The organism is Streptomyces sp. NPDC046759 (assembly GCF_040645475.1).
In the GTDB taxonomy this organism is placed as follows: Bacteria; Actinomycetota; Actinomycetes; order Streptomycetales; family Streptomycetaceae; genus Streptomyces.
On record NZ_JBEYYJ010000035.1, the window covers coordinates 1 to 54,010 of the forward strand.

Below are 54,010 nucleotides of genomic sequence, written 5' to 3' on the forward strand. Positions count from 1 at the left end.
GCCCGGTTACATTCCGAACCCGGAAGCTAAGCCTCACAGCGCCGATGGTACTGCAGGGGGGACCCTGTGGGAGAGTAGGACACCGCCGAACAATTCTTGAGGGAAACCCCCGCACCACACGGTGCGGGGGTTTCTGCATTTCAGGCAGACATATTTCAGGCAGGTGTTTTCGAGCCCGGTTCAGAAGGTCACTTCCGCCGTCTTGATGATCCCGGCCCGCCGGCCGGGTGCGCTCTGGCCGCTCCAGTAGAGGTTGGTGTGGGCGATGACCTGTTCCGGTGCCGGCGCGCCGTACGCGGTGAGGTCTTCCGTGGTGTGGGCGTCGGCGACCAGCGTCGCGTCGTAGCCCCGTACGAGGGCGCCGTGCAGGGTGGAGCGGATGCAGAAGTCGGTCTGTGCGCCCACGACGAGGAGGCGGCCCACGCCGCGCTCCGCCAGCACCGACTCCAGATCGGTGCCCTCGAAGGAATCCCTGTACTCCTTGGCGACGAGGGGCTCGGAGTCGAGTCGTTTCAGCTCCGCGACGTACTCCCAGCTTTCGGTGCCCGGTACCAGGTCCTCGTCCTGATGCTGCACCCAGATCACCGGGACGTTCGCGGCGCGGGCCTTGTCGACCAGAGTGGCGATGTTGGCGACGACGTCCTCGCGGTTCGGCGAGTTCGGGACCACCACGCCGTTCTGCACGTCGACGACCACCAGGGCGGTATGCGGCCTGTGAGGCAGTGTTGTCATGGCGTCCACAATATGGGATGCCACTGACAGCGGTCGGCACTACGGTGGCCCTCATGAGCACTTCCACAGGCACCTCGGCCACCGCCTCGCTCGGTGGTGGCTACGTCATCCGCTCCATACGCCCCGATGACTGGCCACGGGTGAAGCAGCTCAGGCTGGAAGCCCTGCGGGACCCGGTCGCGCATCTCGCCTTCCTGGAGACGTACGAGGAGGGCGCGGCCAAGGCGGACGCCTTCTGGCAGGACCGGGCCGCCGGATCCGGTGAGGGGTCCACGACGGTGCGGCAGTTCGTCGCCGAGGCGTCCGACGGGACCTGGGCCGGCTCGGTGACCGTGATCATGGAGGAGCCCGGGACCAAGGACTGGGCCGGGTACCCCGTCGAGCACCGGCAGGGGCATGTGGTCGGGGTCTACGTCCGGCCCCAGGACCGGGGGAACGGGTTGATCAAGGCGCTGTTCGAGGTCGGTGTGGGTTGGGCGCGGGAGCAGGGGGCCGAGCGGGCAAGGCTGTTGGTGCACGAGGAGAACGTGCGTGCTCAGGGTGCCTACCGCAAGGCCGGTTTCGTGCCGAGCGGAGTCGTCGTTCCGTACGTCAAGGACGCGGTGCACAACGAGCTGGAGTTCGTTCTGGACTGGGAGTCCTAGGGCGCGTATCGGGTCGTGACCAAGGAGGGAACGATTACCGCTGGCTGCGAGGGGGGCCTTGCTGGTCTGCCCGCCTCGCGAGCGTCCCGAGAGGGCGGTCTTCAGGTGGAGCTTCGCCGACGGCGTCGTGGTGGGCGCGTGCGGTGGCGGAGTCGATGCTGACCAGCAGCACGTCCACCTCGCCCCGCTTCGCCGCCTCGTCAGTTGCGTGCGCGTCACGCACGACGGTCTTCCGGGCCAGGGCCTGGAAGAGGGCGGAACCCACGGATTGATCACCACCCGATCCGCGCCCTAGGCGGACTGCGGGGCGGGTGTTGCCGAAGTGGCCGCGACCTTGCGGGTCTCGCGCATTATCAGCAGGCCGTTGACCACCATCAGTGTCGCGGTCAGGCAGTGGACGCCGAGCGCGGTGGCCACGGAACCGTGGTGGGCCAGCACGGTGGCCATGTCGCCGTAGGCGGCGAGGGCCTCCACCAGCAGCACCCAGCCCAGCGCCCGGCGATGGCCCGTCACCAGCAGGACGCCCAGGACCAGGGCCAGGACGACGTCGCGGATTCCCTTGATGATCAGGAAGCCGCCGCCGTCGCCGGACGGCCAGCTCGGCAGGCCGAAGCCCGGCGCCGTCGTCTGCGGACTCAGGATGAACTCCCCTCCGAACCAGAGGATGAAGAGGATGAAGGCGGCGGCCAGAACGGTATTGATCTTCTTGAGCGACATTGTCCTTCTCCTTGCGAGTCTTCGTCAGCTTGGGGCGCTTCGTGGAGCTCGTGCAGGGGCGAACCAGCGCATGCCAGGGCAGCGGTGCTGTCAGGCGAGGGCGGTGGTGAGCAGGGCGAAGGCGGCGATGATCACGGCGACGCGGACGTAGTGGTAGCGGTCCCAGCGGTTCATCTGCTCCTTCCAGTCGGCGGGCCGGTTCTCGGGGGTCCACGTCTTGCCCCGGTTGTTGATCGGGACGAGCAGCAGGATCGACATGACCACGCTGACGATCAGCAGTCCGGCGGCGGTGGCGACGAGTCCGGCGCCGTGGTGGTGCCATCCGGCGACGGCCCAGATCGCGCTGAGGACGAGCGAGCCGATGTACCAGAACGGCATCACGGCGCCGAGCATCCGGCCCCCGTGGGCGCGGCCGAGCTGGCCGCTGTCCTCCGGGAGGGCGTTGAAGATCCGGTTCATGATGAAGGCGACGGAGAACTCCACCCCCACCATCAGGCCGACGACGACGGTGGTGACGACCTCGAGCGCGTTGAGCATGGCGGTCCCTCCGTGAACTAGCGTTGCTAGCTGATGAGGCAACGCTAGTGCTGCTGCCGCTCGATTGTCTAGCGGTGCTAGGATCTGAGTTATGTCAGTGCAGGAACGCAAGCAGCGCGAACGGGCGGAGCGCGAGCGCCTCATCGTGGCCACGGCCCGCGAACTCGCCGAGCAGCAGGGGTGGGACGCGGTCACCACGCGCCGGCTCGCCGAGCGCATCGAATACAGCCAGCCCGTCCTCTACAGCCACTTCCGCGGCAAGCGCGAGATCATCGGCGCCGTCGCCCTCGAGGGCGCCGCCGAGATGGCAGTGGCGGTACGGGCCGCGACCTCCGCCGCCAACGGCCCGCGCGAGCGGGTCGCCGCCCTCGCCCGTGCCTACCTCGACTTCGCCGCACGCAACCCGGCGGTCTACGACGCCTTGTTCCAGCTCGACGGCGGCCTCGCGTACGCGCAGGAGGACACCCCGGAGCCGCTGAAGGACGCTTTCGCCGCGCTGATGGAGACTCTCGGCGAGGTCACCGGCGGCAGCGTGGACCCGGGGCTGTTCACCGAGGTGTTCTGGGCGGCCCTGCACGGCCTTGCGACCCTGACCCGCGCGGGCCGTCTGCTGCCCGAGGACGCCGAGCAGAGGGTGGACCTGCTGGTGGACCGGCTCGCCATGGTCTGACACACCGTCCCGGCGGGCACGCGGCCGGCGCCATCGAACCCCGCTGCCGCCTGCCTGCGGCAACGCTTCCGGTCACTCGCGTCCACACGGCGCAGCCGCGGATCGCCGGCCCCGCATCCCGGACAGGGCGCCCGCCCCGGAGGCTGCGATGCCCATTGGTCACGACCCTGTACGCGCCCTAGACCGGCAGCTCCTGGTGCGGCCAGCGGGAGCGGGCCTGTTCGCGGGAGCGGAGCAGGGCGAGGGTCGGCAGACCCTGGTCGTGTCCGGTGGCGAGCAGGTCCGGCAGCTGAGGGAACGGAGCCACGGCCGCGATGTCGTCCAGCACGAGCGTGAGTGGTGGGTCGAGCCGACCGGAGGATGACCGTTCGGCCATGCGCCGGCCGCGCTCGACCACGCTGGAGACGAGGGCCGTCAGGAGGGGCATCGCGCCCGGGTTGCTCCTGGGGTCCTCGATGGATTCACCGACCACATAAAGCGTGCCCCCTTCATCCACGAAGGAATCCAAGGAGAGGGCATCGGATCGGTTCGGATTGCAGGCCTCACGGATGTTCACGGTGGACAGGGCGGACAGCGCGCGGCCGATCAAGGCCTGGGCGATGTCGCGGCGTTCGGGGTGCGCGGTGAGCGCGGCCTCGAGTTCGCCGGCGGCGCCGGGAGCGGCCTTGGGGTGCATACGGAGGGTGCGTACGGCGTCCTGCACCTGGGTGCCCTGGGACCAGCGGTGGACGTGCCGGATGCTGCGGTTCTCCAGGGCGGAGGCGTGGAGGTAGCTCCGCAGGAGGGTGGTCGCCGTGTCGGCCACGGCCTGATCGATCCTGGCAGTGGGCTGTACGGGGCTGAGCAACGCTGCCGCCCGGTTCAGCGCGGTCTGTCTGTCCTCGCAGCCGGCCATCGGGGACCAGTGGAGGCGGGCCGGGGTGTCGCAGAGGTGGGTGGGGTCGTAGAGGAGGCTGGGGCCGAGCTTGGCCCTGGCGTCCTTGGTCTCCGCCCAGAGGGCGGGATTCGAGGTGACCACGAGCGCGGGGCCTTCGGCGTCGTGTACGGCCCGGGTTGCGGCCGGCCGGCGGCTCTCCCTGGGTGCCACGACGATTCTTTCCCACCCGTGCCCCTGTTCACCGTCGGCTGGGAGAGGGGTCATGGGCGTGCTGAGGGGTGGCGTCTTCTGAAGGGGCACCGCCGGCGCGGGCACCGGCGCGGTGCGCGGCGGCGGGACCTCGTACCGGTGCTCCGTGGGCAAGGCCGGTTGCGCCGCGCTCGTGGTGGGCGCTGCCGGTTGCGCCGCGTCCGTGACGGGTGCAGCCGGTTGCACCGTGCTCGTGACGGGTGCAGCCGGTTGCACCGTGCTCGTGACGGGTGCAGCCGGTTGCACCGTGCTCGTGGCGGCCATGGTCGGTTGTGCCGCGCAGGTGGCGGCCGCGGCCCGTCGTGCCCTTTCCGCACGCCACCGTGCCACCACGCCCATCACGAACACCGCGAGGACGAACAGGACCATCAGCTGGCCGATGAACAGGCCCCAGAACAGCCCCCAGCCGGACAGCTGGGACGCCGGAGTGCCGGGCCACGCGCCGGCGATGTCGTGCGGCCTGCCGATGAGGTGACGCATGGCCACAGGGGTGCGGGTGAAGACGACACCGGCCGGCCAGGCGCCCTTGGCGAAGAGGGCCGCGAGGCCCGTGGCCGTCCACACCATCAGGGTCATGCCGAGGACGAAGGAGAGCATGCCGATCAGGAGGCCGTCGGGGATGCCGCCCTGGCCCTCCCGACGGCCTTCGCGGCGATCGCGCTCGTCCGGTCTCACCGTTCCTCCCGCTGCCCTTACGCCACTGTGGACTCGGAGTCGCCCAGGTGCTGTTCCACGAAGGCCGCCGCCCGCTGCTCGGCCTCCAGCTCCGCGGCGCGCAGGGCGTCGTCGGCCATGAGGTCGCTGGAGGACTCGGTCATCGCGCGGTCGGTGAAGACCAGCGGGCGTTCCGTCTCCGTGACCAGGTGCTTGACCACCTGGACATTGCCGTTGACGTCCCATACGGCGATGCCGGGCGTCAGTGTGGGGATGATTTCCACGGCCCAGCGCGGCAAACCCAGCACCCGGCCGGTGGCCCGTGCCTCGTCGGCCTTCTGGGCGTAGACGGTCCTGGTCGAGGCCATCTTCAGGATGGCCGCCGCCTCCTTGGCCGCGGCTCCGTCCACCACGTCGGACAGGTGGTGGACCACCGCCACGAAGGACAGGCCCAGGCGTCGGCCGAACTTCAGCAGGCGCTGGAACAGCTGGGCCACGAACGGGCTGTTGATGATGTGCCAGGCCTCCTCGACCAGGAAGATGCGCTTCTTGCGGTCGGGGCGGATCCAGGTGTGCTCCAGCCACACGCCGACGATCGCCATGAGGATGGGCATGGCGATGGAGTTGCGGTCGATGTGGGACAGGTCGAAGACGATCAGCGGGGCGTCGAGATCGATGCCGACCGTCGTCGGGCCGTCGAACATGCCGCGCAGGTCACCGTCGACCAGGCGGTCCAGCACGAGGGCGACGTCCAGACCCCAGGCCCGTACGTCGTCTATGGCGACGTTCATCGCCTCGGCCGACTCCGGTTCCGGGTGCCGTAGCTGCTCGACGATGTCGGAGAGGACCGGCTGGCGGTCGACGATCGTCTCGTTGACGTAGGAGTGGGCGACCTTGAGCGCGAAGCCGGAGCGTTCGTCCAGGCCGTGGCCCATGGCGACCTCGATGATGGTGCGGAGGAGCGCCAGCTGGCCGGTGGTGGTGATCGCCGGGTCCAGCGGGTTGAGGCGGATGCCGTGGTTCAGGGCGGCCGTGGGGTCCAGCCGGATGGGTGTTATCCCCAGCTCCTCCGCGATGAGGTTCCATTCACCCACCCCGTCCTCGCCCTGGGCGTCCAGGACGACGACCTGGCGGTCCTTGAAGCGCAGCTGACGCAGGACGTAGGTCTTCTCCAGGGCGGACTTGCCGTTCCCCGACTCGCCGAGGACGAGCCAGTGCGGGGCTGGGAGCTGCTGGCCGTACAGCTGGAAGGGGTCGTAGATGTAGCCCTTGCCGGAGTACACCTCACGGCCGATGATGACGCCGGAGTCGCCGAGTCCGGGCGCGGCCGTGGGCAGGTAGACCGCCTGGGCCTGGCCCGTGGAGGTGCGCACCGGCAGCCGGGTCGTCTCGACCTTCCCGAAGAGGAAGGAGGTGAAGGCGTCGGTGAGGACGGACAGCGGATCCCGCATCGGCGAATCAGCCCCTACCTTCGGATGCCGGTGGCGAACGGAAGTGTGTTCACGAAGGCACGGTGGTGCTCTCGGTCGCACCACTCCAGCTTGAGGTACGACTTGCCGGCGGAGGCTCTTATCGTGCGCTTGTCGCGGGCGAGGGCGTCCGGGGTGCGGGAGGAGACGGTGATGTAGCCGACGATGTTGACGCCGGCCGCGCCGCTCGCGAGGTCTTCGCCGCGCTGGTCGAGCCGGTGGTGCGCGGCGACGTCGCGGGGGTCGACGGTCCGGTTCATCTTGGCGGCACGGGAGGCCTCGGCCTCGTCGTTGGTCTTCTCGGTCAGCATGCGTTCGATGGCTACCTCGGTGGGCTCGAGATCCATCGTCACGGCGACCGTTCGGATGACGTCCGGGGTGTGGACGAGGAGGGGGGCGAGGAAGTTCACCCCGACCGGGGTCATCGGCCACTCCTTCACCCAGGCCGTGGCGTGGCACCAGGGGGCGCGGGTGGTGGACTCGCGGGTCTTGGCCTGGAGGTAGGTGGGCTCCATGGCGTCGAGCTCGGCCGGCCAGGCGTTGCGCTTGGTCATCGCCTGGATGTGGTCGATGGGGTGGTCCGGGTCGTACATGGAGTGGATCAGGGACGCCAGCCGGCCCTGCCCGAGAGGCTGCCGTACCCGGATGTCGGCCTCCTGGAGGCGGGAGCAGATGTCGGTCAGCTCGCGGGCCATGACCACCGCCAGGCCCGCGTCCCGGTCGACCTTGCCGCCGCGGGCGCGGACGGCGCGGGCCATGGCGTTGGCCTCGGCGGCCAGCTCGCGGGTGTAGTGCATGCAGGCGACGAGGTAGGCGCGGTGCTGTTCGCTGCTGGTGGACACCATGGACTGCAGTTGGTCGTAGGACTGCTGCAGCCACTGCGGGGAGCGGCCGTTGCCGCGCAGGGCGACGTCCTTGGCGTGCGCGTCGGGGTCGGCGGGCAGGGTGCGGGCGAGCATCTGCAGCCGCGTCACGAACCCGTCTCCGTTGGCGACGTGCTTGAGCAGCGTGCCGAAGCGGTCGACCAGGGCCTCCTGGTCCTCGGAGTCGCGCAGGCCGACGCCGGGTCCCTCGATCTCGATGGCGGCCGTGACGGTCTTCCGGTCGGCGTGCAGCAGTACGGCGATCTCGTCGGGCCCGAAGGGCGCGGCGAGCCAGGTGATGCGCCCGATGCCGGGCGGCGGACCGATCTCGACCTCCCGTCCGTCGAGCCGGGTGCCGGCCTCCATGACGCCGGACCGGTAGACGGCGTTGCCTCCCTTGACGGTCCGCTTGTAGCTGCGGTTGATCTCGAACCACTTGTAGAAGGTGCGGCGCTTGTACGGCACGTAGACCGCGGCGAGCGCGAGCAGCGGGAACCCTGTGAGCAGCACGATCCGCAGGGACAGGACCGGGACGAGGAGGCCGCACATCATGCCGAGGAACGCGCCGGCGATGATCAGGGCGATCTCGCCGGACTCGCGGTTGCGTCCGACGATCGCGTTCGGCCGGGCGCGGCCGATCAGATACGTACGGCGGGGCGTGACCGGATGGGACAGGTGGGACTCGGTCGTCAACGCCCCTCACCTCCCGTGCGGTTGACGTTGCGGGTGTTGCTTGCGTGCGGTGTGTTGACGGGGCTGGGCGCGCGGGGCGCCGGCGTGGCGGAGGGGACGGCTCCGCCGCCCCCGGTGGGGGTACGGCTGCTGTGGGCGGAGACACCGCCGGTCGCGGGGTTGGCCGGGCGGGGCGTGCTGCTGCCCTGCCCTCCCGCGGCTCCGTTGCTGTCGGCGCGGGAGCTGTGGGTCTTGATGCCCTGGGCGACGAGGGTGGCCGGGGAGCTGATGACGGCGGCGGCCTTGCGCTCGGCGCCCTGCATGAGCCGGTTGTTGCGGCCGTTCGCGATCTCGTCGCCGAAGCCGGGGACGAAGCGGTAGATCATCGCGCTGGCGAAGATGGCGAGCAGGATGATGGCGAGGCCGGAGACGACGGCGGAGAAGGAGTCGGGGCCCTTGCCGGAGGACAGGGCGCCGGCGAGGCCGAGCACGATCACGATGACGGGCTTCACCAGGATCACGGCGATCATGATTCCGGCCCAGCGGCGCACATGGCCCCACAGGTTCTTGTCGACCAGTCCGGCGTAGACGACGGTGCCGAGGAGGGCGCCGACGTAGAGCAGCGCGGCCCTGATGACCAGCTCCAGCCAGAGGACTCCGGCGGCGAGGATGCTGACCAGGGAGACGACGATCAGCATGATCGGGCCGCCGCCGATGTCGGTGCCCTTGGCGAGGGCGCCGGAGAAGGTGCCGAAGAACGTGTCGGCCTGGTCGCCGGTGGCCTTGGCGAGGACGTCCGTGACGCCGTCCGTCGCCGACACGACGGTGTACAGGATCAGCGGGGTGAAGGCGGAGGCGAGCACCGTCAGCCACAGGAACCCGACCGCTTCGGAGATGGCCGTGGTCAGCGGGACGCCGCGCACCGCTCGCTTGGCCACGGCCAGCAGCCACAGCAGCAGCGTGAGGATCGTGGAGGCGGCGAAGACGACGGCGTACTGCTGCAGGAACTTGGAGTTGGTGAAGTCGACGTTGGCCGTCTCCTTCACCGCCTTGCTCAACTTGCCGATCGTCCAGGACGCAGCCTCGGCACAGCCTTTGGCGAGGGAGGAGAGGGGGTCGAGGGTGGAGGTGTCCGGGGCGTTGGCACCGCCGGGACCGTTGGAGGTGTTGCCCCGTTCACAGTACTTCTTGGCCTCGCCGGAGATGACGCTGCAGTCGTACTTGCTCTTCGACGGCGAGGGCGACGGGCCGCCGGAGGGGGTGGGGGAGGGCGCGGCGAAGGCGCGAGTGGCCAGCAGTACGCCCGTGGTTTGTACGGCTGTCACGACTCCGGCGAGCTTGAGCGCACGTTGCGGGCTACCGGGCATACGTGAACCCTCCGTACTCTTCGATGGCCTTGCTGATCTCGTCGGAGGTGGCGGCCTTGTCGTCGCCGGGTACCGGCGCGGGGCCGTCCTTCTGGGCGTCGGAGGCGATCTTCCAGTCGCCGCCGGTCCACTGCAGGTCGAACGTCCAGGTCTTCCAGGACGAGGTGACCGGGTCGGTGGAGGAGCTGCCGGCCATGCCGATGAGCCCCAGGTACCAGACGGCGACCTTGGCGTCATGCTCCGTGTACTGCTGCACCGAGGTGCCGACCGGGACCACCCGGGAGACGAAGGTGCTGTCCTTCGGTGGGTTGCCCGCCGCGTCGAGACCCATCTTGGCGAGGAAGTCTGCCGAATAGGCCTGGTCCATCGGGCCTTGCAGCCGGTCCGCCGCCGCCGATGTGTACAGGAGGCGCAGGAGCGTGTCGCGGGTGTCCTTCTTGAACATGCCCGTCGACCCCAGCGCCACGGCGTAGTTCGAGGCCGCCGACTGCGCCCCCTGCTCCGTGTGGGCGAATCCCGTCGGTACGCCTGTGGTCTTGGTGTTGACCGGCCGTGTTCCGCTGGGTGTCGTGGGAGCGGCTGCCGGCCCGCCGTCCTTCGCGGTCGTGTCGTCCGTCGACGAACCGTCCCCCCGGTTGGCGAAGGCGATCGCGGCGATGAGGAGGACCACCACGCCGACCACCGTGACCAGGCTTCTGGAGGAGGAGCGGTGGGGGCTGCGGCGGGGCGCGCCGCCGTAGGGGTCGCTTTCGGGGAGGCGGGTCCGGGTGTGGCCCGCGTCGCCGTAGTCGCCGTAGCCCTGTTCGTCTCCGGGGTTCATGCCGCGTACGCCCTCTCCACCTCGTAGAGATACGACGGTAGCCGTGCTGGTTCCCGCGCGGGCGCGGTGTGATGACTCGACATCAGGGTGACGCAACCTCAGCCGGAGGGAAGGGCAGGGTGAAGGGGTTAGACCGCCATGCCGTACACGATGGTGAACAGGGTGCCGAGGGAGCCGATGATGAAGACTCCGGTCAGGCCGGCGATGATGAGGCCCTTGCCCTGTTCGGCGCTGAAGGTGTCGCGGAGCGCGGTCGCGCCGATGCGCTGTTTGGCCGCGCCCCATACCGCGATGCCGAGGCAGAGCAGGATGGCCACGGCCATGACCACCTCGATCATCACCTTGGCCTCGTTGCCCAGGCTGCCGAAGGGGCCCCAGTCCGGAGCGATCCCGCCGATGATGGTGTTGATGTCTCCCTTGTCGGCCGCAAAGAGCATGTAAGTCACCGCCCCTGGTGGGTAGTTCCGTCCAATCCTCTGCGGTGTGCAGAGGTCAGGCATCATTGTCGCCGACAACGCGGCCGACGTATGTCGACTTGACGTCATTGACTGGCGGGTTTCGTACGAGTGGCACGTACGGTCACTCTGTGTATCACGGCAGGTCACGCCGGGCAATGAGGTCCGACCGGAACCTGTCTTGTGGTTCCGTCGTTGTCCCCCTTTACGACCTGGCGCGTTTTCTGACGGCCGGTCGGGTGAGGCGTCGAGACGATGTTCTCATGGGCGGGGGTGCGGAACCGGACAAGGCCCCGGCGGCGGGACCGTCGGGGCCTTGCGACGTGCGGGGTGGGCGGCGGTGAGGCACGGGAGGCGGACAGGGAGGACGGGCCGCGGCCGGCTGCCGTGACCCGTCCTCCTTTCCGTGCCGCCGAGGGGACCCCACGTCCCCCTCACCTGGCGGCTCCCCGTGACCCGACGGGGTGGTCGGTCCGTGGCCGCTCAGCCCGTGAAGGCGTCCGTGCCCTGCGGGGTGCCCCAGCCGGTCGGGCCGTCGTAGCCGGCCCTGGCGGTGCAGAAGTAGCTGGTGGAGCAGCTTCCGTTGCTGCCGCTGGTCACGTCGTTCAGCGCCGAGGTGCCGGCCGCGTGGTACGGGTACTGGGCCGGGTAGTCGCTGCTGCCCGGGGTGCCGGCCAGGGCGTAGACCGAGGCGATGATCGGCGAGGAGGCGCTGGTGCCGCCGTAGGTGTTCCATCGGCCGAGCCGATGCGGTGCCGTCTGCCGCGTATGCGGGGGGAGTTGGGGGTGGTCGTGCGCAAGGTACAGCCTCCTGAAGTGGTGGACAGAGGCCTGCGGGTGTGGGGGTCCACCGGTGGGTGACCGGTGGGGGCGGCGGCCCGCGACGACCATCACCTTGTTGAGTACGCGACAACAAGAGGCTTTCGGAATTCTGACTTCTGCGTTACCCGAAGCGGTTGGCGGCTTACCGGTCGATGGCAGTGTGCTGGTGCTGTGCTGGGTGCCGCTTGACTCGGCCCACAGGTTCCGCGGCGCGGCGGCAGGGGGAGGGGGATGGGGATGGGGGCAGGACGGCAGGGGGGATGGGTGCGGGGCCCCTTGCCGTTCGGCGCGGGGCCGGCGGGGCCCGGTGCCGTGCGACTGCGGTCAGCGGGGCTCGGTGCCATGCGGCTGCGGTCAGCGGGGTTTGAGGCCGTGCAGCAGCAGGTGGACGTGTTCGTCCAGGCCGTTCATGGCCTCCTCGGCGTCGAGCGCGCAGCTGGCGATGAGGGCGGCGAGGCCGTGCAGGCTCGCGGCGGCGACCGTCGTGATCCGCTCGGGGTCGCCCGCGACGATCTCGCCGCGCTCCTGCGCGTCCGCCATCATCCGGGTGAGGGAGCCGAGCGACTGGTCGACGGCCGCGGCGAGCTGGGCGGAGCCGTCGGGGTCGTGCTTGCGGGCGAACATCAGCTCCAGCAGCTCCGGGTTCTCGACGGCGAACCCGAGGTAGGCCCGCGCGAGTGCCGTCATCCGCCCCTCGAAGGTGAGGCCGGGCTGGTCGGCGGCGGCGCCCAGGGCGCGGTTGAGGCGCTCGTAGCCGTCCAGCGCGAGGGCGTCTATCAGGGCCTGCTTGTCCTTGAAGTGCCGGCCGGGGGCCGCGTGGCTCACGCCGGTGTCGCGGGCCAGTTCGCGCAGTGAGAGCGCGCCGACCCCCTTCTCGCGCAGGGTGCGCTCGGCGCTCTTGAGCAGGGCGGCGCGCAGGTCTCCGTGGTGGTAGGGGCGGCTCGTCGAAGACATACGCGACATGCGTGCCATCGTATCCCGATGTTGACGACGTCAATATAGTTGCCGTTGCCCTCATTGTTGTCATTGACAGCATTGTTGGCGATGCCTACATTGGTCGCATGGCTGACACGAGAACGAGCGGCGCGCGCGGAAAGCGCGGATGGAACGCGACCGACCTGCCCGACCTGACCGGCCGTACGGCCGTGGTCACCGGCGCCAACAGCGGGCTCGGTCTGGTGACCGCGGAGGCGCTGGCCCGGGCCGGAGCGCATGTGGTGATCGCCGTGCGGGACCTGGCGAGGGGCGGCGCCGCCGCGGCGAAGGTGGGCGGCAGCACCGAGGTGCGCCGGCTGGACCTGGCCGACCTGGAGTCCGTGCGGGAGTTCGCGGCCGGCTGGGACCGCCCGCTGGACCTGCTGATCAACAACGCGGGCGTGATGATGCTGCCCGAGCGGCGCACCCAGCAGGGCTTCGAGCTGCAGTTCGGCACGAACCACCTCGGCCACTTCGCGCTGACCAACCTGCTGCTGCCGCACATCACCGACCGGGTGGTCACGGTGTCCTCCGCCTACCACCGCCTCGGCGACGGAGTGATCCACTTCGACGACGTGAACCTGACCGGCCGCTACACGCCCACCCGCGCCTATGCCCAGTCCAAGCTGGCCAACCTCCTGTTCACCCTGGAGCTCCAGCGCCGCCTGAGCGAGGCCGGGTCCCCCGTCCGCGCCCTCTCCGCCCACCCCGGGTACGCCGCCACCAACCTCCAGAGCCATCACGCGAACCCCCTGGCCAGGGCCGCCATGGCCGTCGGCAACCGGCTGTTCGCGCAGACCGACAGGGCAGGCGCTCTGCCGACCCTCTACGCGGCCTGCCAGGACCTGCCCGGCGCCTCCTACGTCGGCCCCTCCGGCCTCGGTGAAATGCGCGGAGCCCCGGCTCTGGTCGGCCGCAGCCCCGCCGCCAGCGACCCGGGGGCGGCGCGACGGCTGTGGACGCTGTCGGAGGAACTGACCGGCGTGGAATGGCAGCTGAAGCCGGCCGGCCGGCCGTGATGCGGCGAGCCCTGGCGGACTGCTCCCGCATGGCCGTGGCGCACTGTGATCGTGCCTGTCCGGAAGCCGTGGACAGGTGACGCGGAGGCGGGGTGGGGGCTGTTCAGCAGCGGGGTGACGGAGGCAGCGAGAGGTGAGGGCGGCCCGGTTCGTCTCGGCCCGGGGTCTTGCGCGCTGACGTCGAGAGCGGCAGGTTTCCCGTGTACGGAGAGGCCTCGCGACCCGCGGGGCATTTCACAGGAAATTCTCAGTGAAGTCGCAGCGGCTTTCTCATCTTCGTGGGACAGAGTGAGGACTGATGGAGCGCATCTCACGCATCACGGTCACCTCGCGTCCCGCGTTGCTCGGCGCTGTGGTGATGCTCGCCCTCACCTCGGCGTCCGTCGCGGCCGCCGACGACGGGCCGGGGCCCCTGGGGGTCACTGCCGACGTCGTCGTGACTCGGCAGACGGTGCGGGTCGGTGCGCTGTTCGGCGCGGACCGGGCCGACCAGCTGTCCGGAGGTCACTTCTGCACGGCCTCGGTCGTGCACAGCCCTCGGGGCAACCTGCTCGTCACCGCCGCGCACTGTGTGGCCGGCACCGACAACGACCTGGTGTTCGTGCCGGGCTACCGGGACGGGAAGGCGCCCTACGGCGTGTGGAGGGTGGGCAAGCGCTACCTGTCCGACAGCTGGGCCAAGGGCCAGGACGAGGACAGCGACCTGGCCTTCGTCACGGTCGGCGACCTGAACGGCAAGCGGATCGAGGACGTGGTCGGCGCCAACCGGTTCACCACCGGTACGGCCACCGGTGCCACCGCCGTGACGCTCGTCGGCTATCCCGACTCCCGTGAGGTGCCCATCAGGTGCACCAACAAGCCGACCGCGCACAGCCGCACCCAGCAGCGCATCGACTGCCCGTCCTTCACCGCCGGCACCAGCGGCAGCCCGTGGATCAACGGCGACGGCCAGGTCGTCGGCATCCTCGGCGGCCACGAGGAGGGCGGCTCGACCGACGACGTGTCCTACAGCGTGGTGCTGGCCGGCGGCGCGGCCGAGTTGTACCGGGACGCGACGAGCGGTCGCTGAGCCGCCCCCGACCTTCAACCGACCTTCCCGCGCAGGTGGCCCAGCCCGGCAGGCGCCCGGGCAAGCGGTGGCCGTGGCGGCGGGGCTTGTGGTGGGCGTCGCGACGGCCGTCACGGTGGTCCTCACCCAGCACAGGGATGGAACCGAGACGCCGCGGGGCGGGTTCGCCGGGTGGGGGCGCCGCGGCCTCCAGCCCGCAGGCGACGGCATCCGAGGCGGCCACCGGCACAGGCGGCGCACCCGCCTGCGCGGGTGACGGCATCGACCGCGCCTTCTGGCAGTCGTCGACGGGACCGTGTCAGCGGCCGGCCGGAGAGATGGCGCCCAAGGGGTTTCATCACCTCCGTGTCCGACCCCGACGATCCCGGCAAGAGCGGGGAGCACCCGGTCTTCGGCCACAAGGTGCGGATCGGATTCAGGACAACCAGTACCTCACCTACCCGGACGACTTCCGCTCGTGGTCGCCGAACGGGAAGTAGTCGTGGCCCGCCATTCCGCTCGCCAACGATCCTGGTGACTGGACCATCGAGTGGCACCACATCCGTACGGCCAGCGACTACCACCGCGTCATGTGCGGCGGCTTCACCGTGAAATGACGCCACATCGCGCCGAAAGCGCCTTGAACGCGCGACGCGTGGGGGAAAGTTGAACCGTGCGGAAGGTATGGGTGATCGGTGGGGCGGCCGTCGGGCTCGGGATGGGCTTCGTCATGCTGCTCGTCATCGGGGTGTACGTCGTCGCCGGAAACCTCGTCAACGGAGTCACCTCGGGAAGCCGGGGGCTGGCGAAGGGGGCCGTGCCGGCTGCCTACAAGTCGCTGGTGCAGAGGTGGGGCAACCTGTGCCCGGCGCTCACCCCGGCGCTGCTCGCCGCTCAGCTGTACCAGGAGAGCGGCTGGAACCCGACCGTCGTCAGCCCGGCCGACGCACGTGGGATCGCGCAGTTCATCCCGAGTACCTGGGCGACGCACGGCATCGACGGAAACGGCGACGGGAAACGGGACATCTGGGACCCCAACGACGCGATTCCGTCGGCCGCTTCGTACGACTGCGAGCTGGCCAAGTACGTGAAGGACGTCCCCGGCAACGTCTCCGACAACATGCTCGCCGCCTACAACGCGGGCGCCTACCGCGTCATAAGGGCCGGCGGGGTCCCGGCCATCAGCGAGACGCAGAACTACGTCAAGCGGATCCGCAGCCTGTCGCAGAGCTTCGCCGCCCCCGTAGGCCGTATGAGTCCGACTCAGCAGGCCGCCGGGGCCATCGCGTTCGCACAGAGCAAGCTCGGGACGCCGTATCTGTGGGGCGGTGAGGGGTCGGCGGAGCAGGGTGGGCGGTTCGACTGTTCGGGGCTGACGCAGGCGGCGTACGCGAAGGTCGGCATCCAACTGCCGCGTGTGGCCAACGACCAGTACAACGCCGGCCCGCACCCGTCCCGCGACCAGCTCCTCCCCGGCGACCTGGTGTTCTTCTCCACCGACCCCAGCGACTCGCGGGCCATCCACCATGTGGGGATCTACGTGGGCGGGGGATACATGATCGACGCGCCGCGGACGGGCGCCGTCATCCGGTTCGACCCCGTCGACACCCCGGACTACTTCGGCGCCACCCGGGTAACCGAGGATGGCGCGAAAGCGCTCCCCACCGCGGTGTAACGGAGCGTGAAACCCACCCCCTGAGCTGCGATGACGAGTCTCTCTTCGATAACGTCTGCGTGATCATTCAGTGGAGAGTGGAACGTATTGATGGGGACCGTGCGTTCCTGTTGACGTAGCCGAGCGGACGTCAGTACGGGCAGTAGGGCAGTGCAGCGGAAGCGGATCTACGAACCACGGGGGTAGGAGCGACGCACACGAGGTGCGTCCGGTAGACGACGAAGGGGCCGCAGCACCATGGCTGTACTCGCCGAATCCGGATCGAACCCCGACGTCGAACTGCTCTACGACATCAATGGCCTGGCCAAGGAAGCCCCGCACTGGTTCGACCGGGCCATGGGGTTCGTCGGCGAGTACGGCCTGCTGCTCGCCATGGTCGTGCTGGTGCTGTGGTGCTGGTGGTCCGTGCGGCGCCGGGGCGGCGAGGACGCCGCGTCCTCCGTCGCCGGACTGGTCTGGGCGCCGCTCGCGGCCGGAATCGCCGTGCTGGTGAACGTGCCCATCCGGGCGTTCGTGGAGCGACCCCGGCCGTTCGTGGAACACCAGGGTCTTGACGTCCTCGTCTCCGGCAAGACCGACTTCTCCTTCGTCAGCGACCACGCGGCCATCACCATGGCGCTGGGCGTGGGCCTCTTCGTCGCCAACCGCCGCTTCGGTGTCGCGGGCATCGGCCTCGCGCTGCTGGAGGGGTTCTGCCGGGTCTACATGGGCGTGCACTATCCGACGGACGTCGTCGGCGGCTTCGCGCTCGGCACGGCCGTCGTGCTGCTGCTGTCGCCGCCGGCGATGGCGCTGCTCACCCCGGTGATGCGGGCGGTGGAGCGGTCCCCCCGGGCGGGGTGGATCGTGCGCGGGCGCGCGGTGAGCGGGGCGCGTGCGGGCGCGTTGCTGCCCGGTGCCCGTACGCCGGTGGATTCCGAGGAACGGGACCTGGCGGCGTAGCTCCGCGCCCCCCGCGTCACAGCCCTTGGGCGTACGAGAAGAACCGCTGCGGGTCGTACTGCTTCTTGACCTTCCCCAGCCGGGTCACCGCGTCCCCGTAATAGGCCTTCTTCCAGTCCGTCAGCGTCGCGTCCGTGTAGTTCTGGTACGCCGCCCCGGAGGCGTAGGGGGCCATCGCCCGGTGTGCCGACGTCAGCCACGACTGGGCGGTGGCACCGGAGGCCCCCGCGCCCCAGGACGCTATGTACTGGGCCAGCATGCGCGAGCGGCGGTGGACGAAGGCGGTCGCCGTCGGGGAGACGCGGTTGACCGCGCCGCCGAGCGCCGTGAACGCGATGCTGCCTGCGCCGCCCCGCACCGAGCCGATCTGCCGCAGCACCGTCTGGATGCCGGCCGCCGACAGCGAGCGGTCGAAGAAGTCGGAGCGGGCCGCGTACGTCTCCCGGCCCAGCCGGCCCTGCGGGGAGCGGCCCGGGGTGGAGCCCGGGAGGTGGCACTGGGTGTCGGTGGAGAGGGAGGAGCACCCGGCGTAGATCTCCATCGCCTCCTCGTAGCCGCGGCGGCGCAGGGTGACGGAGGAGGCGTTCGCGCCGGCCGCGTGGGCCAGACGGTCCACGGCGTTCTGCAGTTCTCCGTAGGTGCCGAGGGAGAAGCAGGCCACGGAGACGGTGGGGGTGCGGCCCGGCGCGCACTCCAGGTGCAGGGAGGACCAGATCTCGTCCGGCTGGCTCGGGCCCCACTCCTGCCAGGCCTTGAGCACGCCGGCCGCCTTGGCCCACGGCCATGTCATGTACGCCGTGACCGCCTGCGGTGCCGGGTGCGTCTTGAACTGCAGCTCGGTGACGACGCCGAAGTTGCCGTTGCCGGCACCGCGCAGGGCCCAGAACAGGTCGGCGTGGTTCGTCGCGTCGGCGGTCACCTGGGTGCCGTCGGCCGTGATCAGCGTCGCCTGGGTGAGGCTGTCGCAGGTCAGGCCGTAGGCGCGGGAGGCGACGCCGTGGCCGCCGCCGAGCACCAGGCCGGAGACCCCGACGGTGGGGCAGGAGCCCGCGGGTATGGTCACGCCCTTCGCGGCCAGCCCCCGGTAGACGTCGATCAGCTTGGAACCGGCGCCGACGACCGCCGTGCCACCGGAGACGCGTATGCGGTTCAGCCGGGAGACGTCGAGGACGAGGCGGTCGTCGCCCGAGGAGTAGCCCGCGTAGGAGTGGCCGCCGTTGCGTATGGACACGCGGACGCCGTGGGCCTGGGCGTAGGCGAGGGTCGTACGGATGTCGCCGGCGTGCGCCACATACGCCACCGCGGCGGGCCTCAGGCCGTCGAAGCGGGTGTTGTACAGCTGGTGGGCCGTCGTCCAGGCCGCGTCGCCGGGCCGGACCAGGGTGCCGTCCAGGGCGTGGGCGAGGGCCGTCCAGTTCGCGGCGGCGTTCGCGCTGGTGGTCTTCAGCGACGTGAGGGAGGATGAGCGCGTGCTCTCCGAGGCGGTGGACCTGTCGGAGCCCGAGCTGCACCCGGTCAGTGTGGTCGCGGCCAGCACGGCCGTGCCGCCCGCGATGAACGTACGCCGTTCCATGCCCATCGTTCTTCGTCGCCTTTCGGTGGGCCCCCTTGGCCCGTCGTGGGGTGAGACGACCCGATGAGCAGGTTGGTTCGTAACAGTTCACGCACAGGGAAACGAACACAGAAGGGGCGGGGGCGTGAACCCACTGCCGGAACCTCCATGTGTTCTCCCCGTAAGCATTCCGTGACCTAACCAGGCCGACGGCAGGGGTTCACCCGCCGTTCACTTCCGGCCATCGGCGGCTTCACCTGTTCTGCCTAATTTCGGCCGTGCACGGTGCGGAGCGCGGCCATATGCGCTCGCGCTACCTCCATACCTCGCACGCCGCCGACAGCGGCGGCTCCTGGAAGGAACTCCCGAAAGTGATGCTTCAGCGCAAGAACCGGCTGCGCGCCATCTCCCTCGGTGCGATCGCCGTCTCCGGCGCCCTGGCCCTGACGGCGTGCGGCTCCGACGACAACGGCAGCGGTTCCAAGGCGTCGGGCAACCCGTCCACCTCGACCAACGCCTCTTCCATCAAGTGCGATGGCGCCAAGGGCCAGCTGCTGTCGGACGGCTCTTCCGCGCAGAAGAACGCGATCGACGCCTGGGTGAAGCAGTTCTCGCAGGCCTGTGGCGTGCAGATCAACTACAAGGCCGGCGGTTCCGGTGCCGGTGTGACCTCCTTCACCCAGGGCCAGATCCCGTGGGCCGGCTCCGACTCGGCGCTGAAGCCCGAGGAAGTCGCCGCCTCCAAGAAGGTCTGCAACGGCGGCCAGGGCATCGACCTGCCGATGGTCGGCGGCCCGATCGCCCTCGGCTTCAACATCAACGGCGTCGACAAGCTCACCCTGGACGCCTCCACGATCGCCAAGATCTTCGACGGCAAGATCACCGACTGGAACGACCCGGCGATCGCCAAGCTGAACAAGGGCGTCAAGCTCCCCGACCTGAAGATCCAGGCCTTCCACCGCTCGGACGACTCCGGCACCACGGACAACTTCACCAAGTACCTGAAGGCCACCGCCCCGAGCGACTGGAAGTACTCCGGCGGCAAGACCTGGCAGGCCAAGGGCGGCCAGTCCGCCGCGCAGTCCTCCGGCGTGGCCCAGCAGGTGAAGCAGACCAACGGCGCCATCGGCTACTTCGAGCTGTCCTACGTCTCCGACGGCATGAAGGCCGTCAGCATCGACACCGGTGCCAGCGCCCCGGTCGCGCCCAGCACCGACGCCGCCACCAAGGCCATCTCCGACGCCAAGGTCATCGGCACGGGCAAGGACCTCTCGCTCAAGCTGAACTACAACACCAAGGCCGACGGTGCCTACCCGATGGTCCTCGTCACGTACGAGATCACGTGTGACAAGGGCACCAAGTCCGACCAGCTGGCGAACGTGAAGCCGTTCCTGAACTACATCGCCTCCGAGGACGGCCAGAAGATCCTGCCGAGCCTCTCCTACGCCCCGATCCCCGACGAGATCATCGCCAAGGTCCGCACCACCATCAACGGCCTGAGCTGACCTGATCCGAGAGTGCGGCCCGCCCGACAGGGCCGGGCCGCACCGTCCGGTGCACCGCCGCCACGAGCCGCCCGCCATCGGCGAGCGGCTCCGCAGACCGGAGAACCCTGATGGACATATCGACGAAGACAACCGACGCACCTCCCCCCACACCCCAACCGAACGCGGCGGAACTGAAGCGGAACGCTCGCGGCGTGAGCCGCCCCGGTGACCGCATCTTCCTGGGCCTCTCCCGCGGATCGGGCATCCTGCTGCTGGTCATCATGGCCGCGATCGCGGTCTTCCTGGCCTACCGTGCCTCCCTCGCGATCAGCGACGACCACGGGAACTTCCTGACCAGCTTCGAGTGGAACACCAACCTCAACCCGCCGGTGTTCGGCATCGCGGTCCTGGTGTTCGGCACGGTGGTCTCCTCGGTCATCGCCATGGTTCTCGCGGTGCCGGTAGCGGTGGCCATCGCCCTGTTCCTCACGCACTACGCCCCGCGCCGGATGAGCGGCCCCATCGCGTACGTGATCGACCTCCTCGCCGCCGTGCCGTCCATCGTCTACGGCCTGTGGGGCGCCCTGATCCTCGTACCGCACATGGACGGCCTCTTCGGCTGGCTGAACGACTACTTCGGCTGGACCGGCATCTTCTCCTGGGACGGCGGCGCGCCCCGCTCGATGCTCACCGTCGGCATCCTGCTCGCGATCATGATCCTGCCGATCGTCACCAACGTGAGCCGCGAGGTCTTCCGCCAGGTCCCGCAGATGCACGAGGAAGCGGCCCTCGCCCTCGGCGCCACGCGCTGGGAGGTGATCCGCATGGCCGTGCTGCCCTTCGGACGCTCCGGCGTGATCTCCGCCTCCATGCTCGGCCTCGGCCGCGCCCTCGGCGAGACCATGGCCGTCGCCACCGTGCTCTCCCCGGACTTCGACATCCACGCCAGCCTGCTCAACCCGGGTGGCGGTACCTTCGCACAGAACATCGCCAGCAAGTTCGGTGAGGCCACCGAGCAGGGCCGTGACGCGCTGATCGCGTCCGGTCTCGTCCTGTTCGTCATCACCCTGCTGGTCAACGGCGCGGCCCGCATGATCATCGCCCGCCGCAAGGAGTACTCGGGGGCCAACGCATGAGCACCGCAGCCGTCACCCACAAGCGCCCCAGCACGCTGCGCGGCGCCAGCCTTCCGAAGTGGTGCCCGTGGGCCATCGCCGCCGGCTCGGTCGTCCTGGCCGTCGCCATCGGCCTGATCGGCGGGCTGAACAGCAAGGCCGAGTGGGGCCTGATCGCCGCGATCCTCTTCATCCTCGGGACCTACGGCATCGCCGCCCGCGTCGAGGGCCGCCGGCAGGCCAAGGACCGGGTCGCCACCTCCCTCGTCTGGGTCGCGTTCCTGCTCGCGGTCATCCCGCTGGTCTCTCTGATCTGGACCACCGCCAAGCGCGGCGTGAAGGTCCTCGACGTCTACTTCCTCACCCACTCGATGGGCGTCGTCGCCGACTCCGAGCCCGGCGGCGGCATCTACCACGCCATCATCGGCAGCCTGGAGCAGGTCGGCCTCGCCACCCTGATCGGCGCCCCGATCGGTGTCCTCACGGCGATCTACCTGGTGGAGTACGGGCGCGGCAAGCTCTCCCGCGCGGTCACCTTCTTCGTCGACGTGATGACCGGCATCCCCTCGATCGTCGCGGGTCTGTTCATCCTCAGCCTCATGCTGATGGCCGACATGCAGCCCTTCGGCTTCGCCGGCTCCCTCGCCCTGGCCATCCTGATGATGCCGGTGGTCGTCCGCTCCACCGAGGAGATGCTCAAGCTCGTCCCGAACGAGCTGCGCGAGGCGTCCCTGGCACTCGGCGTGCCGAAGTGGCGCACCATCCTGAAGGTGGTCCTGCCGACCTCCATCGGCGGCATCACCACGGGCATCATGCTGGCAGTCGCCCGTATCGCGGGCGAGACCGCGCCGATCCTGCTGCTGGTGTGGGGCAACTCCTTCATCAACAACAACCCGTTCTCGGGTGCCCAGCAGGCGCTGCCGCTGTACATCTACCAGCAGTACGCGAACAGCGCGGGTTCGAGCGCGGCCTACGACCGCGCCTGGGCGGCGTCCCTCACGCTGATCGCCTTCGTGATGATCCTCAACCTGGTGGCCCGCGGAATCGCCCGCTGGAAGGCCCCGAAGACCGGTCGCTGAGTCGCGGCCAAACTCGGCGACTGACAAGACTTATCTGGAAGTGAAGTAGACATGGCCAAGCGAATCGACGTAAGCGGTCTGACCGCCTACTACGGCTCCCACAAGGCGATCGAGGACATCTCGATGACCGTCGAGCCGCGTTCGGTGACGGCGTTCATCGGCCCCTCCGGCTGCGGCAAGTCGACGTTCCTGCGCACGCTGAACCGTATGCACGAGGTCACCCCCGGTGGCCGCGTCGAGGGCAAGGTGCTGCTCGACGACGAGGACCTGTACGGCCCCGGGATCGACCCGGTGTCGGTGCGGCGCGAGGTCGGCATGGTCTTCCAGCGCCCGAACCCCTTCCCGACGATGTCGATCTTCGACAACGTGGCGGCGGGTCTGCGCCTGAACGGCAAGTACCGCAAGAACGAGCTGAACGACATCGTCGAGAGGTCGCTCAGGGGCGCGAACCTCTGGAACGAGGTCAAGGACCGCCTGAGCAAGCCCGGCTCGGGGCTGTCGGGCGGCCAGCAGCAGCGCCTGTGCATCGCGCGGGCGATCGCGGTGGAGCCGAAGGTGCTGCTCATGGACGAGCCCTGCTCCGCGCTGGACCCGATCTCCACCCTCGCCATCGAGGACCTGATCGGTGAGCTGAAGGAGCGCTTCACGATCGTCATCGTGACGCACAACATGCAGCAGGCCGCGCGTGTCTCGGACCGTACGGCGTTCTTCAACCTGGCGGCGGTGGGCCAGCCCGGTCGGCTGATCGAGATCGACGACACCGAGCGGATCTTCTCCAACCCGTCCGTCCAGGCGACGGAGGACTACATCTCCGGCCGCTTCGGCTAGGCCGGCCGGTGCCGGTGTCACGGACGCCGGTGTCATAGGACCCCTCGCGGTGCTGCATGGCGGTGCCACCGCGAGGACGCAAGAGGGCCCGCCCCTGGCTCCCGGGGGCGGGCCCACTGCGTTCGCCTCCGGCGGCTGTTCCGGGGTCTGCGCCCTCGATCCCGCCGGGGCTCCGCCCCTGACTGCGCTGGGGCTTCGCCCCTGACCCCGGCGGGCTTCGCCCCTGGTCGCCACCCCCGGCCCCGGCTCTCCGTCTACGACCCCACCGGGTCCCCCCCCGCCCCCCGGCTCTCCGTCTACGGGTCTCCGCCCTCGACCCCCCTCACCCACCCACCCACCCGACTTGGTCGGCCGGGGCGGGGGAACCGTTGGCTCGGGGGCCGGGGTGGGGCTCGGGCGGGGTGTCGGTCGGCTGAGAGGGCCGGGGTGGGGGCGGGGGATCGGTTGGCTGATGGGTTCGCGGCGGGGAGCCGGTCCGCCGCCCAGCCCCCGGCTCTCGCCTTGCAGCGAAAAGCCCACCCCTCGGTCGGCCTTGCGGTCGACCGAGGGGTGGGCGGGTGGGAGAGGGGGAAGGGCGCTACAGCACCGCCAGGTCCACCACTCCGAAGGCCAGCGCAGCGACCAGCGCGGCGGCGGGCATCGTGATGAACCAGCCCATGACGATGTTCTTGGCCACGCCCCAGCGGACGGCGTTGACCCGCTTGGTCGCGCCGACGCCCATGATCGCCGAGGTGATGACATGGGTGGTGGAGATCGGCGCCTTGAACAGGTACGCCGTACCGAACATGATCGACGCGCCGGTCGCCTCCGCGGCGAAGCCCTGGGGCGGGTCCAGCTCGATGATCTTCCTGCCCATCGTGCGCATGATGCGCCAGCCACCCGCGTAGGTGCCGAGGGACATCATCACGGCCGAGACCACCTTGACCCAGACGGGGATCGGGTCGCCGAACGTCTCATGGCCGGAAATCACCAGTGCCATCACGACGACACCCATCGTCTTCTGGGCGTCCTGGAGGCCGTGGCCGAGGGCCATGCCGGCCGCGGAGACCGTCTGCGCTATGCGGAAGCCCCGCTTGGCCTTGTGCGGATTGGCCCGGCGGAACAGCCACATGATCGCCAGCATCAGCGCGTAGCCGACGATCAGGCCGACCACCGGGGACAGGATCATCGGCACGATGACCTTGTTCACCACCCCGTTCCAGTGGACCGCCGTACCGCCCGCCAGCGCCGCGCCCACCAGGCCGCCGAACAGCGCGTGGGAGGAGGACGAGGGCAGGCCGAAGTACCAGGTGGTCAGGTTCCAGGTGATGGCGCCGACGAGCGCGGCGAAGAGGATGCCCATGCCCGCGGCGCCGGAGGGGGTGGCGATCAGGCCTTCGCTGACCGTTTTGGCGACACCCGAGCCCAGGAAGGCACCGGCGAGGTTCATCACCGCCGCCATCGCGAGGGCCGCCCGGGGCGTCAGGGCGCGGGTCGACACGGACGTCGCGATCGCGTTGGCCGAGTCGTGAAAGCCGTTGGTGTACGTGAAGAAGAGCGCGACCGCGATGGTCACGACCAGGGCGAAGGTGTCCATCGACGCCTCAGGACTCCTTGACGGCGATGGTCTCCACCGTGTTCGCCACGTGCTCGAACGCGTCCGCCGCTTCCTCCAGGACGTCCACGATCTGCTTGAGCTTGAGCACCTCGATCGCGTCGTACTTGCCGTTGAAGAGGTGGGCGAGCAGCTTGCGGTGGATCTGGTCCGCCTGGTTCTCCAGGCGGTTCACCTCGATCCAGTACTCGGTGAGGTTGTCCATCGTGCGGAGGTTCGGCATGGCCTCCGCCGTCAGCTCGGCGGCCCTGGCCAGCACCTCGATCTGCTGCTCGACGCCCTTCGGCAGCTCCTCGACGTTGTAGAGGACGACCAGGTCGACGGCCTCCTCCATGAAGTCCATGATGTCGTCCAGGGACCCGGCGAGGGCGTAGATGTCCTCGCGGTCGAACGGCGTGATGAACGAGGAGTTCAGCTGGTGGAAGATCGCGTGCGTGGCGTCGTCACCCGCGTGTTCCGCGGCCCGCATACGCTCTGCGATCTCGGCTCGGGCAGGTGCGTCCGCCCCGAGCAGTTCCATCAGGAGTTTCGAGCCGGTGACGATGTTGTCCGCGGATGCGGAGAACATGTCGTAGAAGCTCGTCTCCCTGGGGGTCAGACGAAAGCGCACGTGGGGTCCTCGGGGTGCTTCGGTTTCGGTCAGGCTGATGCTAGGCGCATCATCCGGCCACGGCTATCGGGCCGCATCCCAGTGTCGCCCATCGGGCAAAGTGATCAGCACGGGGGCGCACCAAGGGCTCCCTACCCCGGAAAGTTGGTTACCATATACCCAGTAGGGGTATGTATCCCCGATTGTGCTCGCAGCTCGTCCCGAGATGGAGGCCCGCGATGACGACGACCGAGGCCGGCGCCACGGCTCCCTCCGAGGCCGCGAGTGAGGCCGCGCACACTTCGCACGCGACGCACGGCTACCACAAGCAGAAGGACGAGCACCTCAAGCGGCTGCGCCGGATCGAGGGGCAGATCCGCGGGCTGCAGCGGATGGTCGACGAGGACACGTACTGCATCGACATACTGACCCAGGTCTCGGCCTCCACCAAGGCGCTGCAGTCCTTCGCGCTGCAACTGCTGGAGGAGCACCTGCGGCACTGCGTGGCCGACGCCGCCCTCAAGGGCGGTGACGAGATCGACACCAAGGTGGACGAGGCGACGAAGGCGATCGGCCGCCTCCTGCGGTCCTGACCCCTCAGGACTCCCAGGACCGCCCGGACTCCCGCTCCTCGGACACCCGCAGCACCTCGTCGATGCTCTCCAGGCTGAGCCGGTCCTCGGCCGCGGACGCCGCGATGATCAGTTCTCCGCACAGCTCGATCTCGGCGAGGGCCACATGGTCCTGCACCGCCGTACCGCCGACCGGAGCCACCCGCCTCACCTCTTCCCTGCAGTCACCGACTTCCTAGAGTAGGCAGCGCTCTACTCACCGCGCATGGCACGGACGGGCTACTTACGGGGTGGTACCCCTGACTAGTGCCCGGGCCGGCGCCCGTCTTCGGCGATGCGGCCCGCGTAGATGTCCGCCGAGCGCGGCAGCCGTACGTCGGCGGGGGCGCCGAAGTCGTAGAGCAGGGTCGTCGAGGCGACCGCCACGGGGGTCTGCTGCCGGCCGTTGACGAAACTGAAGCGCTGCCTGAGCTTGCGGATACGGCCCTGGTCGTCGAGATACGCGTCGAACGGGACTTCGGCCGTGGCGAAGCCTTTCGCCGCCGCGGCCAGCGCCTGCCTGTTCTCGGCGGAGGCAAGGCGGGAGGCGCTGTTCAGGTCCGCCGTGCCCCGGTAGTGCCGTACGGCGGTGCCGCCGACCGCGGTCCGGCCGAGGTAGGTCGCCTCCCGCGTCCCGCGCAGCACCTCGGCCGCCGCGTACGGGTCGGTCGCGCCGCCGGTGACCAGGTTGCCGTCGGACAGCGTGGTGGTGTCCACCCGCACCCACTTGTCGGCGGGCACGCCGGCGCCCCGGTTCTTCATGAACAGGGCGCCGGGAGCGAGGAGTTCGGTGATCGGCCGGTGCTCGGAGGTGCCCGCGGGGTCCTCGGGCAGGACGACGGTGAGCCGGCCGAACCGGTGCCGGTAGTCGTAGGCGCCCTGGCCGCGGATGGTGACCCGGGTGCCGCCCGTCGCCATCTCCATGGAGGTGGTGGCCCTGGAGCTGCCCGCGCCGCGCAGTGTGTCGGCGGCCCGGCGCAGGACGGCGAGCGGGTCGCCCCCGCCCTTGACGTCCTCGGCGGCGGCCCCGCTGCCGGAACAGCCCGTGGCACCCGCCCCGAGGCCGAGCATGATGCCGACCGCGACGACCGTCCTGCCCGCTCTGTGCTGCCGCCGATCCATCGCCTGCCTACCCCCAGCCGGTACGTCCGTCACGGGCCCCCTGTCGTCCGGTTAACGACGGGTAGGGGGCGCCGTCACGCGCCGCCGGGGGTGGCGTGGCAGGCGTACCAGCCCTTTACCGTGGGGTGGGTAACGTTGTCGGTGTGGCAGTCACCTCGGCGCAGCAGGACGGGCCGGAGCCCGCCCGGACCGGGCAGGAACACCTCGTCGGCACGTCCGAACAGGGCCGCTTCTGTGTAGCCAACTGCACGTGCGGCTGGCGCGGCCCCGCCCGCAGAGCCCGCAGTCAGGCCCGCACGGACGCGGACGGCCACCTGGCGGGCCGGTGACATCCTTCGCTACCGGTGCTCGAACGGCCGCACGAGGGCGTCCACCAGGTCCCGGTCGCGGGGCTGGGTGAGCCGGCCGCGGGCCGCGGCGGGGGAGAGCCACAGGATCCGGTCCACCTCGGCGTTCGGGACGAAACGACCGGAGACGGCCTCGGCCGCCCAGTAACGCACCTGCTTCGGGCGGCCGTTCGCGAGATACCGCAGGGTCGGCAGCTCCTCGCCGGGCTCGGCCGTGTACCCGGTCTCCTCCGCGGCCTCCCGGAGGGCACCGGCGAGCGCCTCCTCGCCGCGCTTGAGCTTGCCCTTCGGATGCGACCAGTCGTCGTACTTCGGCCGGTGGACCAGGCAGATCTCCAGGTCACCGGCGACCGGCGAGCGGCGCCACAGCACGCAGCCGGCCGCCCGCACCAGGATGTCGCTCACACCGCCTCCTCAGGGGAACTCAGGGTGCGCTGACGGTCTGCTTCTGCCAGGCCTGCTGGAAGGCGAACCTGGCGGCCTCCACCTCGTGCCGCTGATCGGCGTGGAGCACGCCGAGCGCGTACGCCGTCGCCGGGGCGATCCGGGGCGTGCGGGCGGCCTGGGCCGCCGCCGCTGCCGCCTCCGAGGCGTCCCGGTGCCGGTTCAGGGCCTGTCCGGCCGCCAGCAGGCCCACGTCGACCGGCGTGCTGCCGCCGCGCAGCACCTCCTGGGCGTACCGGTGCAGGCGCAGCAGCAGCCGGACCTGGTGCCAGGGACCGTCCTGGGGGTGGGGGGACGGGTCCGGGGACAGGCCGTGGACGAGGGCCTCCGCGTTGTACGGGTGGCCCGCGGTGACCAGGGGGAGCGCACCGATCGCGTCTGTCAGCCGTTCCTCCGCAGCGGCTGCCAGGGGACGCAGGTCGGTGGTGGGGGCGGTGGGGGTGAGGGGGACCTCGCTGGCCAGTACGGCGACCTTGTCCGCTACGGCGTGGAACCGGCTGGACCCGAGCGCCTGCAGGGCCGTCGAGTGGGCCCGTGTCCGGGCGAGGGTGAGCTGGCGTTCGAGCAGGGCGCCTGCTTTGGCCGCGCCCACCGTCAGGTTGCCGCGCTCCGGAGCGGGGCTCGCCGGGCCAGCGGCGCCGAGGGCTGCCGCGCCCACCCGTGCCGCTCCGGCGGCACGGCCGCCCGCGGGGACGACGTCCACTGCCTGGGCGGGCACCACCGTCGCCCCCGACAGCCGGTGCAACGCCAGCAACAGGCGCTCCAGACGGGCCTCGTACGCGTGCTCCAGGCCCAATGTCCCGGACAGCCAGGCCAGTTCGGGGCGCATCTCCTCGGACCAGTCGGGGTCGAGGAGCGGGCGGAAGGTGTGCAGGCTGCCGCTGATGCGGCGGGCCGAGCGGCGCAGCAGGCGTGCCGCGTCGACGGACTCCTCCGCGCCGCCCGCCGTGGTGCCGCCGGTCTCCCGGTGCAGGCGCAGGGCGCGGAGGAACTCTGTGGCCTGGGCGCACAGGTACGCCGCCAGGGCATCCCCGTTCACCACCTCGGCCGTGGGGTCCGTCGGGTCAAGGTGTTGCTGTGCCACGCCGGCGCCTCCGGGCGTCTATGAGCATCTCCTGGACGTTGCGCAGGGGTTGGCCGTCCGCGTCGGTCGCGTGTCGCGTCCACTCGCCGTCCGGGCCGAGGTGCCAGGAGGCCGTGGTGTCGGACATGCCGGTGTCCAGCAGCCGGTTGAGGGCTGCGCGGTGGGCCGGGTCGACGACGCGGACCAGGGCCTCTATCCGGCGGTCGAGGTTGCGGTGCATCATGTCGGCGCTGCCGATCCACACCTCGGGCTCGCCGCCGTTGCCGAAGGCGAACACGCGGGAGTGCTCGAGGAAGCGGCCGAGGATCGAGCGGACCCTGATGTTCTCGGACAGGCCGGTGACGCCGGGACGGATCGCGCAGATGCCGCGCACCCACACGTCCACCGGCACGCCCGCCTGGGACGCGCGGTAGAGGGCGTCGATGACGGCCTCGTCGACGATCGAGTTGACCTTGATGCGGACGAAGGCAGGACGGCCCGCGCGGTGGTGCTGGACTTCCTTGTCTATTCGCGAGATCAGGCCGTCGCGCAGGGACTTGGGAGCCACCAGCAGGCGGCGGTAGGTCTCCCGGCGCGAGTAGCCGGACAGGCGGTTGAACAGGTCGGAGAGGTCCGCGCCGACCTGCGGGTCGGCCGTGAGCAGGCCCAGGTCCTCGTACAGGCGCGCCGTCTTCGGGTGGTAGTTGCCCGTGCCGACGTGGCTGTAGCGGCGCAGGGTCTCACCTTCCTGGCGGACCACCAGGGACAGCTTGCAGTGCGTCTTCAGGCCGACCAGACCGTAGACGACGTGGCAGCCGGCCTCCTCGAGCTTGCGCGCCCACTTGATGTTGGCGTGCTCGTCGAACCGGGCCTTGATCTCGACCAGGACGAGGACCTGCTTGCCGGACTCGGCGGCGTCGATGAGCGCGTCGACTATCGGGGAGTCGCCGGAGGTGCGGTACAGGGTCTGCTTGATCGCGAGGACGTCCGGGTCGGCGGCCGCCTGCTCCAGGAAGGCCTGCACGGACGTGGAGAAGCTGTCGTACGGGTGGTGCAGCAGCACGTCCCGGGTGCGCAGGGCCGCGAAGATGTCCGGCGCGGACGCCGACTCCACCTCGGCGAGGTCGCGGTGGGTGCCGGCGACGAACGCCGGGTACTTCAGCTCGGGCCGGTCCAGGCGGTGGATGCGGAAGAGGCCGGTGAGGTCCAGCGGACCCGGCAACGGGTACACCTCCGCCTCGCCGATCTTCAGTTCGCGCACCAGCAGGTCCAGCACCTCGCGGTCGATGGACTCCTCGACCTCCAGCCGCACCGGCGGGCCGAAGCGGCGCCGCATGAGCTCCTTCTCCAGGGCCTGGAGCAGGTTCTCGGCGTCGTCCTCCTCGACCTCCAGGTCCTCGTTGCGGGTCAGCCGGAAGGCGTGGTGCTCCAGCACCTCCATGCCCGGGAACAGCTCCTCCAGGTGCGCGGCGATGACGTCCTCGATGGGGACGTAGCGGCCCGGACTGCTCTCCAGGAAGCGGGACAGCAGCGGCGGCACCTTCACGCGCGCGAAGTGCTTGTGGCCGCTGACGGGATTGCGTACGACGACGGCCAGGTTCAGGGAGAGACCGGAGATGTACGGGAACGGGTGCGCGGGGTCGACGGCCAGCGGGGTCAGGACCGGGAAGATCTGGTGCCGGAACAGCGTGAACAGGCGGGCCTGCTCCTTGTCGGTCAGCTCGTTCCAGCGGACCAGGTGGATGCCCTCCTCGGCGAGCGTGGGGGCGACGTCCTCGTGGTAGCAGGCGGCGTGCCGGGCCATCAGCTCCCGCGAGCGGGCCCAGATCATCTCCAGCACCTCGCGCGGCTGCAGCCCGGACGCGGAGCGGGTGGCGACGCCGGTGGCGATACGGCGCTTGAGACCGGCCACGCGGACCATGAAGAACTCGTCCAGGTTGCTCGCGAAGATCGCGAGGAAGTTCGCTCGCTCCAGCAGCGGCGTGTTCGGGTCCTCGGCCAGCTCCAGGACGCGCTCGTTGAAGGCGAGCCAGCTGCGCTCACGGTCCAGGAAACGCCCCTGTGGCAGGGGGGTGCCGCCGCCCTGCGCGTCCTCGTAGGCATCGAGGTCCGCGTCGATGTCGGGTTCCAGGTCGGAGACCGTGGCGGCGACGGTGTGCGGGCGGTGGGCGGCTATGGAGCCCACGGGAGGCTGTGCGTGCTGGACCGGTGCCTGGGCGTCTTGCTGACTCATGAGTCCATTCTTCCGCGCCATGGGGCTGACGGGCGCGTCGGAACGTGCGGGCGGGAGTGTCACGGTCCCGTTCTGCGCGGGCCCCTCGGGGGGCGGCGAAGGCTCTGGCACGGCGGGCTTCATTGGCCGAGCTTCGCAAGTCTGGCTGAATCGATGGTTACGGAGACATGACGTGCGGGATAGCGGGGGGCGGCTCCCGGGCGTCGCAGTCGCGAAAACGACGCGTTCGCTCCCCCGGGACTGCCGTGTGCGGCGTGCCTTGGTGGGGCCGTCGGTCGTCCGCGGGCCGTCGTGGCTGATCGCACGGTTCCCGCGCCCCCGGGCAGCCCAGGCCCGCACCCCACGACGGCCCCGCAGCGTTCAGGCGGACAGCCGCCGCAGTGTCCCACACGCCGCCGCCGCGGCGAGCGGTCCGCGAGAGCACCGTCCCGCAGGCCGCCGGGTTCGGGGACCAGAGGCCGGGCAGCGCGTCGCGCAGGGGTTTCCGCAGCTCACGCAGGTACAGCCAGGCCACCGGGGTGACGCCCGGCGCCGCGGCGAGCGCGGGCAGGGTGCGCCCGCGAGCCCGGCCGGGCCACCCGCGGCCGGCGCGAACAGCACGAGCGCGGGCAGCGCGGGCAGCGGGGGCCGCGCGGCTACGTGCACCAGCCCCCGGACGCCTCGCAGGCCCGGGCCGGGGGCGCCGCCGAGTGGTGAGCCAGAGCAGTTCACCGACGGCGAGGAGCAGGAACGCGCTCTCCACGAGCGGCGCCGGGCGGTGCAGCCGCAGCAGGGTGCGGCGGGAGGTGGGGCGCGCGGCAGCGGGTGCGGTCATGCGGTGGCTTCCCGGGGCGTGGAGGGGCAGCACGTCCAGGGTGTAACGGTGATCCAAAAGTGAAGCGAGGTTCCGTGAACCGATCGAGGGCCCCGGTCCGATGAGGAGACGTGAGCGAGAAGAGAAGCGACGGGGAGCTGCTGCGGGCCATCGCGGCGGACCGGGACCGGCGCGCCTTCGAGGAGCTGTACCGGCGGTACGCGCCCTGGCTGACCGCGCGCCTGCGCGGCCGGTGCGCCGACGCCGGGGTCGTCGACGACGTCGTGCAGGAGACCTTCCTGGCGATCTGGCGCGGCAAGGCCCGCCATCGCGACGAGGGCGACCGCGTGGACGCCGCCGGGTGGCTGTGGCGGATCGGGTCGCGCCGGCTGGTCGACGCGCTGCGCGGTGACGGGGCGCGCGGGCGGCTGCGGCAGGCACTGGCCCGGCTGCGGCACCGGGACGAGGCGTCCGCCGAGGACCGCGTGCTCGCGGGGGTGGAGCACGGGGACCTCGCCGGCGCGCTGGTCCGGCTCTCACCCGAGCTGCGGGCGGTGCTCCAGGCGACGGTCGTCGACGGCCTGACCACCCGTGAGGCGGCCGTCCTGCTCGGCATTCCGCCGGGCACGGTCAAGACCCGCGCGATGCGGGCCCGGAAGCAACTGCGGGAGGCACTGACATGACCTGGCATGTCGCCGAGGACGACCTGCGGGCCTACGCGCGCGGGGACCTGGCGCCCCCGCTGCTGTGGTCCGCCGACACCCACCTGGCCGCCTGCGCACGCTGCCGGGCGGTGCTGGCCGAGGGCTGGGACACCGGCGCGCTGGACGCGGCCTGGGAGCGGCTGGACGCCGAGCTGGACGCGCCCCGCCCGGGCCTGTGCGAACGGCTGCTGGTACGGCTCGGTGTGGCGGACCACACCGCACGGCTGCTGGCCGCCACACCCCTGCTGCGCCGCTCCTGGCTGACGGCGGTGACGCTGTTGCTGGTGATGTCGGTGCTGACGGCCCACGGCAGCCACTCGGACAAGCTCTTCCTCGCCCTGGCCCCGATGCTGCCGCTCGCCGGCGTCGCCCTGTCGTACGGGCCCGCGCTCGACCCGACGTACGAGATGGCGGTCGTCTCGCCCGTGCACGGCTTCCGTCTGCTGATGATCCGCACCACCGCCGTGCTCGCCGCCGCGCTCGGCCTGTCCGGCCTGGCGACCCTCGCGCTGCCCGGGGTCGGCCTCGGCGCGCTCGGCTGGCTGCTGCCCGGGCTCGCGCTCACCGCGACCGGGCTCGCGCTGACGCCCCGGCTCGGCCCGGTCCTGGCACCGTCGGCGGTCGGCGGGGCCTGGGCCGCGCTGCTGCTGGCGGCCCAGGCCCACCAGGGGGGCGCGGGGGAGCTCGTCCCGTTCACCGCGGCCGGCCAGGCGGTGGCGGCGGGGGTCGCCGTCCTCGCCGCCGGCCTGCTCTTCACCGTCCGTGACCGTTTCGACCAGTCCCGCGGGGGCGCCGTATGACCACGTTCGACCAGCACCACGGGGGTGCCGTGTGACCGCGACCGCTGCTGTTTCCACGCCTTGCCACGGAGGTACCGCATGACCGTCACCGTCACCGTCTCCGCCTCCGGGCTGGCGCTGCGCTACGGCGCCACCCGCGCCCTGGACGAGGTGTCCCTGCGGCTGAGCCCGGGTGTCACCGGGCTGCTCGGGCCCAACGGCGCGGGAAAGACGACCCTGTTGCGGGTGCTCGCCACCGCCGTGCCCGCCGATGCCGGTGCCTTCACGGTCCTCGGGCACGACCCGGCCACCGCACGCGGCCGCCAGGAGGTCCGGCGCGTGCTGGGCTACCTGCCGCAGACGCCCGGCTTCCACCCCGACTTCACGCCGTTCGAGTTCGTGGACTACGTGGCGATCCTCAAGGAGCTGACCGACCGCGCCGCACGGCACCGGGAGGTGCGGCGCGTGCTGGACGAGGTCGGCCTCGCCGAGGTGCGCGGCAAGCGCGTCAAGAAGCTGTCCGGCGGGATGCGGCAGCGGGTCGCACTGGCGGCCGCCCTCGTCGGCGACCCGGGATTCCTGGTGCTGGACGAGCCGACGGTGGGCCTCGACCCCGAACAGCGCATGCGCTTCCGGGAGTTGATCGCCCAGGCCGGCGAGGGCCGCACGGTGCTGCTGTCCACCCACCAGACCGAGGACGTGGCGATGCTCTGCCACCGGGTGCTGGTCATGGCCGACGGCCGCATCCGGTTCGACGGCACCCCCACCGAGCTGGCCGCACAGGCCGCCGGCCGGGTGTGGAGCAGTACCGCACGCGATCCCGGCGCGCGGGCGGGCTGGCGTACCGGCACGGGCGTCTTCCGCAATGTCGGCGACCCGCCCGAGGGCGCCGATCTGCTCGAACCCACCCTGGAGGACGGCTATCTGCTCACCCTCGACGACGACCGCGCGGAGGTGACGGCATGACCGCGACCCTCACGCAGAACGCCGCCCCCACCGCCGTACGCACCGGGGCCGGGGGCTCCTGGGCGGCCGTGGTCGCCCTGGCCCGTTTCGAGGCCCGCCGGCTGCTGCTGCGCCTCCCGGTCCTGATCGCCTTCGTCCTCCACGTCACCTGGATCGTCTGGCACACCTCGCGCTCCTCGGACGACTTCCCCGTCCTCCAGGACGCCGACCGCGCCACCCAGGGTGGCCCGCTGCTCGTCGGCCTGGCGGTGCTGCTGTGCGCGAACCAGGCCGCCCTGCGCTCCCGGCGCCGGGACACCGAACGCCACTTCGTGGTGCTGTCGCTCGCCCCCTGGCGCCGTACGGCCGCCCACATGCTGTCCGTCGTCGTGCCGGCGCTGCTCACTGCCGCGGCCGTGACCGCCCAGTTCACCTGGGAGACCCTCAAACCCGGTGCGGTCGGCCGGGGTTCGGTGGCCGAGCTGCTGACCGGACCGCTGATCGTGCTGCTGTTCGGGACGATCGGGGTGCTGCTCGCCCGGTTGTGCCCTGTGGCCGTGGCCGGCCCGCTGCTCGTCGTGGTGTTCCTGATGCTGTTCGTCGGCGGCGCGCTCCCGTTCGCCGGGCGGGAGACCGGCGCGGTGTGGCTGACGCCGGTGGTCACCACCTCCGGCGTCCGTCCCTTCCCCTCCGACCTGCTGGGCCGCCCCGCCGCCTGGCACGCGCTCTATCTCGCCGGTCTCGCCCTGACCGCGGCCCTGCTCGCCGTGCTGGTCTCGGGCGGCCGCACCCGGACCGTGCAGGCGGCCCTCGCCGGGGCGCTGGCCCTGGCCGTGCTGGGCGGGGTCGTGCAGACGGGCGGGGTCACCGCGGCGACGGCGGCGGCCCGGACCCGTGACTCGCTCACCCCGGAGAAGGTCCAGACGTGCACGAGGCGCGGCCCGTCCCACTACTGCGCCTTCCCCGAGTGGACGCCGCGCGTCGACGACTGGGCGCGGGTCGCGGACCGGGTGCAGGCCCTCGCCGGCGGCGGCGCGCACGAGCGGCCGCTGCTCGTACGGCAGCGGGTGGAGGCCCGCTACGACCTCGGTGACGCCGCGATCGCCCCGTCCACCCGCCCCGGACAGGTGACCGTCGGCACCTCCTGGGGAGGCAACCGGGTGCCGGAGTTCTCCACCGCCGTGGCCGGGGTGCTGGTCGCGGACAACGAGAAGAACGCCGCCGGACTGTGCGACGGCCGGATGGTCACGGTGATGTGGCTGTCCCTCGCCTGGCAGCGCGACCCCGAGTCCGTGCTGCGGCACGTCCGCCTCGACGACAGCCTCACCGGCTCCGCGATCGTCCTCTCCCGCACCGAGCCCCTCACCATGACGGCCGGCCAGACGAAGGTCGTCCGCGCCCTGTTCCGCCGGCCGTTCGACGGCGTCGCCGCCCGGGTGAAGGCGCACTGGACCGAGCTGACCACCCCCAAGGTCACGACGGCCCGGGCCGCCGAACTGCTGGGCCTGCACATCGACGTGGGGGCGGACCGATGCACCGGCTGACGGTGACGCCGGCCATCCGGACGCCGGTCGCACTGGTGGTCCCGGTCTGGCGCACCCTGCCCTGGCGGGCGCTGGGTGTGGCCGGTGCGGTGGGCCTGCTGCCCGCCGCGCTCACCCGGCTGCCCGGCCCGCCACCGGGCCCCCTGGAGTCGGTGACCCTGCTGCGGGCCGCCGTGCTCGCCTTCTCGCTGGGGCTCGCCTTCCTCCTGGACGACCCGGCCCGGCACACCACGGCTCCCGTACCCGTCCGCCGTCCGGTGCGCACCGCGCTGCGGGCCGCCCTGGTGACGCCCGTCGCGGCACTGTGGTGGACGGCCGTCCTGCTGCTGGTGCCGGGACCGGCCCGGCCTCCGGCCGGGGACATCACCCTGGAGGCCGGCACCGCCTTCCTCCTCGCCGCCGCCGGGGCCACGGCCGCCGTGCGGCACACGGACACCCCGGAACCCGGGCGGGCCGTCGCCGTCGCCCTGCTCACCGCCGCCGTTGTCGCGCCGCTGCTGCTGCCCGCCCGCTGGGCGCTGTTCGTGACGCCCGCCGACCCGAGGTGGGCCGCGGGGCACGAGCGGTGGGCGTGGGTGCTGGCGGCAGCGGCGGTGGCGGGAGCGGTGTCGCTGCGGGAGCCGCGGTCGCGGCGGCCGGTGCTCGGGTCGGCCTCGCTCAGGTCTCCGTGCGGTACATCAGGTCCGTCTCGTAGGTGGTGAACCCCAGCCGCTCGTACACCGACACCGCCGCCTGGTTGTCGGCGTCGACGTAGAGCATCGCGGTCGGCAGCTGCTGGCGGGCCAGGTGGCGCAGGCCGATCGTGGTGAGGGCCTTGCCGAGTCCGCCGCCCTGTTCGCCGGGACGCACGCCGAGGACGTAGACCTCGCCGAGTCCCTCCTCGGCGTGCACCTTGGTCCAGTGGAAGCCGATCAGCTCCCCGCGCCGCTCGGCGAGGAAGAACCCGGCCGGGTCGAACCACGGCTCGGCCTTGCGGTCGTCGAGGTCCCGCTGGGTCAGCGAGCCCTGCTCGGGGTGGTGCGCGAAGGCGGCGGCGTTGACCGAGAGCCAGGCCGCGTCGTCCTTGCCGGGCACGAAGGCACGCACGCTCACGCCTTCCGGCAGCACCGGGTCGGGCAGCGTCAGGCCGCTCAACGGCCGCCGCATCTGCCGCAGTTCGCGGAACAGGGTCAGACCGAGGACCTGGGCGAGATGCCGGGCGGCGGGATGCCCGCCGTGCGCCCACACCCGCAGCCGCTTGCCGGAGGCGGCGAGCAGCGCCGAGCCGAGCGCCCGGCCGTGCCCGTGGCCGCGGTGCACGGGGTGGACGACGAGTTCGGCGGCCGGCGCCTCCACCGGGTCGGTGTCCTCCAGCTGGGCGTAGCCGACGAGTTCGCCGTCGACGGTCAGCAGCAGATGTGAGACGCCTTCACGGGCGTCCCCGCGCAGCCGCAGCCGGCCCTGCTCGGACACCGGCTGCTGCCCGTCGACCCCGGCGGCCTCGGCGAGCAGGGCCCGCACGGCCTCGGCCTGGTCGGGGGAGAGCGCGGACCGGGTCTCGATGGAGCGGGCGGGGAAGGCACGTACGGTGTCGTCGCTGCTCATGGGTAGAGGGTACCGGCAGCCCCCCGTCCTTCCCGGCTCCGGAATCCCGGCCCCGCCCCGGAGAAGCACGAGCTCAAGCGCCCCGTGGGTCACACACTAGCGCGGCAGCCGCAGGGCGCGGGCGGCGCAGTACCGGCCGAGCAGGGGCCCGAGCAGGCCGAGGGCGGCCAGCGGTACGACCACGAGCAGCAGGACGAGGTTGGCCGGCCTCCCGGCGATGTCCTCCGCCAGCGCGACCAGGATCATGACGGCGAACACCACGACGGCCGCGACGCTCGCCCACTGCCATCCCCGGCGCCGCCCGGCGTGCCGCAGGATCCGTTCCTCGATCTCGGCCCGCTGCCCGTAGGGCATGCCGTAGTGCCAGGCGGCCGCGCGCAGGGCCGCGACCTCGGCACAGGGGTCGTCCAGTTGCCACTCGTTGATGTGGGGGAGCAGGAACCGGTGGCCCTCGGAGTCGTACAGAAAGGCCGGCCACCGGGGTTGGCCGTTCATGGGCCGGCTGCCGGTGTTCTCGACGCGGATGTCGTACACGGCGGACCACGCCCAGGTGCGCGTCCGCAGAGGGCCCTGCCGGGTGATTCCCCGCGGCGTCACCACGGTGTGCGCCCGCCACTCCAGCAGGGCGCCCCAGATGCCGATCGCCAGGAGAGCGGCGAACGCGGCGGGGGCCCACCAGATCGGCAGGGTGTGGTGGGTGCGGATGGTCTGCAGCGCGGCGTTGCCCACGAGGATCAGCGGCAGCAGCGCGGCCTGGAGGGGCCGTCTTCGCTGTCTGCGGTACACCCGTGCCGGCCCGGCCTCGTCCATGGAAGTTCCCCTCCCCGGCGCACCGGAGAGGTGCGCGACCGAGGAGAGGCTAGACCTCGTGTCGGGGGCGGTGCGGAGGGGGTCGGCGGTCGGTTCCGCTCGGCCCGGTGACGGCCGTCGAGACGCCGGTGGCGCCGCTGACGGCGACGGTGGGCACGATGGTCCACCGGTGGATAGGATGACCGCGAGTAGCTGCGTGGCGCATTAGCTGCGCGACGCAGGAGAGCTCGCGGATCTCGCTGCGCCGCGCAGTTGTCTTGGAGGTGAGTCAGGTGACGGAGCCGCGCCGGGCCCGGCTGTACGAGGAGCTGTCGACGGAGTCGCGCCGCCATCTCGCGTCGTACGTGCTGTTCAACCAGGCCGTGGCCGACCACCTCGGCCTGCACCCCACCGATGTGCAGGCCCTGAGCCTGCTGACGGTCGAGCCGGAGCCCCTCACCGTCCGGCGGATCGCCGACCTGACCGGGCTCACCACGGGCTCCGCCACCCGCCTGGTGGACCGGCTCGAGCGCGGCGGCTATGTGCGCCGCACCCCCGACGCACGGGACCGCCGGCGCGTCCTGGTCACCCCGGTGCCGGAGCGCGTCGCCCGCGTCACCGCGGTGTGGGACGAGCTGGGCGGGGCCTGGCAGGCGCTGCTCGACGACCACAGCGAGGACGAACTGCGGGCGATCACCCGCCACATGCGCCGCGCGAACGACCTCAGTCGCGCCCAGATCCAGCGCCTGCGCGCCATGCCCAAGGCCGGCTGAGCCGCCGGTCGGCCGCACCGGCCCCGTTCAGCGGGCCGGTTCCTCCGATGCCTCCGGTGCCTCCGGCGGCGGTGTCGGTGCCCCCGGCAGCCGTACCGCCGCCACCGTGCCGCCGCCCGGGGCCGGTGACAGGGTGACCTCGCCGCCCGCCTGCTGGACCGTGCGGGCCACGATGGACAGGCCGAGGCCCGAGCCGGGCAGGGCGCGGGCACTGGGAGAGCGCCAGAACCGGTCGAAGACATGCGGGAGTTCGTCCTCGGGGACACCGGGGCCGTGGTCGCGGACGGTCAGGACGCCGCTGGTCAGCCGCACCTCGACCGTGCCGTTCTCGGGGCTGAACTTGACCGCGTTGTCGAGGATGTTGACGACCGCACGCTCCAGTGTCGAGGGCTCCGCCCGGACGTACCAGGGCTCCAGGTCGGCGGTGATCGTCAGCTCCGGCCCGCGCAGGCGGGCGCGGCGCAGCGCCGCCTCGACCGTGTCCTGGAACGACACGACCTGGACCCGCTCGCCGTGCTGCCCCTCCGAGCGGGACAGCTCCTGCAGGTCGCCGATCAGCGCGGCCAGTTCCGTCATCTGGGCCTTCACCGAGGCGAGCAGCGCCTTGCGGTCCTCCGGCGGCAGCGGCCGGCCGGTCTCCTCGCTGCGGGTGAGGAGTTCGATGTTCGTGCGCAACGACGTCAGGGGCGTACGGAGTTCGTGCCCGGCGTCGGCGATCAGCTGCTGCTGGAGGTCGCGGGAGCTGGCCAGGGACACCGTCATCGAGTTGAAGGAGCGGGAGAGGCGGGCGATCTCGTCGTCGCTGTCCTCCTCCACCGGGATGCGGATCGTCAGGTCCTCCGTCCGCGCCACGTGCTCCACGGCCTCGGTGAGCTTGTCGACGGGGCGCAGGCCGGCCCGGGCGACGGCGAGGCCCGCGGCACCGGCACCGAGGACTCCTATGCCGGAGACGAGGAGGAGGATGAGGGCCAGTTCGTCGAGGGTTTCGTGGGTGCCTTTGAGGTTGACGGCGACGACCAGGCCGACGTTGGGACCGGGCTGTCCCGTGGTCTGGTTGGTGGTGGGGCCGAGCGGCCGGGTCACCACCCGCAGGTCGCTGCCCTTGCTGTCGGTGCCGTTGCGGAAGTAGAGCCGCCGGATGTTCCCGGCCTTGATCTCGGCCATGTCCGCCCGGGTGACCTTGATCTTGTCCGGGGAGTTGCCCACGAGGCAGATCGTGCCCGCGTCCGTGACGACCTGTGAGTACCTGTCCTGGAACTGGTAGCCGGGGGTCGTCATCTGCGGGGTGTCGACGCAGTCGTTGAGGGCGATCTTGGCCTGCTGGATCTGTCCGGGCCCGCCCATCGCCTTCTGCAGGTCCTCGTCGACCTGCTGGTACAGCCTCCCCTGCACGATGAACCAGCAGGTGACCGAAACCGCCGCCACCGCGAACGCCACCGCCGCCGCGACCAGCATCGCGAGCCGGGCCCTGATCGGCAGCGACCGGTAGTGCCGCACCAGCCTCTTCACTCGGCGCCGCCCTGCCGCAGGACGTACCCCACGCCCCGCACGGTGTGCACCAGGCGGGGCTCGCCGCCGGCCTCGGTCTTGCGGCGCAGGTACATGACGTAGACGTCCAGGGAGTTGGAGGAGGGCTCGAAATCGAAGCCCCAGACCGCCTTGAGGATCTGCTCGCGGGTGAGGACCTGGCGCGGGTGCGCCATGAACATCTCCAGGAGGGTGAACTCCGTGCGGGTCAGTTCCACCTGCCGGCCGCCGCGCGTGACCTCCCGCGTCGCGAGGTCCATGCGCAGGTCGGCGAAGGTCAGCGCCTCGTCCTCCTGGGCCTGGGCCGACACCGCGGCCGCGTACGAGCTGCGGCGCAGCAGGGCGCGGATCCGGGCGAAGAGCTCGTCCAGCTCGAAGGGCTTGACCAGGTAGTCGTCGGCTCCCGCGTCCAGGCCGGTCACCCGGTCGCCGACCGTGTCGCGGGCCGTGAGCATGAGGATCGGGGTGGTGTCGCCGGCCCCGCGGATGCGGCGGGCCGCCGTCAGGCCGTCCATGCGCGGCATCTGGATGTCGAGGACGACCAGGTCGGGCTTGTAGGCGATGGCCTTCTCCAGCGCGTCCGCGCCGTCGACGGCCACCTCCGTGTCGTACCCGTCGAAGGCGAGGCTGCGCTGCAGCGCTTCGCGTACGGCCGGCTCGTCGTCGACGATCAGGATGCGCTGGGGGTCACGGTCGCCTTCGGCGGGGCTCATCGCTCGCGGTTCCTCGGGGTGCGGTGGGTGGACGGACGGTGTCTCTCAGCGTGCCACGACCGGCGGGCCGGGAGCGGCACCGCCGGTGGGCACACTGCGAGGGGTCACCGCCCGGGTCAGGCACGGACCGCGTCCAGCCGGTTCAGCGGCACCTTGCGGCGGTGCGTGCGGACGGGGGCGGTGCGCAGGCCCATCAGCTCCGGGACCGGCGTGACGGACACCTCGGGTGCGCGGGTCGCCGGTTCGGGCGCGCGGGGCGCCGGGATGGGCAGGTGCAGGTCGCGGAAGACCGCGAGGGCCAGGGTGAGGTCGGTGGGACCGTGGGCGGGGATCTGGTGCGAAACCTTCTTCATCATGACGTACTCCCTGCTGACCGTGGGGGGGCTGACGGGGCAGTGTCAGCTGTCGTGGCCCGCCCGCAGCTTGGCCAGGTCGGACTTGACGGTGTTGACGGGGATCGCGAAGCCGAGGCCGATGCTGCCCGCGTCCGAGGACGACGAGGACTGCTGGCTCGACGAGTACATCGCCGAGTTGATGCCGATGACGTTGCCGTTCGCGTCGATCAGCGCGCCGCCGGAGTTGCCGGGGTTGAGCGAGGCGTCGGTCTGGAGGGCCTTGTAGGTCGTGGTGGACGAGCCGGTGTCGCCGTTGAACTGACGGCCGCCGAACTGGAACGGCCACTGGCCGTCGCCGCCCTGGCCCTGGTTCTCGTCGGTGGAGACGGTCACGTCCCGGTCGAGGGCGGAGACGATACCGCTGGTGACGGTGCCGGTCAGACCCTCGGGGGAGCCGATCGCGACGACCGAGTCGCCGACCTGGACGCTCGAGGAGTTGCCGAGCGAGGCGGTCTTCAGACCGGAGGCGCCGCGCAGCTTGATCAGCGCGAGGTCCTTGGAGCTGTCGGTGCCGACGACGTCGGCGGTGTAGCTCCTGCCGTCGCTGGTGCGCACTTTGATCGACTGCGCGCCGGAGATGACGTGGTTGTTGGTGACGATCTCCCCGTTCGACGAGATGATCACGCCGGAGCCGGTGGAGGAGCCGTTGCCCAGGGCCGCGTTTATCTCGACCACGCTCGGGCTGACCGCGGCCGCGATCGCGGCGACGTCACCCTTCTTGCCGGAGGGCACCACATGGGTGGCCGTGCCGGCGGAGGCGACCGTGTCCTTGCCGGTCAGCTCCTGGAAGCCGTACGCCGTGGCGCCGCCGACCGCGGCCGCGACGATCGCGACGGCCGCGAGGAGCCCGACGGCACCCAGGTTGCGCTTCCCGCGCGGCTCGGGAGCCGGGGGCAGGACGTCCGTCGCCGTCGCGGGCTCGTAGGGCGGCGGAGGCGGCCACTCGGGGTTCACGGGAGCGGAGTAGCTGGGCTGCTGGGGGTACGCACCCTGGGGGCTGTCGTACGCGCCCTGCCGGGTTCCGTACTCGTCCTCGCCGCTGCGGCGGATGCTCTCGGTCATGCAAGAAGGGTCCCCCGCCACCATGAGAGCTTCCTGAGTGCTCGCTGAGAAGCCCGGCAGAACCTCGTTTGCCCGATATAAAGACGCTTCCCGGCGCCACGGCCAGGCTCTCACCCGGCGTTCGGAAAGCGCTCAGTCCCCGCACCCGCAGCTGGTGCGCACCACCAGCCGGGACGGAAACGTCCTCAGCCGCTCCCGCCGCGACCCCGCCACCCGCAGCCCGTCGTCCAGCACCAGGTCGACCGCCGACCGGGCCATCGCCGAGCGGTCCGAGGCGACCGTGGTCAGCGGCGGGTCGGCCAGCGCCGCCTCCTTGATGTCGTCGAAGCCCGCCACCGCCAGCTCGCCGGGCACGTCGATGCGCAGCTCGCGCGCGGCCCGCAGCAGGCCGATCGCCTGGTCGTCGGTGGAGCAGAAGACCGCCGGCGGGCGATGCGGGCCGGAGAGCACCTCCAGCGCCACGCGGTAGGCGTCGTAGCGGTTGTACGGCGCCTCGAAGAGCCGGCCCTCGGTGGAGAGTCCCGCCTCGGCCATGGCCCGCTTCCAGCCCTCGACGTGGTCGGAGACCGGGTCGCCGACGGCCGGCGTCTCGGCCGTACCGCCCATGCACGCGACGTACTCGTACCCGTGCTCCAGCAGGTGGCGGACGGCGAGCTGGGCGCCGCCCAGGTCGTCCGTGACCACGGCGACGTCGTCGATGGCCTCGGGGCGCTCGTGCAGCAGGACCACCCGGGCGTCCCAGGCGTCGATCTCGGCGGCGGCCAGGTCGTTCAGCGCGTGGGAGACGAGGATCAGACCGGAGACGCGCATGCCGAGGAAGGCGCGCAGATAGTGGACCTCGCGTTCACCGATGTAATCGGTGTTGCCGACCAGGACCATCTTTCCGCGCTCGGAGGCGGCCTGCTCCACCGCGTGCGCCATCTCGCCGAAGAACGGCTGGCGGGCGTCCGGGATGATCAGTCCTATGAGATCGGTGCGCCGGGAGGCCATCGCCTGGGCCACCCGGTCGGGGCGGTACCCCAGTTCCTTGATCGCAGCGAGGACACGCTCGCGCGTGGCCGGGGCGACCGGCCGGGGTCCGTTGTTGATGACATAACTGACGACGGCGGTGGAGGTTCCAGCCAGCCGTGCCACGTCATCCCGAGTCACCTTGGCCACGCGCGGAGTCTACGCGGATTGACCCGCTCTGGGCAGGGCGTACCGGTCCTTGGATGTGCCGGAGCAATGCCGCAGTCAGCAGGTTTCCGGGCCCGGACGGCGGGATCTACGCCTCCGCGCGGACCTCGGCGCCGCCCCGCGCGGGGGATGTGTCCGCCTCCTCCGCCTTTGCCCTGTCCGACCTGACCTTCGCCTCCTCGCCGGACCGGTCGCCCTTCTCGGGCGTAACGAATCGATAACCGACGTTCCGGACAGTGCCGATCAGTGACTCGTGCTCGGGGCCGAGCTTGGCGCGCAGCCGCCGTACGTGGACGTCGACGGTCCGGGTGCCGCCGAAGTAGTCGTAGCCCCACACCTCCTGCAGCAGCTGGGCGCGGGTGAAGACGCGGCCCGGGTGCTGGGCGAGGTACTTCAGCAGCTCGAACTCCTTGAAGGTCAGGTCCAGGACCCGTCCCTTGAGCTTCGCGCTGTACGTCGCCTCGTCCACCGAGAGATCGCCGTTGCGGATCTCCATCGGAGAGTCCTCGCCCCCGAACTGCTGTCGGCCCATGGCCAGCCGCAGCCGTGCCTCCACCTCGGCGGGGCCGGCGGTGTCGAGGAGTACGTCGTCGATGCCCCAGTCGGCGGTGACGGCGGCGAGACCGCCCTCGGTGACGACGAGGATCAGCGGACAGCCGGGGCCGGTGGAGCGCAGCAGCTGGCACAGGCTGCGCACCTGGGGCAGGTCACGGCGGCCGTCGACGAGGATGACGTCGGCACCGGGGGTGTCGACCAGGGCGGGGCCCTCCGCGGGGGCCACCCGCACGTTGTGCAGCAGCAGGCCGAGAGCGGGGAGCACCTCCGCCGACGGCTGGAGGGCGTTGGTCAGGAGCAGCAGAGAACTCATACGTCGGTTCCTCCTCGGTCCTTGCGAGGACAGTGCGGACGGGTACTGCTCTGCGATCCCGAAGGCTCCGTACACCGGAGGTCGCCCCGGCGCCTTCACCGGAGGTTTCCCACTTCGTATACAACGCTTCCGAAAGCACAAAAGGACCCGGGGGCTGCGCTGCCCGAGTCCTCTGCCCAGCAGAATAGCCCACATGAGCAACGGTCCGGCAGGTCATGTGGCACGTTCCACCGTTCGTCCGAATCCCGAGACAGGCAGACAGGGCCCTATCCGGACGTTTCTGTGCACCGCCGACGGAGTTCCGATCGATTCCGTATACGATCCGGGCGCCGCCGTATACGAAACCCCGGGTTCCGTCCCCGACGCCGGCCGTTCGGCCGCCCGTGACCTGGTGTTCGTCGTCGCCCACGGGTTCACCGGGGACGTGGACCGCCCGCACGTACGACGGGTTGCGGGCGTCCTGCGCGGTCACGGCGCCGTCGTCACCTTCTCCTTCCGCGGCCACGGACGCTCCGGCGGCCGGTCGACGGTCGGCGACAAGGAGGTCCTGGACCTCGCCGCCGCGGTCGCGTGGGCCCGCAGTCTCGGGCACACGCGTGTGGCGACCGTCGGCTTCTCCATGGGCGGCTCGGTCGTCCTGCGGCACGCCGCCCTGAACCCCGGCACGGTCCGTGCGGTGGTCTCGGTCAGCGCCCCGGCCCGCTGGTACTACCGGGGCACCGCCCCGATGCGCCGGCTGCACTGGCTGGTCACCCGCCCCGAGGGCCGTCTGGTCGGCCGCTACGGACTGCGCACCCGCATCCACCACCGCGACTGGGACCCCGTGCCCCTGTCCCCGGTGGAGTCGGTCCCCGGGATCGCCCCGGCCCCGCTGCTGATCGTGCACGGCGACCGCGACGGCTACTTCCCCCTGGACCACCCCCGGATGCTCGCCGAAGCGGCCGGTGACCACGGTGAACTCTGGGTGGAGCCGGGCATGGGGCATGCCGAGCACGCGGCGGACGAGGCGCTGCTGGCCCGGATCGGGGAATGGGCGGTTGCCGCGGCGGGCTAGCCTGACACCACTCTTATTTCTTTCTTGCCGTCGATTGAGGAACCAGATGCCCAAGGTCACGGTGCGCTACTGGGCCGCCGCCAAGGCCGCGGCCGGCGTCGCCGAGGAGCCGTACGACGCGGACACGCTGGCCGGCGCGCTGGCCGCCGTGTGCGCGCGACACCCCGGTGAACTCACACGCGTGCTGCAGCGATGCTCCTTCCTCGTCGACGGTGACCCCGTCGGGACCCGCGGGCATGAGACGGTACGGCTGGCCGAGGGCGGCACGGTCGAGGTGCTCCCGCCGTTCGCAGGAGGGTGAGATGAGCAACCAGCCGCATCAGGGCGGGCAGCCGTATCCGGGCAATCCGCACGAGGGGCACGACGGCTACGACCCGTACCGGCAGCAGTGGCCCGGGTACGACCAGCAGCAGCCCGGCTACGACCCCCAGTCGACCCAGCAGTGGCAGGGGCAGACCTGGGAGACGCAGACGCACGGGTCGGTGCGGGCGCCCGCGCAGGGCCCCGAGACCGGCTACCCGCCGGCCGCGCAGGGGTTCGAGGGCCAGTATCAGCAGCAGGACGCACAGCAGCACCCCGCACAGCAGCGGTACGGGCAGTCCCAGTACGCCCAGCACGAGTACGACCAGCAGCAGTACATGGATCCGTACACGGCCGCTCCCCAGCAGCAGGCCCAGCCGCAGCACCAGGCCCAGCAGCAGGCCCAATCGCAGCAGGCCCAGCCGCAGCGGCCTCACGCTCAGCCCCGGCCGCGGACCCGGCCCGAACCGGCGCCGGAAGCCGCCGGACCGGTGGGCGAGCCGGCCTACGGCCCGGCCACGCTCGCCGGGAACGCCCGGATCACGGATGCCCAGCGGGCGCGTCTGGAGGGCCGCTCACCGATCATCGACCCCGGTATGCAGCCGGCGCTGCTGACCGCATTGCTGGGCCTGCTGCTGGCGGCCACCGCCCCCATCGCCTCCTACGTGCTGATCGTCCCGCTCGTGGTGCTCCAGGGCCTGACGGCGGCGGGCTGGTTCCGGCTGAACGGCATGTGGCCGGCCCGGCAGGGCATCGCGCTGGCCTTCGCCGGCGGGCTGACCGCCGACGTCGCCGTCCTGGCCGCGGGACGCGACCACGCGCCCGCCGCGATCCTCGGCCCGCTGGGCGTCTGGGTCCTGCTGGCCCTGGTCCTGCAGCTGCGCTCGCACGCCTCGCCGGACGAGCGGCTGTACGGCCTGATGGCGACGGTGGTCTCGGCGGCCCTGGCGGTCCTGGCCACCGGCTACCTGGGGGCCGACACACACGCGGTGTCCGTGGGCGCGGTGGCGGTGGCGGTGGCCGTCCTGGCCCGCGCCCTGCCCCTGCCGGGCCCTGCGTCGCTCGTGGTGTCGCTGCTGGCGGCTGCGGGCGCCGGGATCGCGGTCGGCGGGATGACGGGCCTGGGTGCGAAGGGCGCGCTGCTGGGTGCGGCCGCCGGGGCGTGCGCGCTGATCGGTCATCGCGTGGCCGGCTACGACTACCCGTCGCGCTTCGTGCACTTCACGGCCGGGGTGGCGCTGCCGTTGTCGGCTGCGGCGCCGGTGGTGTGGGTGCTGGGACGGGCGCTCGGCTAGTGCTGTGACCGGAAAGGTCTGCCGGGGCCGCGCGGGCGGAGCGACCGCACTCGGGTGGCCCTGCGCTCTCACTCGTTCGGCGGTGTTCCCGGGCCGGTGAGATTCCGCCGGGAGGGCGAGCCCCCGGGCGCCAACCGGGAGTGCCGGCGCGGGAGTCACCCGGCGGATCCGCCGGGCGGGCGGACACGTGGTCTCCTGTGGCCAGGTGTGCCGGGGCGTGTGGCGCCTGTCTTGTCGGACAATGGTCAAGCCTGGAGCCCCGGCCCGATTCCGGCGGGCCGGGGCTCCATGTCATGCGGTGACTTTCGGATTACTTTCCGCCGCCGTCGCCGCCCCAGCCGCCCCAGCCGCCCCAGCCACCGTCGTGGCCGCGACCGACCACGCGGAAGCTGGCGAGCACGCCGTGCCTGACGCGGACGCCGTCCGGGGTGCGGACGCGGACGCCGTTGGCGGAGCTGTGCGGGCCGACGGTGGCGATGGGAGCGCCGTTGTCGCACACAGCCCCACGGAACACCTCGACGCCCCTGTCGCTCTCGTTGCGGACGTTGATGCTCCGGGCGCCCAGGCCGCTGATGACGGTGATGCAGTCGCCGGGCCAAGCGGAGTAGGACCGCTCGTTGATCAGGACGCGGCCGCCGTCCCAGCCCCAGCCGGGACCGCCGGGGCCGCCGGGGCCGCCAGGGCCGCCGCCTTCGTTGCCCTTACCGAAGTTGCCGTTGTTGTTGCCGTTGTTGTTGGTGGTGCTCGGCCCGCCGCCGAGAGGTGCTGCAGCTGCGGCGGCGGGGGCGGCGGCCGGAGCCGCCGCCTCAGGAGCGGAGGCGGCCGAGGCGAACGTGACGCCGGTGGCGGCCAGGGCCGCGGCGCCCGCCACGGCGGCGGTGACAACGGTTGAACGCGTGATCTGCATGGTGCTTCTCTCCAGTCTCTGAGACTCCGGCTCAATGGCCGGTCGAGAAGGAACGTATAAACGCTCCTCACGGCCTGCATGTCGGGAATGCCGGAAGACTGGGTAGAAGAGGGCCAATCGGGGGAATTATCGTGCTCGATCGCGGCCCCCCGCTCACTGAGAGCTTCTCAAGTAGCCCCAGAAAAAGGGGAATTGACGCGGCGCTAGGCCTTTTAGGTGATCTGATGACCATCGGCCACACTGGCGGCAAGCGTGTCGTTGCCGGGAGAACGGGCCGAGTCGCGCTAATGACGGCCGCACCGGGCGTGACTCCTCATCAGGCGCGCCCCGCACATGCCGAAGGGCCGTACCCCGCCGGTGTCCAACCCAGGGGTACGGCCCTCCGCCGTCACTGGACCCGCTCAGACCGCGATGGCGACCTCGGCCAGTGCGCCCTTCTCCGCCACGACGACCGTACGGTCGGCCGTGGCGCCCGGCACCAGCGCCCGGAGGGTCCACGTGCCCTCGGCCGCGTAGAACCGGAACTGACCGGTCGCCGAGGTGGGAACCTCCGCGGTGAACTCGCCGGTCGAGTCGAGCAGACGGACGTAGCCCGTCACCGGCTCGCCGTCGCGGGTCACCTGACCCTGGATCGTGGTCTCACCGGGCTTGATCGTCGAGGCGTCCGGGCCGCCGGCCTTCGCTCCGCACATGCTGTTTCTCCGTAAAGAGGGGTCTGACCAGAGGTCGGTCGGGATGGGGGCTGGGAGGTGGATTACTTGTTGGCGCCGAGCCCGATCGGCACGCCGACGAGGGAGCCGTACTCGGTCCAGGAACCGTCGTAGTTCTTGACGTTCTCGACGCCGAGCAGCTCGTGCAGCACGAACCAGGTCAGGGCCGAGCGCTCACCGATGCGGCAGTAGGCGATCGTGTCCGTGGCGAGGTCCACGTTCTCCTCGGCGTACAGGGCCTTCAGGTCGTCGTCCGACTTGAAGGTGCCGTCGTCGTTGGCGTTCTTCGACCAGGGGATGTTCCTGGCGGTCGGGACGTGACCCGGACGCTGCGACTGCTCCTGCGGCAGATGCGCCGGGGCGAGCAGCTTGCCGGAGAACTCGTCGGGCGAACGGACGTCGACCAGGTTCTGCGAGCCGATGGCCGCCACCACGTCGTCGCGGAAGGCGCGGATCGAGGTGTCCTGCGGCTTGGCCTTGTAGTCCGTCTTCGGGCGCTCGGGGACCTCGTCGCCGGCGACCAGCTCGCGGGCGTCCAGCTCCCACTTCTTGCGGCCGCCGTCGAGCAGCTTGACGTTCTCGTGGCCGTACAGCTTGAAGTACCAGTAGGCGTACGACGCGAACCAGTTGTTGTTGCCGCCGTAGAGGACCACCGTGTGGTCGTTGGCGATGCCCTTGTCCGACAGGAGCTTCTCGAAGCCCTCCTGGTCGACGAAGTCGCGGCGGACCGGGTCCTGGAGGTCCTTGGTCCAGTCGATGCGGATCGCGTTCCTGATGTGGTTCTTGTCGTAGGCGGACGTGTCCTCGTCCACCTCGACGACGGCGATGGCCGGGTCGTCCAGGTGCTCCTGCAGCCAGTCGGCGTCGACCAGGACGTCGGTGCGGCTCATGCTCTTTCTCCTCCGGGGCAGTTGCGGCGGGGCGTGCGAGTGCAGAGGGGTGCGCGCTCGAGCGGCGCTCGGCGGCGCACGGGTGCCCTTCCAGCAGGGCGGGGGTGAGATGCGGAAGTCGGGGACTTTCGCTCAGAAGGGGCGACAGAGCATGGCGGCAACGCGGCACAGGTCCACTGCCCGCCGCTTCGTGAGATCCGCCTGTCGCTTCATGGGCTCGATCGTAGGGACGTCCGGGCGCGCATGTCACCGGTGTGTCATATGACGAGACACGATCGTCCGTATGGCGGGACGAGAAAGCGCCCGGCGGCCCCCCGTGGGCCTCCCGGGCGCTCGCGCCGGTCTCCGCATCTACGTTACGGACGGCACCGTCTCGCCAGTCGGACGACTGTCGTCCGCCGGTGGTGGTCCTACCCCGCCAGCCTGACGTCGGAACCCTTCACCGTGATCCGCACGCCGTCCTGGGCGGCCTGCACCTCGTCCAGTTTGATCCCGCCGGGCAGCTGGTCGACGGCCTGCTGGAAGTCGGTGATCTCGCGGATGCGGTTCTCGGCGATCACTGCGGCGCCGAGCCTGGGCAGCGAGTCGGCGTGGACCTGCACCTTGTCGTTGCGGACGGTCACCGAGCTCAGCACGGGCACGGTCCGCTTGATCCCGAGCGACGAGACGGTGCCCTCCACCATGACCTTGATCTTGCCGTTGCCGCCGTCGGACAGCCCGACGATCCGCGCGGTGACCCCGGGGGCGACCTCGGTGGGCTGGGACGCGGCGGCCTTCAGCAGCTCGGCGTAGGAGATGGTCGCGGTGCCGGTGGCGGTGGCGGCCGTGGCGGAGCTGTAGTCGCCGGAGAACGAGACGCTCTTCATGTCGGCCTTGAGGTCGTCGATCCGGATCGTCTTCCCGGCGGTGCCGGTGGCGGCCTCGTAGTTCTTGATCCCGACCTCGACGTCGTCGAGCGAACCGCCCGCGACCTGGGTGAGGAAGGGGAACCCCTTGATGTTCACGTCCGGCGTCGAGGCCAGGTTCTCCCTCGACTGCAGCTTGTCGGCGGCCTCCCCCTCCGCGAAGTGCACGGCGATCCGGTCCGCGATCACGAACAGCCCGCCCAGGATCACGACGATGATCAGGAGTATTCGCAGGGCGCGCATGTAGGTGTCCCCCGATTCGACGGCAGATGTGTGGCTACGCCACGGTAACCCTGCCGGCGGCGTCCCGACGGCGATTGTCGATCAGTTGTGACAGGGCCGCCCCGGCCTACCCTGTACTTATGTACGCACGGCGACGTCACGTGTACTTCGCCATGATGGGGGCCTGCATCGGCCTCTTCGTCCTGGCCTGGGGAGTCGTACGCATCTGGTCCGTGCCGGCGGCGGTCGGCATGTGCGTGGTGGCCATGGTCATCCCGCCTGTCGCGGCGATGATCGCCAACCGGCGCGGCCCCGAGGACCGCTGGTGGGACGACCCCTCCGGCGACCCGCAGTCCGACGAGTGGTGGGACGAGCTGGACGGCAAGAAGCGCCCGCCCCGTCGTTAGCGGCCGCTCAGTAGACGAGCGCCTGGGTGTCGTCGGCGAGGGCCTCCTGCACGAAGACCTGCGCACCGGCGATCCGTACGCCCTCGATGACGTCCTTCTCGGTGATCTCGCGCCGGGCCGCGCACTGCGTGCAGAGCGTCAGGCGTCCGGCGGCCAGGATCGAGTCGATCAGGTCCGGCAGGGGAGCGGCGTGCGGCAGTTCGAACTCGGCGGCCCGCCCCGGCAGCGCGAACCAGGACGACTCCCCGGTCAGCCACACGGACACCTCGACCCCGCTGGCCACGGCCACCGCCGCCACGGTGAACGCCTGCGAGCAGCGCTCGGGGGCATCGGCCCCGGCCGTCACCTTGATCACGAGCTTCTTGGTCATGCCGGAAGCGTAACCGGGACGACGGTGGTCACGATCAGCGTGGCGAACGCTGGATCGGTGTCCGGGAGCGACGGCGACCGGCGCGCAGGAGACCCCGTTCCAGCGGGCGGTGGTGCGGACGGAGCCGTTCGACTGAGCGCTGCCCGGACCGGCAGGGGTGCGATCCCTGACGGCCCACCTCGTCAAGAGAGCCGGCGCCCGGCCGCGTAAGCTGGGCCCCGGCTCTGTCGTATGCCCACCCTCGCTCAAGGAGCACCCGTGGAGATCTTCTTCGAAACCCTGCTGGTCCTGGTCTGCGTCGGCGTGCTCGCCTTCGCCGGTCTGACCGTGAAGAAGCTGTACCAGGGCCAGCGCTGAACCCACATCCAGGAAAGCTTCCCTCATGATCGAGATCCCGTCCGACCTGCACAAGGACCTCGTCCCGCTCGCCTTCCTGCTCGGCAACTGGGCCGGAGCCGGCGTGCACGACTTCCCCGGCTCGCAGAAGTGCAACTTCGGGCAGGAGGTCAGCTTCACCCACGACGGCCGGGACTTCCTGGAGTACCGCTCGCACACCTGGGTGCTCGACCAGGACGGCAACAAGGTCCGCCCGCTGGAGTCGGAGTCCGGCTTCTGGCGGATCGACGCCGACCGCAAGGTCGAGGTGACGATGACCCGCGACGACGGCGTCATCGAGATCTGGTACGGCGAGATGGCCGACAAGAAGCCGCAGATCGACCTGGTGACCGATGCCGTCGCCCGCACCGCGGCCTCGCAGCCGTACAGCGGTGGCAAGCGGCTGTACGGCTACGTCAAGAGCGACCTGATGTGGGTCGGCGAGAAGCAGACGCCCGAGGTCGAGCTGCGTCCCTACATGTCGGCGCACCTGAAGAAGGTCGTCACCCCCGAGGACGTCGAGCGCTGGGCGAAGGCCCTGCCGGACGACCTCCCGGACGACGGCATCGCCTTCTTCAAGTAGGCCCCGCGCCCAAGTGGGCGCCGCATTCACGTGGGCCCCGCACCGACTGGTCCTAGACTCTTCGGTGTGGTGAGCACCGACTGGAAGAGCGACCTCAGGCAGCGCGGCTACCGACTGACGCCGCAGCGGCAGCTTGTCCTGGAAGCCGTGGACACCCTTGAGCACGCGACCCCCGACGACATCCTCGTGGAAGTGAGGAAGACGGCGTCGGGGGTCAACATTTCCACCGTCTACCGGACGCTGGAGCTGCTGGAGGAGCTGGGGCTGGTCAGCCACGCCCACCTCGGCCACGGTGCGCCGACCTACCACCTCGCCGACCGCCATCACCATCTGCACCTGGTGTGCCGGGACTGCGAGCGGGTGATCGAGGCCGACGTGGCCGTGGCCGCCGAGTTCACCGCCAAGCTGCGGCAGCAGTTCGGCTTCGACACCGACATGAAGCACTTCGCGATCTTCGGCCGGTGCAAGGACTGTTCCCTGAAGAGTTCAACTACCACGTCGTAGGCTGGCGGTATGAAAAGCCCCCTGCTGTCCCTGCCCGGCGCCGTCCCCGCGGAGGGTGTGGACGAAGGTGTCGCCGGCCACTACGGCGACCTGTTCCGCGAGCAGCGCGCCCTCGCCGACGGCACCGGATTCGTCGACCTCTCGCACCGCGGAGTCGTCACCGTCTCCGGTGAGGACCGGCTGAGCTGGCTGCACCTGCTGCTCACCCAGCACGTCAGCGAGCTGCCCGTGGGCGAGGCGACCGAGGCGCTGATCCTGTCCGCGCACGGGCACATCGAGCACGCGCTGTACCTGGTGGACGACGGCAGCACCGTCTGGGCGCACGTGGAGCCCGGTACGCAGGACGCGCTGATCGCGTACCTGGAGTCGATGAAGTTCTTCTACCGCGTGGAGGTCGCCGACCGGACGGCCGACTTCGCGGTCGTCCACCTGCCCGCCGGGTCCATCGCCGAGGCGCCGGACGGCGTCGTCGTACGCGAGACGGCGTACGGCCGTGATCTCTTCCTTCCGCGCGGCGACCTGGAGTCCTGCGCCGCGAAGTTCGGCCCGCCGGCCGGCCTGCTCG

57 protein-coding genes, 1 rRNA gene and 1 pseudogene (1 of these 59 cut by a window edge) are annotated in these 54,010 nt (G+C 71.1%); 26 read left to right on the top strand and 33 right to left on the bottom strand.

The features are described 5' to 3' along the window. A 5S ribosomal RNA gene (gene rrf / locus ABZ919_RS34730) occupies positions 1–91 on the top strand; the annotation flags it as partial. Positions 92–180: 89 nt separating this feature from the next. On the opposite strand, the gene ABZ919_RS34735 is transcribed toward rrf, so the two are convergent. After that, entirely contained in the window at positions 181–732 is a 552-nt protein-coding gene (locus ABZ919_RS34735) for an isochorismatase family protein (protein WP_361255994.1), read from the bottom strand. A gap of 53 nt (positions 733–785) precedes the next feature. Here ABZ919_RS34735 and ABZ919_RS34740 point away from each other — a divergent pair, with 53 nt between their 5' ends. Beyond that, positions 786–1,376 (top strand): GNAT family N-acetyltransferase, encoded by a 591-nt coding sequence (locus tag ABZ919_RS34740; RefSeq protein ID WP_361255997.1) that lies wholly within the window; start codon positions 786–788, stop codon positions 1,374–1,376. Between the two features lie 291 nt (positions 1,377–1,667). Here ABZ919_RS34740 and ABZ919_RS34745 read toward each other — a convergent pair whose 3' ends face one another. Next, positions 1,668–2,093, bottom strand: a complete 426-nt coding sequence (locus ABZ919_RS34745; RefSeq protein ID WP_361255999.1) for a DUF4267 domain-containing protein — start codon at positions 2,091–2,093, stop codon at positions 1,668–1,670. A 90-nt stretch (positions 2,094–2,183) separates the two neighbouring features. Then, positions 2,184–2,630, bottom strand: a complete 447-nt coding sequence (locus ABZ919_RS34750; protein ID WP_361256002.1) for a DUF1772 domain-containing protein — start codon at positions 2,628–2,630, stop codon at positions 2,184–2,186. A 91-nt stretch (positions 2,631–2,721) separates the two neighbouring features. Here ABZ919_RS34750 and ABZ919_RS34755 point away from each other — a divergent pair, with 91 nt between their 5' ends. Next, entirely contained in the window at positions 2,722–3,300 is a 579-nt protein-coding gene (locus ABZ919_RS34755) for a TetR/AcrR family transcriptional regulator (protein ID WP_361256005.1), read from the top strand. A 178-nt stretch (positions 3,301–3,478) separates the two neighbouring features. Here ABZ919_RS34755 and ABZ919_RS34760 read toward each other — a convergent pair whose 3' ends face one another. The 8 genes and pseudogenes from ABZ919_RS34760 to ABZ919_RS34795 all read right to left on the bottom strand — a co-directional run bounded on the left by ABZ919_RS34760 (position 3,479) and on the right by ABZ919_RS34795 (position 12,511). Further along, a complete protein-coding gene (locus ABZ919_RS34760; protein ID WP_361256008.1) occupies positions 3,479–5,101 on the bottom strand; it encodes a type VI secretion protein in 1,623 nt (540 codons plus the stop codon). Positions 5,102–5,118: 17 nt separating this feature from the next. Then, entirely contained in the window at positions 5,119–6,531 is a 1,413-nt protein-coding gene (locus ABZ919_RS34765) for an ATP-binding protein (RefSeq protein WP_361256010.1), read from the bottom strand. Positions 6,532–6,545: 14 nt separating this feature from the next. Further along, positions 6,546–8,105 carry an SCO6880 family protein gene (locus ABZ919_RS34770; RefSeq protein WP_361256012.1) on the bottom strand — a complete coding sequence of 520 codons (1,560 nt, stop codon included), beginning with the start codon at positions 8,103–8,105 and terminating at the stop codon, positions 6,546–6,548. Next, positions 8,102–9,451: a hypothetical protein gene (locus tag ABZ919_RS34775; RefSeq protein ID WP_361256015.1), complete on the bottom strand. Its 1,350-nt coding sequence runs from the start codon at positions 9,449–9,451 to the stop codon at positions 8,102–8,104. The genes ABZ919_RS34770 and ABZ919_RS34775 overlap by 4 nt, the downstream gene beginning before the upstream one ends. Next, complete coding sequence (locus ABZ919_RS34780; RefSeq protein WP_361256018.1) at positions 9,441–10,271, bottom strand: hypothetical protein; 831 nt, start codon at positions 10,269–10,271, stop codon at positions 9,441–9,443. The genes ABZ919_RS34775 and ABZ919_RS34780 overlap by 11 nt, the downstream gene beginning before the upstream one ends. 128 nt (positions 10,272–10,399) lie before the next feature. Beyond that, positions 10,400–10,708 (bottom strand): hypothetical protein, encoded by a 309-nt coding sequence (locus ABZ919_RS34785; protein WP_014673544.1) that lies wholly within the window; start codon positions 10,706–10,708, stop codon positions 10,400–10,402. Positions 10,709–11,209: 501 nt separating this feature from the next. Further along, positions 11,210–11,455 (bottom strand): annotated as a pseudogene (locus ABZ919_RS34790) (peptidase S8); the annotation flags it as partial. Positions 11,456–11,902: 447 nt separating this feature from the next. Then, the gene (locus ABZ919_RS34795; RefSeq protein ID WP_361256021.1) at positions 11,903–12,511 is read right to left on the bottom strand and encodes a TetR/AcrR family transcriptional regulator; all 609 of its coding nucleotides are present in this window, start codon (positions 12,509–12,511) and stop codon (positions 11,903–11,905) included. A gap of 98 nt (positions 12,512–12,609) precedes the next feature. On the opposite strand from ABZ919_RS34795, the gene ABZ919_RS34800 reads away from it, so the two are divergent. The 4 genes from ABZ919_RS34800 to ABZ919_RS34815 all read left to right on the top strand — a co-directional run bounded on the left by ABZ919_RS34800 (position 12,610) and on the right by ABZ919_RS34815 (position 17,207). Beyond that, positions 12,610–13,542 (top strand): oxidoreductase, encoded by a 933-nt coding sequence (locus ABZ919_RS34800; protein WP_361256024.1) that lies wholly within the window; start codon positions 12,610–12,612, stop codon positions 13,540–13,542. Between the two features lie 298 nt (positions 13,543–13,840). Then, on the top strand, positions 13,841–14,611 hold the full coding sequence (locus tag ABZ919_RS34805; protein ID WP_361256027.1) for a serine protease: 771 nt from the start codon (positions 13,841–13,843) through the stop codon (positions 14,609–14,611). A gap of 697 nt (positions 14,612–15,308) precedes the next feature. After that, positions 15,309–16,265, top strand: a complete 957-nt coding sequence (locus ABZ919_RS34810) for a bifunctional lytic transglycosylase/C40 family peptidase (protein WP_361256267.1) — start codon at positions 15,309–15,311, stop codon at positions 16,263–16,265. A 237-nt stretch (positions 16,266–16,502) separates the two neighbouring features. Continuing rightward, positions 16,503–17,207, top strand: a complete 705-nt coding sequence (locus ABZ919_RS34815; protein WP_361256030.1) for a phosphatase PAP2 family protein — start codon at positions 16,503–16,505, stop codon at positions 17,205–17,207. Positions 17,208–17,223: 16 nt separating this feature from the next. On the opposite strand, the gene ABZ919_RS34820 is transcribed toward ABZ919_RS34815, so the two are convergent. Beyond that, positions 17,224–18,780, bottom strand: a complete 1,557-nt coding sequence (locus ABZ919_RS34820) for an FAD-binding oxidoreductase (RefSeq protein WP_361256033.1) — start codon at positions 18,778–18,780, stop codon at positions 17,224–17,226. 350 nt (positions 18,781–19,130) lie between these two features. Between ABZ919_RS34820 and pstS the strand changes: the two genes are divergently transcribed. The 4 genes from pstS (at position 19,131) to pstB (ending at position 23,268) form a co-directional block, all read left to right on the top strand. Next, positions 19,131–20,264, top strand: coding sequence for a phosphate ABC transporter substrate-binding protein PstS (gene pstS / locus ABZ919_RS34825; protein WP_361256270.1), 1,134 nt, complete (start codon positions 19,131–19,133; stop codon positions 20,262–20,264). A gap of 110 nt (positions 20,265–20,374) precedes the next feature. Further along, positions 20,375–21,382, top strand: a complete 1,008-nt coding sequence (gene pstC / locus ABZ919_RS34830; RefSeq protein ID WP_361256036.1) for a phosphate ABC transporter permease subunit PstC — start codon at positions 20,375–20,377, stop codon at positions 21,380–21,382. Next, positions 21,379–22,440 (top strand): phosphate ABC transporter permease PstA, encoded by a 1,062-nt coding sequence (pstA, locus tag ABZ919_RS34835; protein WP_361256038.1) that lies wholly within the window; start codon positions 21,379–21,381, stop codon positions 22,438–22,440. The genes pstC and pstA overlap by 4 nt, the downstream gene beginning before the upstream one ends. Positions 22,441–22,491: 51 nt before the next feature. After that, the gene (gene pstB, locus ABZ919_RS34840) at positions 22,492–23,268 is read left to right on the top strand and encodes a phosphate ABC transporter ATP-binding protein PstB (RefSeq protein WP_361256041.1); all 777 of its coding nucleotides are present in this window, start codon (positions 22,492–22,494) and stop codon (positions 23,266–23,268) included. 577 nt (positions 23,269–23,845) lie between these two features. Here pstB and ABZ919_RS34845 read toward each other — a convergent pair. Together ABZ919_RS34845 and ABZ919_RS34850 are read right to left on the bottom strand one after the other, a co-directional pair. After that, a complete protein-coding gene (locus ABZ919_RS34845; RefSeq protein WP_361256044.1) occupies positions 23,846–24,844 on the bottom strand; it encodes an inorganic phosphate transporter in 999 nt (332 codons plus the stop codon). Positions 24,845–24,851: 7 nt separating this feature from the next. Beyond that, positions 24,852–25,472 (bottom strand): DUF47 family protein, encoded by a 621-nt coding sequence (locus ABZ919_RS34850; protein WP_361256047.1) that lies wholly within the window; start codon positions 25,470–25,472, stop codon positions 24,852–24,854. 218 nt (positions 25,473–25,690) lie between these two features. On the opposite strand from ABZ919_RS34850, the gene ABZ919_RS34855 reads away from it, so the two are divergent. Then, positions 25,691–26,044: a metal-sensitive transcriptional regulator gene (locus tag ABZ919_RS34855; RefSeq protein ID WP_361256050.1), complete on the top strand. Its 354-nt coding sequence runs from the start codon at positions 25,691–25,693 to the stop codon at positions 26,042–26,044. A gap of 4 nt (positions 26,045–26,048) precedes the next feature. Here ABZ919_RS34855 and ABZ919_RS34860 read toward each other — a convergent pair whose 3' ends face one another. Next, the gene (locus ABZ919_RS34860) at positions 26,049–26,234 is read right to left on the bottom strand and encodes a hypothetical protein (RefSeq protein WP_361256053.1); all 186 of its coding nucleotides are present in this window, start codon (positions 26,232–26,234) and stop codon (positions 26,049–26,051) included. Positions 26,235–26,326: 92 nt separating this feature from the next. Beyond that, entirely contained in the window at positions 26,327–27,184 is an 858-nt protein-coding gene (locus tag ABZ919_RS34865; protein ID WP_361256055.1) for a hypothetical protein, read from the bottom strand. A gap of 143 nt (positions 27,185–27,327) precedes the next feature. On the opposite strand from ABZ919_RS34865, the gene ABZ919_RS34870 reads away from it, so the two are divergent. Then, on the top strand, positions 27,328–27,513 hold the full coding sequence (locus tag ABZ919_RS34870; protein WP_361256057.1) for a hypothetical protein: 186 nt from the start codon (positions 27,328–27,330) through the stop codon (positions 27,511–27,513). Positions 27,514–27,522: 9 nt separating this feature from the next. On the opposite strand, the gene ABZ919_RS34875 is transcribed toward ABZ919_RS34870, so the two are convergent. Genes ABZ919_RS34875 through ABZ919_RS34885 form a run of 3 tightly spaced genes read right to left on the bottom strand, consistent with a single transcriptional unit; the run spans position 27,523 to position 31,394 of the window. Continuing rightward, positions 27,523–27,936, bottom strand: coding sequence for an NUDIX hydrolase (locus ABZ919_RS34875; RefSeq protein ID WP_361256059.1), 414 nt, complete (start codon positions 27,934–27,936; stop codon positions 27,523–27,525). A 19-nt stretch (positions 27,937–27,955) separates the two neighbouring features. Beyond that, on the bottom strand, positions 27,956–29,059 hold the full coding sequence (locus ABZ919_RS34880; RefSeq protein WP_361256062.1) for a CHAD domain-containing protein: 1,104 nt from the start codon (positions 29,057–29,059) through the stop codon (positions 27,956–27,958). Continuing rightward, positions 29,040–31,394 carry an RNA degradosome polyphosphate kinase gene (locus ABZ919_RS34885; RefSeq protein ID WP_361256065.1) on the bottom strand — a complete coding sequence of 785 codons (2,355 nt, stop codon included), beginning with the start codon at positions 31,392–31,394 and terminating at the stop codon, positions 29,040–29,042. Before ABZ919_RS34885 ends, ABZ919_RS34880 begins: the two co-directional genes overlap by 20 nt. A gap of 801 nt (positions 31,395–32,195) precedes the next feature. Here ABZ919_RS34885 and ABZ919_RS34890 point away from each other — a divergent pair. From ABZ919_RS34890 to ABZ919_RS34910, 5 genes are all read left to right on the top strand, one after another. Next, a complete protein-coding gene (locus ABZ919_RS34890; RefSeq protein ID WP_361256067.1) occupies positions 32,196–32,747 on the top strand; it encodes an RNA polymerase sigma factor in 552 nt (183 codons plus the stop codon). Continuing rightward, entirely contained in the window at positions 32,744–33,568 is an 825-nt protein-coding gene (locus ABZ919_RS34895; RefSeq protein ID WP_361256070.1) for a zf-HC2 domain-containing protein, read from the top strand. Before ABZ919_RS34890 ends, ABZ919_RS34895 begins: the two co-directional genes overlap by 4 nt. A gap of 78 nt (positions 33,569–33,646) precedes the next feature. After that, a complete protein-coding gene (locus ABZ919_RS34900) occupies positions 33,647–34,513 on the top strand; it encodes an ABC transporter ATP-binding protein (RefSeq protein ID WP_361256073.1) in 867 nt (288 codons plus the stop codon). Then, positions 34,510–36,036 (top strand): ABC transporter permease, encoded by a 1,527-nt coding sequence (locus ABZ919_RS34905; RefSeq protein ID WP_361256076.1) that lies wholly within the window; start codon positions 34,510–34,512, stop codon positions 36,034–36,036. The genes ABZ919_RS34900 and ABZ919_RS34905 overlap by 4 nt, the downstream gene beginning before the upstream one ends. Continuing rightward, entirely contained in the window at positions 36,024–36,737 is a 714-nt protein-coding gene (locus ABZ919_RS34910; protein WP_361256078.1) for an ABC transporter, read from the top strand. Before ABZ919_RS34905 ends, ABZ919_RS34910 begins: the two co-directional genes overlap by 13 nt. Here ABZ919_RS34910 and mshD read toward each other — a convergent pair. Further along, positions 36,694–37,620, bottom strand: a complete 927-nt coding sequence (gene mshD, locus ABZ919_RS34915; protein WP_361256081.1) for a mycothiol synthase — start codon at positions 37,618–37,620, stop codon at positions 36,694–36,696. The genes ABZ919_RS34910 and mshD overlap by 44 nt on opposite strands. 96 nt (positions 37,621–37,716) lie before the next feature. Then, the gene (locus tag ABZ919_RS34920) at positions 37,717–38,430 is read right to left on the bottom strand and encodes a PH domain-containing protein (protein ID WP_361256084.1); all 714 of its coding nucleotides are present in this window, start codon (positions 38,428–38,430) and stop codon (positions 37,717–37,719) included. A 263-nt stretch (positions 38,431–38,693) separates the two neighbouring features. On the opposite strand from ABZ919_RS34920, the gene ABZ919_RS34925 reads away from it, so the two are divergent. After that, positions 38,694–39,182, top strand: a complete 489-nt coding sequence (locus ABZ919_RS34925) for a MarR family transcriptional regulator (protein ID WP_361256087.1) — start codon at positions 38,694–38,696, stop codon at positions 39,180–39,182. A gap of 27 nt (positions 39,183–39,209) precedes the next feature. On the opposite strand, the gene ABZ919_RS34930 is transcribed toward ABZ919_RS34925, so the two are convergent. The 6 genes from ABZ919_RS34930 to ABZ919_RS34955 all read right to left on the bottom strand — a co-directional run bounded on the left by ABZ919_RS34930 (position 39,210) and on the right by ABZ919_RS34955 (position 44,923). Further along, positions 39,210–40,691, bottom strand: coding sequence for a HAMP domain-containing sensor histidine kinase (locus ABZ919_RS34930; RefSeq protein ID WP_361256090.1), 1,482 nt, complete (start codon positions 40,689–40,691; stop codon positions 39,210–39,212). Next, positions 40,688–41,422 (bottom strand): response regulator transcription factor, encoded by a 735-nt coding sequence (locus ABZ919_RS34935; protein WP_361256093.1) that lies wholly within the window; start codon positions 41,420–41,422, stop codon positions 40,688–40,690. Before ABZ919_RS34935 ends, ABZ919_RS34930 begins: the two co-directional genes overlap by 4 nt. A 116-nt stretch (positions 41,423–41,538) precedes the next feature. Beyond that, on the bottom strand, positions 41,539–41,778 hold the full coding sequence (locus ABZ919_RS34940) for a hypothetical protein (RefSeq protein WP_361256096.1): 240 nt from the start codon (positions 41,776–41,778) through the stop codon (positions 41,539–41,541). A gap of 42 nt (positions 41,779–41,820) precedes the next feature. Further along, a complete protein-coding gene (locus ABZ919_RS34945; protein ID WP_361256098.1) occupies positions 41,821–42,879 on the bottom strand; it encodes a trypsin-like peptidase domain-containing protein in 1,059 nt (352 codons plus the stop codon). Between the two features lie 132 nt (positions 42,880–43,011). After that, positions 43,012–44,037, bottom strand: coding sequence for a LacI family DNA-binding transcriptional regulator (locus ABZ919_RS34950; protein ID WP_361256101.1), 1,026 nt, complete (start codon positions 44,035–44,037; stop codon positions 43,012–43,014). 106 nt (positions 44,038–44,143) lie between these two features. Then, on the bottom strand, positions 44,144–44,923 hold the full coding sequence (locus tag ABZ919_RS34955; RefSeq protein WP_361256104.1) for a response regulator transcription factor: 780 nt from the start codon (positions 44,921–44,923) through the stop codon (positions 44,144–44,146). Positions 44,924–45,116: 193 nt separating this feature from the next. On the opposite strand from ABZ919_RS34955, the gene ABZ919_RS34960 reads away from it, so the two are divergent. From ABZ919_RS34960 to ABZ919_RS34970, 3 genes are read left to right on the top strand one after another with little or no spacing between them, the layout of a single operon-like run. Further along, positions 45,117–45,977 carry an alpha/beta fold hydrolase gene (locus ABZ919_RS34960; protein WP_361256107.1) on the top strand — a complete coding sequence of 287 codons (861 nt, stop codon included), beginning with the start codon at positions 45,117–45,119 and terminating at the stop codon, positions 45,975–45,977. 46 nt (positions 45,978–46,023) lie between these two features. After that, complete coding sequence (locus ABZ919_RS34965) at positions 46,024–46,278, top strand: MoaD/ThiS family protein (protein ID WP_361256111.1); 255 nt, start codon at positions 46,024–46,026, stop codon at positions 46,276–46,278. 1 nt (position 46,279) lies between these two features. After that, on the top strand, positions 46,280–47,572 hold the full coding sequence (locus ABZ919_RS34970; RefSeq protein ID WP_361256114.1) for a hypothetical protein: 1,293 nt from the start codon (positions 46,280–46,282) through the stop codon (positions 47,570–47,572). Between the two features lie 310 nt (positions 47,573–47,882). Here the strand turns inward: ABZ919_RS34970 and ABZ919_RS34975 are convergent, their stop codons facing one another. The 5 genes from ABZ919_RS34975 to ABZ919_RS34995 form a co-directional block, all read right to left on the bottom strand. Then, positions 47,883–48,479, bottom strand: a complete 597-nt coding sequence (locus ABZ919_RS34975) for a hypothetical protein (protein WP_361256117.1) — start codon at positions 48,477–48,479, stop codon at positions 47,883–47,885. A gap of 401 nt (positions 48,480–48,880) precedes the next feature. After that, positions 48,881–49,171 carry a DUF1416 domain-containing protein gene (locus ABZ919_RS34980; RefSeq protein WP_228626577.1) on the bottom strand — a complete coding sequence of 97 codons (291 nt, stop codon included), beginning with the start codon at positions 49,169–49,171 and terminating at the stop codon, positions 48,881–48,883. 62 nt (positions 49,172–49,233) lie between these two features. Further along, entirely contained in the window at positions 49,234–50,079 is an 846-nt protein-coding gene (locus ABZ919_RS34985) for a sulfurtransferase (RefSeq protein ID WP_361256120.1), read from the bottom strand. A 132-nt stretch (positions 50,080–50,211) separates the two neighbouring features. After that, on the bottom strand, positions 50,212–50,292 hold the full coding sequence (locus ABZ919_RS34990; RefSeq protein WP_350751515.1) for an Ms5788A family Cys-rich leader peptide: 81 nt from the start codon (positions 50,290–50,292) through the stop codon (positions 50,212–50,214). A gap of 197 nt (positions 50,293–50,489) precedes the next feature. Further along, on the bottom strand, positions 50,490–51,227 hold the full coding sequence (locus ABZ919_RS34995) for a DUF2993 domain-containing protein (protein ID WP_361256123.1): 738 nt from the start codon (positions 51,225–51,227) through the stop codon (positions 50,490–50,492). Between the two features lie 119 nt (positions 51,228–51,346). On the opposite strand from ABZ919_RS34995, the gene ABZ919_RS35000 reads away from it, so the two are divergent. Beyond that, positions 51,347–51,613, top strand: a complete 267-nt coding sequence (locus ABZ919_RS35000; RefSeq protein WP_361256126.1) for a DUF3099 domain-containing protein — start codon at positions 51,347–51,349, stop codon at positions 51,611–51,613. A 7-nt stretch (positions 51,614–51,620) separates the two neighbouring features. On the opposite strand, the gene ABZ919_RS35005 is transcribed toward ABZ919_RS35000, so the two are convergent. After that, the gene (locus ABZ919_RS35005; protein WP_361256128.1) at positions 51,621–51,983 is read right to left on the bottom strand and encodes a DsrE family protein; all 363 of its coding nucleotides are present in this window, start codon (positions 51,981–51,983) and stop codon (positions 51,621–51,623) included. 382 nt (positions 51,984–52,365) lie between these two features. Between ABZ919_RS35005 and ABZ919_RS35010 the strand changes: the two genes are divergently transcribed. The 3 genes from ABZ919_RS35010 to ABZ919_RS35020 all read left to right on the top strand — a co-directional run. Further along, a complete protein-coding gene (locus ABZ919_RS35010; RefSeq protein WP_361256131.1) occupies positions 52,366–52,941 on the top strand; it encodes an FABP family protein in 576 nt (191 codons plus the stop codon). Positions 52,942–53,007: 66 nt separating this feature from the next. Continuing rightward, positions 53,008–53,445 (top strand): transcriptional repressor, encoded by a 438-nt coding sequence (locus ABZ919_RS35015; protein WP_361256134.1) that lies wholly within the window; start codon positions 53,008–53,010, stop codon positions 53,443–53,445. A 9-nt stretch (positions 53,446–53,454) separates the two neighbouring features. Then, on the top strand, positions 53,455–54,010 hold the 5' portion of the coding sequence (locus tag ABZ919_RS35020; protein WP_361256137.1) for a folate-binding protein. 410 nt of this gene lie beyond the right edge of the window; only the first 556 of its 966 coding nucleotides appear in the window; its start codon is at positions 53,455–53,457; its stop codon lies off the right edge, out of view.

Coding starts and splice junctions, on each gene's coding strand:
- ABZ919_RS34810 (WP_361256267.1), top strand. CDS start 15,309: ATGGGCTTCGTCATGCTGCTCGTCATCGGGGTGTACGTCGTCGCCGGA.
- pstB (WP_361256041.1), top strand. CDS start 22,492: ATGGCCAAGCGAATCGACGTAAGCGGTCTGACCGCCTACTACGGCTCC.
- ABZ919_RS34935 (WP_361256093.1), bottom strand. CDS start 41,422: ATGAGCCCCGCCGAAGGCGACCGTGACCCCCAGCGCATCCTGATCGTC.
- ABZ919_RS34785 (WP_014673544.1), bottom strand. CDS start 10,708: ATGCTCTTTGCGGCCGACAAGGGAGACATCAACACCATCATCGGCGGG.
- ABZ919_RS34920 (WP_361256084.1), bottom strand. CDS start 38,430: ATGGACGAGGCCGGGCCGGCACGGGTGTACCGCAGACAGCGAAGACGG.
- ABZ919_RS34815 (WP_361256030.1), top strand. CDS start 16,503: ATGGCTGTACTCGCCGAATCCGGATCGAACCCCGACGTCGAACTGCTC.
- ABZ919_RS34900 (WP_361256073.1), top strand. CDS start 33,647: ATGACCGTCACCGTCACCGTCTCCGCCTCCGGGCTGGCGCTGCGCTAC.
- ABZ919_RS34885 (WP_361256065.1), bottom strand. CDS start 31,394: ATGAAGCCCGCCGTGCCAGAGCCTTCGCCGCCCCCCGAGGGGCCCGCG.
- ABZ919_RS34905 (WP_361256076.1), top strand. CDS start 34,510: ATGACCGCGACCCTCACGCAGAACGCCGCCCCCACCGCCGTACGCACC.
- ABZ919_RS34960 (WP_361256107.1), top strand. CDS start 45,117: ATGAGCAACGGTCCGGCAGGTCATGTGGCACGTTCCACCGTTCGTCCG.
- ABZ919_RS34945 (WP_361256098.1), bottom strand. CDS start 42,879: ATGACCGAGAGCATCCGCCGCAGCGGCGAGGACGAGTACGGAACCCGG.
- ABZ919_RS34795 (WP_361256021.1), bottom strand. CDS start 12,511: ATGTCGCGTATGTCTTCGACGAGCCGCCCCTACCACCACGGAGACCTG.
- ABZ919_RS34910 (WP_361256078.1), top strand. CDS start 36,024: ATGCACCGGCTGACGGTGACGCCGGCCATCCGGACGCCGGTCGCACTG.
- ABZ919_RS34765 (WP_361256010.1), bottom strand. CDS start 6,531: ATGCGGGATCCGCTGTCCGTCCTCACCGACGCCTTCACCTCCTTCCTC.
- ABZ919_RS34755 (WP_361256005.1), top strand. CDS start 2,722: ATGTCAGTGCAGGAACGCAAGCAGCGCGAACGGGCGGAGCGCGAGCGC.
- ABZ919_RS35000 (WP_361256126.1), top strand. CDS start 51,347: ATGTACGCACGGCGACGTCACGTGTACTTCGCCATGATGGGGGCCTGC.
- ABZ919_RS34990 (WP_350751515.1), bottom strand. CDS start 50,292: ATGAAGCGACAGGCGGATCTCACGAAGCGGCGGGCAGTGGACCTGTGC.
- ABZ919_RS34995 (WP_361256123.1), bottom strand. CDS start 51,227: ATGCGCGCCCTGCGAATACTCCTGATCATCGTCGTGATCCTGGGCGGG.
- ABZ919_RS34970 (WP_361256114.1), top strand. CDS start 46,280: ATGAGCAACCAGCCGCATCAGGGCGGGCAGCCGTATCCGGGCAATCCG.
- ABZ919_RS35005 (WP_361256128.1), bottom strand. CDS start 51,983: ATGACCAAGAAGCTCGTGATCAAGGTGACGGCCGGGGCCGATGCCCCC.
- ABZ919_RS34750 (WP_361256002.1), bottom strand. CDS start 2,630: ATGCTCAACGCGCTCGAGGTCGTCACCACCGTCGTCGTCGGCCTGATG.
- ABZ919_RS34735 (WP_361255994.1), bottom strand. CDS start 732: ATGACAACACTGCCTCACAGGCCGCATACCGCCCTGGTGGTCGTCGAC.
- ABZ919_RS34980 (WP_228626577.1), bottom strand. CDS start 49,171: ATGTGCGGAGCGAAGGCCGGCGGCCCGGACGCCTCGACGATCAAGCCC.
- ABZ919_RS34845 (WP_361256044.1), bottom strand. CDS start 24,844: ATGGACACCTTCGCCCTGGTCGTGACCATCGCGGTCGCGCTCTTCTTC.
- mshD (WP_361256081.1), bottom strand. CDS start 37,620: ATGAGCAGCGACGACACCGTACGTGCCTTCCCCGCCCGCTCCATCGAG.
- ABZ919_RS34965 (WP_361256111.1), top strand. CDS start 46,024: ATGCCCAAGGTCACGGTGCGCTACTGGGCCGCCGCCAAGGCCGCGGCC.
- ABZ919_RS34805 (WP_361256027.1), top strand. CDS start 13,841: ATGGAGCGCATCTCACGCATCACGGTCACCTCGCGTCCCGCGTTGCTC.
- ABZ919_RS34955 (WP_361256104.1), bottom strand. CDS start 44,923: ATGAGTTCTCTGCTGCTCCTGACCAACGCCCTCCAGCCGTCGGCGGAG.
- ABZ919_RS34745 (WP_361255999.1), bottom strand. CDS start 2,093: ATGTCGCTCAAGAAGATCAATACCGTTCTGGCCGCCGCCTTCATCCTC.
- ABZ919_RS34865 (WP_361256055.1), bottom strand. CDS start 27,184: ATGGATCGGCGGCAGCACAGAGCGGGCAGGACGGTCGTCGCGGTCGGC.
- pstC (WP_361256036.1), top strand. CDS start 20,375: ATGGACATATCGACGAAGACAACCGACGCACCTCCCCCCACACCCCAA.
- pstA (WP_361256038.1), top strand. CDS start 21,379: ATGAGCACCGCAGCCGTCACCCACAAGCGCCCCAGCACGCTGCGCGGC.
- ABZ919_RS34975 (WP_361256117.1), bottom strand. CDS start 48,479: ATGCAGATCACGCGTTCAACCGTTGTCACCGCCGCCGTGGCGGGCGCC.
- ABZ919_RS34820 (WP_361256033.1), bottom strand. CDS start 18,780: ATGGAACGGCGTACGTTCATCGCGGGCGGCACGGCCGTGCTGGCCGCG.
- ABZ919_RS34740 (WP_361255997.1), top strand. CDS start 786: ATGAGCACTTCCACAGGCACCTCGGCCACCGCCTCGCTCGGTGGTGGC.
- ABZ919_RS34855 (WP_361256050.1), top strand. CDS start 25,691: ATGACGACGACCGAGGCCGGCGCCACGGCTCCCTCCGAGGCCGCGAGT.
- ABZ919_RS34775 (WP_361256015.1), bottom strand. CDS start 9,451: ATGCCCGGTAGCCCGCAACGTGCGCTCAAGCTCGCCGGAGTCGTGACA.
- ABZ919_RS34940 (WP_361256096.1), bottom strand. CDS start 41,778: ATGATGAAGAAGGTTTCGCACCAGATCCCCGCCCACGGTCCCACCGAC.
- ABZ919_RS34895 (WP_361256070.1), top strand. CDS start 32,744: ATGACCTGGCATGTCGCCGAGGACGACCTGCGGGCCTACGCGCGCGGG.
- ABZ919_RS34985 (WP_361256120.1), bottom strand. CDS start 50,079: ATGAGCCGCACCGACGTCCTGGTCGACGCCGACTGGCTGCAGGAGCAC.
- ABZ919_RS34800 (WP_361256024.1), top strand. CDS start 12,610: ATGGCTGACACGAGAACGAGCGGCGCGCGCGGAAAGCGCGGATGGAAC.
- ABZ919_RS35010 (WP_361256131.1), top strand. CDS start 52,366: ATGATCGAGATCCCGTCCGACCTGCACAAGGACCTCGTCCCGCTCGCC.
- ABZ919_RS34780 (WP_361256018.1), bottom strand. CDS start 10,271: ATGAACCCCGGAGACGAACAGGGCTACGGCGACTACGGCGACGCGGGC.